The sequence below is a fragment of the Enterobacter sp. N5-15 genome (genome assembly GCF_057221635.1).
This window is the reverse complement of sequence record NZ_CM170150.1, coordinates 3,207,679-3,265,349: the sequence shown is the minus strand read 5'-3', so window position 1 is coordinate 3,265,349 and position 57,671 is coordinate 3,207,679. Positions and strand designations below refer to the sequence as shown.

The 57,671-nt window shown below is 56.3% G+C and carries 46 protein-coding genes and 1 tRNA gene (2 of these 47 only partly in view); 24 read left to right on the top strand and 23 right to left on the bottom strand.

Features of this window, described 5'->3' with window-relative positions; all coding sequences use genetic code 11:
- A protein-coding gene (gene gyrA / locus AC2TE5_RS15455; protein ID WP_121425291.1) for a DNA topoisomerase (ATP-hydrolyzing) subunit A crosses the window boundary here: on the top strand, positions 1-911 show its 3' portion. The gene continues 1,726 nt to the left of window position 1, outside the view; the window shows 911 of its 2,637 coding nt (coding positions 1,727-2,637); the start codon falls outside the window, past its left edge; it ends in the stop codon at positions 909-911.
- 135 nt (positions 912-1,046) lie between these two features.
- On the top strand, positions 1,047-3,893 hold the full coding sequence (rcsC, locus tag AC2TE5_RS15450; RefSeq protein ID WP_213328159.1) for a two-component system sensor histidine kinase RcsC: 2,847 nt from the start codon (positions 1,047-1,049) through the stop codon (positions 3,891-3,893).
- Positions 3,894-3,983: 90 nt separating this feature from the next.
- Here rcsC and rcsB read toward each other — a convergent pair whose 3' ends face one another.
- Both rcsB and rcsD read right to left on the bottom strand, forming a co-directional pair.
- The gene (gene rcsB, locus AC2TE5_RS15445) at positions 3,984-4,634 is read right to left on the bottom strand and encodes a response regulator transcription factor RcsB (RefSeq protein WP_003859405.1); all 651 of its coding nucleotides are present in this window, start codon (positions 4,632-4,634) and stop codon (positions 3,984-3,986) included.
- 16 nt (positions 4,635-4,650) lie between these two features.
- Positions 4,651-7,323 (bottom strand): phosphotransferase RcsD, encoded by a 2,673-nt coding sequence (gene rcsD, locus AC2TE5_RS15440; RefSeq protein WP_484611956.1) that lies wholly within the window; start codon positions 7,321-7,323, stop codon positions 4,651-4,653.
- A 743-nt stretch (positions 7,324-8,066) separates the two neighbouring features.
- Here rcsD and AC2TE5_RS15435 point away from each other — a divergent pair.
- The 6 genes from AC2TE5_RS15435 to mgtE all read left to right on the top strand — a co-directional run bounded on the left by AC2TE5_RS15435 (position 8,067) and on the right by mgtE (position 15,460).
- The gene (locus AC2TE5_RS15435; RefSeq protein WP_047060579.1) at positions 8,067-9,179 is read left to right on the top strand and encodes a porin OmpC; all 1,113 of its coding nucleotides are present in this window, start codon (positions 8,067-8,069) and stop codon (positions 9,177-9,179) included.
- A gap of 114 nt (positions 9,180-9,293) precedes the next feature.
- Positions 9,294-10,349: an FAD:protein FMN transferase ApbE gene (gene apbE, locus AC2TE5_RS15430; RefSeq protein ID WP_484611955.1), complete on the top strand. Its 1,056-nt coding sequence runs from the start codon at positions 9,294-9,296 to the stop codon at positions 10,347-10,349.
- 72 nt (positions 10,350-10,421) lie between these two features.
- The gene (gene ada / locus AC2TE5_RS15425) at positions 10,422-11,480 is read left to right on the top strand and encodes a bifunctional DNA-binding transcriptional regulator/O6-methylguanine-DNA methyltransferase Ada (protein ID WP_484611954.1); all 1,059 of its coding nucleotides are present in this window, start codon (positions 10,422-10,424) and stop codon (positions 11,478-11,480) included.
- Entirely contained in the window at positions 11,480-12,136 is a 657-nt protein-coding gene (alkB, locus tag AC2TE5_RS15420; RefSeq protein WP_484611953.1) for a DNA oxidative demethylase AlkB, read from the top strand. The genes ada and alkB overlap by 1 nt, the downstream gene beginning before the upstream one ends.
- A gap of 69 nt (positions 12,137-12,205) precedes the next feature.
- Positions 12,206-13,849 (top strand): multidrug ABC transporter permease/ATP-binding protein, encoded by a 1,644-nt coding sequence (locus AC2TE5_RS15415; protein ID WP_484611952.1) that lies wholly within the window; start codon positions 12,206-12,208, stop codon positions 13,847-13,849.
- A gap of 174 nt (positions 13,850-14,023) precedes the next feature.
- A complete protein-coding gene (gene mgtE, locus AC2TE5_RS15410; protein WP_109846102.1) occupies positions 14,024-15,460 on the top strand; it encodes a magnesium transporter in 1,437 nt (478 codons plus the stop codon).
- Here the strand turns inward: mgtE and AC2TE5_RS15405 are convergent.
- Complete coding sequence (locus tag AC2TE5_RS15405; RefSeq protein ID WP_484613351.1) at positions 15,423-16,712, bottom strand: SulP family inorganic anion transporter; 1,290 nt, start codon at positions 16,710-16,712, stop codon at positions 15,423-15,425. The genes mgtE and AC2TE5_RS15405 overlap by 38 nt on opposite strands.
- A gap of 188 nt (positions 16,713-16,900) precedes the next feature.
- On the opposite strand from AC2TE5_RS15405, the gene mqo reads away from it, so the two are divergent.
- The gene (gene mqo / locus AC2TE5_RS15400; RefSeq protein WP_032646585.1) at positions 16,901-18,550 is read left to right on the top strand and encodes a malate dehydrogenase (quinone); all 1,650 of its coding nucleotides are present in this window, start codon (positions 16,901-16,903) and stop codon (positions 18,548-18,550) included.
- A gap of 135 nt (positions 18,551-18,685) precedes the next feature.
- Here mqo and eco read toward each other — a convergent pair whose 3' ends face one another.
- Positions 18,686-19,189, bottom strand: coding sequence for a serine protease inhibitor ecotin (gene eco, locus AC2TE5_RS15395; protein ID WP_063440883.1), 504 nt, complete (start codon positions 19,187-19,189; stop codon positions 18,686-18,688).
- A gap of 209 nt (positions 19,190-19,398) precedes the next feature.
- Between eco and AC2TE5_RS15390 the strand changes: the two genes are divergently transcribed.
- Positions 19,399-19,659, top strand: a complete 261-nt coding sequence (locus AC2TE5_RS15390; RefSeq protein WP_063143759.1) for a DUF2534 family protein — start codon at positions 19,399-19,401, stop codon at positions 19,657-19,659.
- A gap of 124 nt (positions 19,660-19,783) precedes the next feature.
- A complete protein-coding gene (locus tag AC2TE5_RS15385) occupies positions 19,784-20,971 on the top strand; it encodes an MFS transporter (protein ID WP_484611951.1) in 1,188 nt (395 codons plus the stop codon).
- Positions 20,972-21,009: 38 nt separating this feature from the next.
- Here the strand turns inward: AC2TE5_RS15385 and AC2TE5_RS15380 are convergent.
- From AC2TE5_RS15380 to AC2TE5_RS15370, 3 genes are all read right to left on the bottom strand, one after another.
- Positions 21,010-21,086: transfer RNA gene (locus tag AC2TE5_RS15380), tRNA-Pro, on the bottom strand.
- A 72-nt stretch (positions 21,087-21,158) separates the two neighbouring features.
- Entirely contained in the window at positions 21,159-22,919 is a 1,761-nt protein-coding gene (yejM, locus tag AC2TE5_RS15375) for an LPS biosynthesis-modulating metalloenzyme YejM (RefSeq protein WP_484611950.1), read from the bottom strand.
- 19 nt (positions 22,920-22,938) lie between these two features.
- Entirely contained in the window at positions 22,939-23,166 is a 228-nt protein-coding gene (locus AC2TE5_RS15370) for a YejL family protein (protein ID WP_008500958.1), read from the bottom strand.
- Positions 23,167-23,300: 134 nt separating this feature from the next.
- Here AC2TE5_RS15370 and yejK point away from each other — a divergent pair, with 134 nt between their 5' ends.
- Positions 23,301-24,308, top strand: coding sequence for a nucleoid-associated protein YejK (gene yejK, locus AC2TE5_RS15365; protein ID WP_008500957.1), 1,008 nt, complete (start codon positions 23,301-23,303; stop codon positions 24,306-24,308).
- Between the two features lie 52 nt (positions 24,309-24,360).
- On the opposite strand, the gene rplY is transcribed toward yejK, so the two are convergent.
- Positions 24,361-24,645 carry a 50S ribosomal protein L25 gene (gene rplY, locus AC2TE5_RS15360; protein WP_029740955.1) on the bottom strand — a complete coding sequence of 95 codons (285 nt, stop codon included), beginning with the start codon at positions 24,643-24,645 and terminating at the stop codon, positions 24,361-24,363.
- Positions 24,646-24,770: 125 nt separating this feature from the next.
- Positions 24,771-26,531, bottom strand: coding sequence for a DNA repair helicase RadD (gene radD / locus AC2TE5_RS15355; protein ID WP_484611949.1), 1,761 nt, complete (start codon positions 26,529-26,531; stop codon positions 24,771-24,773).
- Positions 26,532-26,683: 152 nt separating this feature from the next.
- Here radD and rsuA point away from each other — a divergent pair, with 152 nt between their 5' ends.
- The 3 genes from rsuA (at position 26,684) to AC2TE5_RS15340 (ending at position 29,227) form a co-directional block, all read left to right on the top strand.
- A complete protein-coding gene (rsuA, locus tag AC2TE5_RS15350) occupies positions 26,684-27,391 on the top strand; it encodes a 16S rRNA pseudouridine(516) synthase RsuA (RefSeq protein WP_032659004.1) in 708 nt (235 codons plus the stop codon).
- Positions 27,392-27,406: 15 nt separating this feature from the next.
- A complete protein-coding gene (locus AC2TE5_RS15345; protein WP_008500953.1) occupies positions 27,407-28,603 on the top strand; it encodes a Bcr/CflA family multidrug efflux MFS transporter in 1,197 nt (398 codons plus the stop codon).
- Between the two features lie 279 nt (positions 28,604-28,882).
- Entirely contained in the window at positions 28,883-29,227 is a 345-nt protein-coding gene (locus AC2TE5_RS15340) for a YejG family protein (protein ID WP_028013883.1), read from the top strand.
- Positions 29,228-29,230: 3 nt separating this feature from the next.
- On the opposite strand, the gene yejF is transcribed toward AC2TE5_RS15340, so the two are convergent.
- From yejF to AC2TE5_RS15295, 9 genes are all read right to left on the bottom strand, one after another.
- Entirely contained in the window at positions 29,231-30,820 is a 1,590-nt protein-coding gene (yejF, locus tag AC2TE5_RS15335) for a microcin C ABC transporter ATP-binding protein YejF (protein ID WP_484611948.1), read from the bottom strand.
- Position 30,821: 1 nt separating this feature from the next.
- Positions 30,822-31,847 (bottom strand): ABC transporter permease, encoded by a 1,026-nt coding sequence (locus tag AC2TE5_RS15330; protein WP_301508388.1) that lies wholly within the window; start codon positions 31,845-31,847, stop codon positions 30,822-30,824.
- Entirely contained in the window at positions 31,847-32,941 is a 1,095-nt protein-coding gene (locus AC2TE5_RS15325) for a microcin C ABC transporter permease YejB (RefSeq protein WP_029740961.1), read from the bottom strand. The genes AC2TE5_RS15330 and AC2TE5_RS15325 overlap by 1 nt, the downstream gene beginning before the upstream one ends.
- Positions 32,942-32,950: 9 nt before the next feature.
- Positions 32,951-34,756 carry an extracellular solute-binding protein gene (locus AC2TE5_RS15320; RefSeq protein ID WP_484611947.1) on the bottom strand — a complete coding sequence of 602 codons (1,806 nt, stop codon included), beginning with the start codon at positions 34,754-34,756 and terminating at the stop codon, positions 32,951-32,953.
- 74 nt (positions 34,757-34,830) lie between these two features.
- Complete coding sequence (locus tag AC2TE5_RS15315; protein ID WP_484611946.1) at positions 34,831-36,387, bottom strand: cyclic di-GMP phosphodiesterase; 1,557 nt, start codon at positions 36,385-36,387, stop codon at positions 34,831-34,833.
- A 127-nt stretch (positions 36,388-36,514) separates the two neighbouring features.
- Positions 36,515-37,084, bottom strand: coding sequence for a bifunctional murein DD-endopeptidase/murein LD-carboxypeptidase (gene mepS / locus AC2TE5_RS15310; protein ID WP_008500946.1), 570 nt, complete (start codon positions 37,082-37,084; stop codon positions 36,515-36,517).
- 415 nt (positions 37,085-37,499) lie between these two features.
- Positions 37,500-38,213 carry a phosphatase PAP2 family protein gene (locus AC2TE5_RS15305; RefSeq protein WP_213328176.1) on the bottom strand — a complete coding sequence of 238 codons (714 nt, stop codon included), beginning with the start codon at positions 38,211-38,213 and terminating at the stop codon, positions 37,500-37,502.
- 33 nt (positions 38,214-38,246) lie between these two features.
- Positions 38,247-39,233 (bottom strand): CobW family GTP-binding protein, encoded by a 987-nt coding sequence (locus tag AC2TE5_RS15300; RefSeq protein ID WP_484611945.1) that lies wholly within the window; start codon positions 39,231-39,233, stop codon positions 38,247-38,249.
- A 124-nt stretch (positions 39,234-39,357) separates the two neighbouring features.
- Positions 39,358-40,824: a mannitol dehydrogenase family protein gene (locus AC2TE5_RS15295; protein ID WP_484611944.1), complete on the bottom strand. Its 1,467-nt coding sequence runs from the start codon at positions 40,822-40,824 to the stop codon at positions 39,358-39,360.
- Between the two features lie 205 nt (positions 40,825-41,029).
- Between AC2TE5_RS15295 and uxuA the strand changes: the two genes are divergently transcribed.
- Positions 41,030-42,220 carry a mannonate dehydratase gene (gene uxuA, locus AC2TE5_RS15290; RefSeq protein WP_213328179.1) on the top strand — a complete coding sequence of 397 codons (1,191 nt, stop codon included), beginning with the start codon at positions 41,030-41,032 and terminating at the stop codon, positions 42,218-42,220.
- A 116-nt stretch (positions 42,221-42,336) separates the two neighbouring features.
- Here the strand turns inward: uxuA and yeiP are convergent, their stop codons facing one another.
- Positions 42,337-42,909 (bottom strand): elongation factor P-like protein YeiP, encoded by a 573-nt coding sequence (gene yeiP / locus AC2TE5_RS15285; RefSeq protein WP_008500940.1) that lies wholly within the window; start codon positions 42,907-42,909, stop codon positions 42,337-42,339.
- A 164-nt stretch (positions 42,910-43,073) separates the two neighbouring features.
- Here yeiP and AC2TE5_RS15280 point away from each other — a divergent pair, with 164 nt between their 5' ends.
- Positions 43,074-43,328, top strand: a complete 255-nt coding sequence (locus AC2TE5_RS15280; protein WP_023312483.1) for a YkgJ family cysteine cluster protein — start codon at positions 43,074-43,076, stop codon at positions 43,326-43,328.
- Here AC2TE5_RS15280 and setB read toward each other — a convergent pair.
- Positions 43,325-44,506 (bottom strand): sugar efflux transporter SetB, encoded by a 1,182-nt coding sequence (gene setB / locus AC2TE5_RS15275; protein ID WP_032658989.1) that lies wholly within the window; start codon positions 44,504-44,506, stop codon positions 43,325-43,327. The genes AC2TE5_RS15280 and setB overlap by 4 nt on opposite strands.
- Before the next feature lie 361 nt (positions 44,507-44,867).
- Here setB and fruB point away from each other — a divergent pair, with 361 nt between their 5' ends.
- The 3 genes from fruB to fruA are packed head-to-tail and all read left to right on the top strand — an operon-like array spanning position 44,868 to position 48,638.
- Positions 44,868-45,998 (top strand): fused PTS fructose transporter subunit IIA/HPr protein, encoded by a 1,131-nt coding sequence (gene fruB / locus AC2TE5_RS15270; protein WP_484611943.1) that lies wholly within the window; start codon positions 44,868-44,870, stop codon positions 45,996-45,998.
- Complete coding sequence (gene fruK / locus AC2TE5_RS15265) at positions 45,998-46,936, top strand: 1-phosphofructokinase (RefSeq protein WP_023312480.1); 939 nt, start codon at positions 45,998-46,000, stop codon at positions 46,934-46,936. Before fruB ends, fruK begins: the two co-directional genes overlap by 1 nt.
- A gap of 16 nt (positions 46,937-46,952) precedes the next feature.
- Positions 46,953-48,638 carry a PTS fructose transporter subunit IIBC gene (gene fruA, locus AC2TE5_RS15260; RefSeq protein ID WP_484611942.1) on the top strand — a complete coding sequence of 562 codons (1,686 nt, stop codon included), beginning with the start codon at positions 46,953-46,955 and terminating at the stop codon, positions 48,636-48,638.
- Positions 48,639-48,685: 47 nt separating this feature from the next.
- Here fruA and nfo read toward each other — a convergent pair whose 3' ends face one another.
- The gene (gene nfo / locus AC2TE5_RS15255; RefSeq protein ID WP_213328180.1) at positions 48,686-49,543 is read right to left on the bottom strand and encodes a deoxyribonuclease IV; all 858 of its coding nucleotides are present in this window, start codon (positions 49,541-49,543) and stop codon (positions 48,686-48,688) included.
- Positions 49,544-49,607: 64 nt separating this feature from the next.
- Positions 49,608-50,654: a YeiH family protein gene (locus AC2TE5_RS15250; RefSeq protein ID WP_484611941.1), complete on the bottom strand. Its 1,047-nt coding sequence runs from the start codon at positions 50,652-50,654 to the stop codon at positions 49,608-49,610.
- 97 nt (positions 50,655-50,751) lie between these two features.
- On the opposite strand from AC2TE5_RS15250, the gene yieE reads away from it, so the two are divergent.
- The 3 genes from yieE (at position 50,752) to cirA (ending at position 55,463) form a co-directional block, all read left to right on the top strand.
- Complete coding sequence (yieE, locus tag AC2TE5_RS15245; protein ID WP_023312476.1) at positions 50,752-51,618, top strand: DNA-binding transcriptional regulator YeiE; 867 nt, start codon at positions 50,752-50,754, stop codon at positions 51,616-51,618.
- Positions 51,619-51,798: 180 nt separating this feature from the next.
- Complete coding sequence (locus tag AC2TE5_RS15240) at positions 51,799-53,268, top strand: amino acid permease (protein WP_029740408.1); 1,470 nt, start codon at positions 51,799-51,801, stop codon at positions 53,266-53,268.
- 224 nt (positions 53,269-53,492) lie between these two features.
- Positions 53,493-55,463, top strand: a complete 1,971-nt coding sequence (cirA, locus tag AC2TE5_RS15235) for a catecholate siderophore receptor CirA (RefSeq protein ID WP_213328183.1) — start codon at positions 53,493-53,495, stop codon at positions 55,461-55,463.
- 99 nt (positions 55,464-55,562) lie between these two features.
- Here cirA and fghA read toward each other — a convergent pair whose 3' ends face one another.
- The gene (gene fghA, locus AC2TE5_RS15230) at positions 55,563-56,390 is read right to left on the bottom strand and encodes an S-formylglutathione hydrolase (protein WP_484611940.1); all 828 of its coding nucleotides are present in this window, start codon (positions 56,388-56,390) and stop codon (positions 55,563-55,565) included.
- A gap of 138 nt (positions 56,391-56,528) precedes the next feature.
- Between fghA and AC2TE5_RS15225 the strand changes: the two genes are divergently transcribed.
- Positions 56,529-57,671 carry the 5' portion of a YbfB/YjiJ family MFS transporter gene (locus AC2TE5_RS15225; protein WP_032658970.1) on the top strand. Its footprint extends 6 nt past the window's final position, so 1,143 of the gene's 1,149 nt are visible here — the first part of the coding sequence; it begins with the start codon at positions 56,529-56,531; its stop codon lies off the right edge, out of view.

Here is a 57,671-nt window from a genome sequence, read left to right as displayed (position 1 = left end):
ACTTTATTGACCGCCTGCTGGTGGCCAACACCCACGACACGATCCTCTGCTTCTCCAGCCGCGGTCGTCTGTACTGGATGAAAGTCTATCAGCTGCCGGAAGCAAGCCGCGGTGCGCGTGGTCGTCCAATCGTTAACCTGCTGCCGCTGGAAGCGAACGAACGTATCACCGCCATCCTGCCGGTACGCGAGTACGAAGAGGGCGTGAACGTCTTTATGGCGACCGCCAGCGGTACCGTGAAGAAAACCGCGCTGACCGAGTTCAGCCGCCCACGTTCCGCCGGGATCATCGCGGTGAACCTGAACGAAGGCGACGAGCTGATCGGCGTGGATCTGACCTCCGGTTCTGATGAAGTAATGCTGTTCTCTGCCGCCGGTAAAGTGGTGCGCTTTAAAGAGAATGCCGTCCGTGCGATGGGTCGTACCGCTACGGGCGTTCGTGGTATCAAACTGGCTGGCGAAGACAGCGTTGTTTCTCTGATTATTCCGCGCGGTGAAGGGGCTATCCTGACCGTAACGCAGAATGGTTACGGTAAACGTACGGCGGAAGGGGAATACCCAACCAAGTCTCGCGGCACGCAGGGCGTTATCTCTATCAAAGTGACCGAGCGCAACGGTTCCGTTGTGGGCGCGGTGCAGGTGGACGATGCCGACCAGATCATGATGATCACCGATGCCGGTACGCTGGTGCGTACCCGCGTGTCTGAGATCAGCGTGGTGGGGCGTAACACCCAGGGCGTAATCCTCATCCGTACAGCGGAAGATGAAAACGTGGTCGGTCTGCAGCGCGTTGCTGAGCCGGTGGATGACGAAGAGCTCGATTCCATCGACGGTAGCGTTGCGGAAGGCGATGATGATATCGCGCCGGAAGCCGATACTGACGATGACGCAGCGGATGACGCTGACGAGTAATGTCTCCTGATGCAAAAAAGGGCCGGATTCCGGCCCTTTTCTTTTGCACAAGCAGATAAGTCAACGTTGCGACCTGGCGCGTTTACCGCTACCTTAACCACATTCTTTTGACCCCGACGGCGGAGCCTCGCCCCCTTGAAATACCTCGTCTCCTTTCGTACTACGCTGAAAGTTTCTCGCTATCTGTTTCGGGCGCTGGCGCTCCTGCTTTGGCTGCTGGTGGCCTTGTTCTCGGTGTTTTACATCGTTAACGCGCTGCACCAGAAAGAAGCGGAGATCCGCCAGGAGTTTAACTTAAGCTCCGACCAGGCCCAGCGCTACATTCAGCGAACGTCTGACGTGATGAAGGAGCTGAAGTATATAGCCGAGAATCGTCTGACGGCGGAAAACGGCATCCTTGCGCTTCGCGGGCGTAATGACAAAACCGAAGTCCCGGACTTCCAGCCCCTGTTCCCGGACTCCGATTGCTCCACCATGAGCAATTCCTGGCGCGGGTCGCTGGAATCCCTTGCCTGGTTTATGCGCTACTGGCGCGACAATTTCTCCGCCGCCTATGACCTGAACCGCGTATTCCTGATTGGCAGCGAAAATCTCTGCATGGCTGACTTTGGCCTACGGGATGTGCCCGTTGAGCGTGACGATGCGCTGAAAAGCCTGCATGAACGTATTGTGAAATATCGCAATGCGCCGCAGGACGAGCGCGGGAATAACATCTTCTGGGTTAGCCAGGGCCCGCGCCCGGGCGTGGGCTATTTCTACGCCCTGACGCCGGTGTATCTCGGCAATCGCCTGCAGGCGCTGCTGGGGATTGAGCAGACCATCCGCATGGAAAACTTCTTCACCCCGGGCAGCCTGCCCATGGGGGTGACCATTCTGGATGAAAACGGTCATCAGCTGATCTCACTCGCCGGGCCGGATAACCCGTTAAACGTCGAACCGCACTGGATGCAGGAACGGTCGTGGTTTGGCTATACCTCGGGTTTCCGCGAACTGGTGCTGAAGAAGAGCCTGCCGCCTTCGTCGCTGAGTATTGTCTATTCGCTGCCGGTGGACATGGTGCTTGAGCGGATACGCATTCTCATCATGAATGCCATTCTGCTGAACCTGATCGCGGGTGGGGCGCTGTTCACCCTGGCGCGCATGTATGAGCGGAAAATCTTTATTCCCGCCGAGAGCGACGCCCAGCGGCTGGAGGAACACGAGCAGTTTAACCGCAAGATTGTTGCCTCGGCGCCGGTGGGGATCTGTATTCTGCGTACCCAGGACGGGACCAATATCCTGAGTAATGAACTGGCGCATAACTACCTGAACATGCTGACGCATGAAGACCGGCAGAGGCTGACGCAAATCATATGCGGCCAGCAGGTTAACTTTGTCGACGTGCTCACCAGCACGCACACCAACCTGCAGATCAGCTTTGTGCATTCCCGCTATCGCAATGAAAACGTGGCGATTTGCGTGCTGGTGGATGTCTCCGCGCGCGTGAAGATGGAAGAGTCGCTGCAGGAGATGGCGCAGGCGGCGGAGCAGGCCAGCCAGTCGAAATCCATGTTCCTTGCCACCGTCAGCCACGAGCTGCGAACGCCGCTGTACGGGATCATCGGTAACCTCGACCTGCTGCAGACGAAAGAGCTGCCGAAAGGGGTCGACAGGCTGGTGACGGCGATGAACAACTCCTCCAGCCTGCTGCTGAAAATCATCAGCGATATTCTCGACTTCTCTAAAATTGAGTCTGAGCAGCTGAAAATCGAGCCGCGGGAGTTCTCGCCGCGCGAGGTCATGAACCACATTAGCGCTAACTATCTGCCGCTGGTGGTGCGTAAACAGCTGGGGCTCTACTGCTTTATCGAACCGGACGTGCCGCTGACGCTGCACGGCGATCCGATGCGCCTGCAGCAGGTCATCTCTAACCTGCTCAGCAACGCCATCAAATTCACCGATGTTGGCTGTATCGTGTTGCACGTCTGCCGGGCGGGGGATTATCTGAGCATTCGCGTGCGCGACACGGGCGTCGGCATCCCGGCGAAGGAAGTAGTTCGCCTGTTCGATCCGTTCTTCCAGGTCGGGACCGGCGTGCAGCGTAACTTCCAGGGCACCGGACTGGGGCTGGCGATTTGTGAGAAGCTCGTCAGCATGATGGACGGTGATATCTCGGTGGATACCGAGCCCGGCATGGGCAGCCAGTTCACCATCCGTATTCCGCTCTATTCGGCGCAGTATCCGGCAAAAGCGACGGTGGACGGGCTGAGCGACAAGCGCTGCTGGCTGGCGGTGCATAACGCCTCGCTGAATGACTACCTGACGGCGCTGCTTGCCCACAGCGGCGTGAGGGTGTGTCGCTATGAAGGTCAAACCCCGGACGTGGACGATGTGCTGATCGCCGACGAGATGCCGGATCAGCCGTGGCAGGGAAGAGGGTCGGTGCTCTTCTGTCGTCGCCACATCGGCATTCCTGTCGAGCGTGCGCCTGGAGAATGGGTACACAGCGTTGCAACGCCGCACGAGCTGTTGAGCCTGCTGGCGCGCATCTACAAAGTGGAGCTGGAAGAGCGCGACGGCGCGGGCGGATTGCCGTCACCGGACTCTCTGGCGTCGGTGAATGACGATATGATGATTCTGGTAGTGGATGATCATCCGATTAACCGCCGCCTGCTGGCTGACCAGCTTGGATCGCTGGGCTACCAGTGCAAAACGGCCAATGACGGCGTGGATGCGCTGAACGTGCTGAGTAAAAATCATATTGATATCGTGCTTAGCGACGTCAACATGCCAAACATGGACGGCTACCGTCTGACGCAGCGCATCCGACAGTTGGGCCTGACGCTGCCGGTAGTGGGCGTAACGGCGAACGCGCTGGCGGAAGAGAAGCAGCGCTGTCTTGAGTCAGGCATGGACAGCTGTCTGTCGAAACCGGTGACGCTGGACGTGCTGAAACAGACATTGTCGATTTACGCGGATCGCGTGAGAAAAACCAGAATATAAAAAAGGCCCGCGAGGGCCTTTTACGTTTTTCCCCCTCTCCCTGTGGGAGAGGGCTGGGGTGAGGGCATCAGGCCGCACACCCGTCCGGGATCAATCTTTGTCCGTTGCGCTCAGCGTAACGGAGGAGAGATAGTTCAGCAGTGCAATATCGTTGTCCACGCCCAGCTTCATCATCGCTGATTTCTTCTGGCTGCTGATGGTTTTAATACTGCGGTTCAGCTTCTTGGCAATCTCGGTCACCAGGAAACCTTCTGCGAACAGGCGCAGAACTTCACTCTCTTTCGGGGACAGGCGTTTGTCACCGTAGCCACCCGCGCTGATTTTTTCCAGCAGGCGAGAGACGCTCTCAGGCGTGAACTTCTTGCCTTTCTGCAGCGCAGCGAGCGCTTTTGGCAGATCGGTCGGTGCGCCCTGTTTCAGCACAATCCCTTCGATGTCCAGATCCAACACCGCACTCAGGATCGCCGGGTTGTTGTTCATGGTAAGAACAATGATCGAGATGTCCGGGAAGTGACGTTTAATGTATTTGATGAGAGTAATCCCATCACCGTACTTGTCCCCAGGCATGGAGAGATCGGTAATGAGCACGTGTGCATCAAGCTTTGGGAGGTTATTGATCAGTGCTGTAGAGTCTTCAAATTCACCGACTACATTCACCCACTCGATCTGTTCAAGTGATTTGCGAATACCGAACAGTACAATCGGATGGTCATCGGCAATAATTACGTTCATATTGTTCATGTATAAGGCTACCTTGCTACAGCAAGCTTTTGACGTAGGCGTCAATGTCGCTGATGTATTTTTCAATGCCAGAGGCATCTTTCTCACGAATTAGATGTTCCAGCGTTTCACATAACTGCTTGCCGGGAACCAGATTAAGCATGGCAAACACCCCTTTAAGCCGGTGTGCTGTCTGTGCCAGCGCTGCAAAATCATTCGCAGCGGACTCAGTATACAACCGCTTAACATCATCTGGTACTGTATCAACAAAGAGTGAATAGTATCCGCTGGCGTGAAGCTCGGCATTTTCATTGCCGCCTAACGGTGATTCCGCTATCTCTTCCTGCGCCAGCTGATCTTCTATTAGTTGTAGTACAGCTTCCTGCATCGCATTGCTTATATTAAAGTTGACGCGCAGCTGGCCAGGGCCGATTTTCCGCACGCCTGACTCATCATCGCTTAAAAGCAAGCCGGAGGCAGTAAGATTAGACGGATTATCAGTTAAAAACAGATCAAATTCTTGACTTGCAAGTCTTTCATCCGGCGTGATGCAGGCCGCACCCCAGTTTTCTAACTGACGAACGACAATATTGCGGATCTCATTCGAGGTCACATCGACCATCACCACGACGTCATCCAGCAGACGTTCTTCATCTTCTTCCTGTGGATTGGCCGCCATTTTCACGTGCAGAGAATAGCGGGTGCCGAGGGATTCACGGGCTTTGATATTCAGATGGCCGCCGAGCTTGCGCGCCAGCTGATCGCACAGCCAGAAGGTCAGGGCATTGGCCTTGCCGTAGCGATCGCTTTGCGTGTCATTCAGGAACGGGAAGTGCAGGTTATCAATTTCACTCGTTGTGACGCCTTCCCCGGTGTCCAGGATGCGGAACGCCAGGCGGTCTTCTGCCGACTCCTCCGCGCTGACTTCAAGTGTGATCTTGCCAATTTGCGTGGTGGTCACGGCGTACTGAATAATCATCAGCAGGATGCGACGCAGCGCTTCGCGATCGCCGTGGCGTTCGTCATTCGCCGGGAGATTATTATTGATCAGCAGCTGCAACCCCTTGCGCTTAATCACGGGCAGCACGTCCGGCACGACTTCATCGATCAGATCCTGAATGGAGAAGAGGGTTGGCGTTCCCTTCCAGAAATCATTCTCCAGCATGTTCGCCAGCTGGATCTCATCAACCATTCTGACCAGTGAATCGGCCTGGCAGGCAAGCTGGTGGCTTTCAGAGGTGTTTAACGCCGCCGCCTGGGTCGCCAGCGTTTTTAACGGCTGCTTGAAGGCATCGCCAATGTTCTGCATGAATGCGGCGCGCCCCTGCTGGTTTTTCTCATACAGTCTTTGCGCCTGCTTGAGCTTTTTATTGACCAGCACTTCGCGATCCTGGTCGCGAATAATGAAGATTTGCGTGCGGGGAGCCACCTGGCTGCGGAACTGGCGGATCTCGTACAGTTCATTGTTGATGGTGGCCTGAATCACCCCCTGGTGCTGATCCGCCATGGTGGTGATGTTCTGCAGGTTAAGATGCGGCAGCAGATGGTCGGCAATTTTGTTGCTCATCACCGTACGATTCGCCTCCTGGTCGTGAACCAAGACCCCAAGCGGCAGCACGGAAACAATTTCTTCATTCAGTGCACGCAATACGCGCAGCTCATTGCTGGTGCCGGCCGGAACCGCAGAGGCGTCGCTCTGACGCCCCGTCTGGAACCGGAAGGTGCTGTAGCCAAACAGCGCCAGCGCCAGCAGACCGATATTCAGCAGCAGAGGCAGCAGGATATTTTGCAGGGTGTCGAGCAACAGCGTGCCAAACGGCACCTGCCACACCAGACGCATCCCGGTCGAATTCAGCGATGAGGCAATTTCGATTTTCGAGCCGTTAAAGGAGATCGAAACGCTCTCTGCGGCCTCTTTGTCTGACGCCGCACGCATGTTCTGAGTGCTGCTGTCTGGCTCCATACGGAAGCTGTCGAGCGGCATGTCCGGCGGGATTAAATCATTAATCGGTAAATCGAAGGCTACCACCGTCGCCAGATGTCCTGGCTGGTTGAACGTGGTGCGCAGGGTAAAGTAATGACCGTTTTGCCAGGCCAGACGACGCAGGGAAGAGAAGCTCTCGCGTTCATCAAGGGCGTTCGCCTGCTGCAGCATCTCTGCCCGGCGGGAATCGACGATGCTGCCCACGGTGGTCTCTTTAAACCCGGAAGAGAGATCTTTTAACGGCAGCGTTGAGATCAGGATCATGCTGTTGTCCTGACCGTTCAGATAGTACATCGACCACGGCACCGTTTCAGCGCCCCAGAGGGTATCCAGATAGGTCGAGATACGCTGCGTCATCTCAAGCGTCGCGCTGTCGTGAGAGCCAAAGATGAGGGCCTCGGTCTTACGCTGCGGTTTTTCGAGATAATAGACATCCTGCTTCAGCCGCGTCTCCTGAAGTCCATCCCCGGACGAGGAGGTCGGGGCAGCCGCGATATTGTCGTAAATCTGCCAGGTGGCGTAGCGCCAGGTATCAATGCGCTTGTGCACGGCATGGGTGATATCAACGACCTGATAGCTCTTATCCTTCAGCCAGGCGTTAACCGCACTTTGCACCATCACCCCCATGGTGACTAACAGCACAACGATCAAAAGAAGAAAGAAACGGGTGATGCTCCCGGGAAGGAGGGAAAATTTGCTCGGGGCGGTAGTTTCAGTCTGACTCATTGATATCTTTAACCCGTTATGGTCGTGCTCTGTGGCGATAGGGCAGTATAAAGGGTAATAACTGAATTTCCAGCGCCACTGTCCGGGAAGAAGCGACTTTTTCGCCGGACAATATCGGCGGTGGGGTGTGCAGTAAACATGTACAAACTCGCCATAGGCGTACAAATAACAGGCATACGCTCCCGGAAAATAGCACGAATTAACAAGAAATTAAGTTTCGCCTCAATTTTATGCCCTCGCAGGATACCCGAGGAGAATTTAGTTAATAGTCGTTACAATTACGGTGCGGTAGCACAAAAAAAGAGAAGTTACGTAAAGAAAGGTAAAAAAAAACCGAATGCGGAGCATCCGGTTCAATTAGGGATAAACAGACATTCAAAACTGAATGACGGTAATAAATAAAGTTAATGATGATAGCGAGAGTTATTTTAGAGATTAGGTGCGATCTTGTTTTGTCATTCAGTGCTGTAACGGATTTTATTGTAACTCATTGATATTTATGCGGTGATTTTCCTGTTTGATTATAAGTGCTAATTTTCTAAGCTATTTGTGCTTTGTAAAAGTTCCTTGATATTTACATTTTGAAACATGTTGATAGATAAATGAAACATCTTCAAAGTTTTCGTATCATATTCGCATTGGATTATTCTGTAATTTTGCGGAGAATGAAATTGCCGACTGGTTAATGAGGGTTAACCAGTAAGCAGTGGCAATTATAAGGCATATAACAGAGGGTTAATAAAATGAAAGTTAAAGTACTGTCCCTCCTGGTACCAGCACTCCTGGTAGCAGGCGCAGCAAATGCGGCCGAAATTTATAACAAAGATGGCAACAAATTAGATCTGTACGGTAAAGTCGATGGTCTGCACTATTTCTCTGACGACAAGGGTGCCGACGGCGACCAGACCTACATGCGTCTTGGCTTCAAAGGCGAAACTCAGGTTAACGATCAGCTGACCGGTTACGGCCAGTGGGAATACCAGATCCAGGGCAACACCTCCGAAAGCGAAAATGATGCCTGGACGCGTGTGGCGTTCGCGGGTCTGAAATTCGGTGACGCGGGTTCTTTCGATTACGGTCGTAACTACGGCGTAATCTACGACGTAACCTCCTGGACTGACGTTCTGCCAGAATTTGGCGGCGATACCTATGGCGCAGACAACTTCCTGCAGTCCCGTGCTAACGGCGTGGCGACCTACCGTAACCAGGACTTCTTTGGTCTGGTGGATGGTCTGAACTTTGCCCTGCAGTATCAGGGTAAAAACGGCAGCGTAAGCGGTGAAAACGTCGGTGGACGCAGCCTGCTGAAACAGAACGGCGACGGCTACGGTGCATCCGTGACCTATAACCTGGGCGAAGGTTTCAGCGTGGGTGGCGCAATGTCCTCCTCCAAACGTACCGCCGATCAGAACGGCGCAAGCGTTTATGGTCATGGCGATAACGCAGAAGTCTATTCTGGCGGCCTGAAATACGATGCCAACAACATCTATCTGGCAGCGCAGTACTCTCAGACCTACAACGCAACCCGTTTCGGTACCTCTAACGGCAGCAGCCCGACTACCGCTTACGGCTTCGCTAACAAAGCGCAGAACTTCGAAGTGGTTGCTCAGTACCAGTTCGACTTCGGCCTGCGTCCATCCGTGGCTTACCTGCAGTCTAAAGGGAAAGACATCGAAGGTTATGGCGATCAGGATCTGCTGAAATATGTTGATGTTGGTGCGACTTACTACTTCAACAAAAACATGTCCACCTACGTGGATTACAAAATCAACCTGGTTGATGAAAATGAATTCACCCGTCAGGCGGGTATCGGTACTGACGATATCGTCGCGCTGGGCCTGGTTTACCAGTTCTAATCGCTTCACCGTGTGACGTAAGGGGCCTGATGGCCCCTTTTTTGTGCCTCTCAGATTCTCACAACTCACCCGTTTTGGTGTACTCTTGCCGCCCTGGCATGAGGATAATAATGAATGGACATGACTTTTTTACGCGCCAGCTTTCTGGCTATGCTTTTTTTCCTGACCGCGTGTAACGATCCCACCCCCGTGGCGAAAACCGACGCACCCGCCGCGGCGGTGCTCGAAGGCAAAACGATGGGGACCTTCTGGCGCGTCAGCGTCATGAACCTCGATAAAACGCGCACAGATGAACTTCGCGGCAAAATCCAGTCGCAGCTGGACGCCGACGATCAGCTGCTGTCGACCTATAAAAATGACTCGGCGCTGATGCGCTTTAACCTCTCAACCAGCACCTCCCTGTGGCCGGTGAGCGAGGCGATGGCCGATATCGTGACCGAGGCAATGCGCGTGGGTTACAAAACCAACGGCGCGATGGATGTGACCGTCGGACCGCTGGTAAACCTTTGGGGATTTGGCCCTAACAAACAGCCGGTGACCACGCCTGCACAGGCGGCTATTGATGACGCCCGCGCCAGGACAGGGCTGCAGCATCTGACGGTGATCAATCAGTACGGGCAACAGTACCTGCAAAAGGATATCCCCGATCTGTTTGTCGATCTGTCGACGGTTGGGGAAGGCTATGCGGCGGATCATCTTGCTGCGCTGATGGCCCAGGAAGGGATTTCCCGCTATCTGGTCTCCGTGGGCGGCGCGCTAGTCAGCCGGGGCATGAACGCCAGCGATAGGCCGTGGCGCGTAGCGATTCAAAAGCCGACCGATCGGCAAAATGCCGTGCAGGCGATAGTGGATATCAACGGACATGGGATCAGTACCTCCGGCAGCTACCGTAACTATTACGAGCTTGAGGGGAAGCGTATTTCACACGTTATCGATCCGCAGACCGGACGTCCCATCACGCATAACCTGGTCTCGGTGACGGTCATTGCCCCCACCGCGCTGGAAGCGGATGCCTGGGATACCGGATTAATGGTTCTCGGCCCGGAAAAAGCCAAAGAGGTGGTTCGTCAGGAAGGGCTGGCGGTTTATATGATCACCAAAGAGGGCGACGGGTTCAAAACCTGGCATTCACCGCAGTTCGACAGCTTCCTGGTGCGCGAAAAAAATTAAAAAGCAAGGTTGCGGGTTTTTTATCAGTGGCACTCAGGCAGGCTCTATGTATGCTTACAAGAGGAGCCGATAATGAGAAACTCGACCTTTATTACCGATGAGGATCGCTGGCAGGCCGTGCTGGCCCGCGATCCGCTCGCTGACGAACAGTTTGTCTTCGCCGTGCAGACCACGGGTATTTTCTGCCGCCCGTCATGCCGCGCCCGCCACGCGCTGCGTAAAAATGTCCGCTTTTATCCCGATGCCCACCACGCCGTTCAGGCAGGGTTTCGCCCGTGCAAGCGCTGCATGCCGGACAAACGCGATCCGCAGGCGCAGAAGCTGGCGAAAGTGGAACACGCCTGCCGTCTTCTGGAGCAGGAACCCACGCTAACGCTGGAGGGGCTGGCGCAGCAGGTTGCCATGAGTCCTTTCCATTTCCACCGTCTGTTTAAGTCCGTGACCGGCATGACGCCAAAAGCCTGGCAGCAGGCGGCGCGAGGCCAGCGCCTGCGCACCGCGCTTGCACAGGGAGACAAAGTTACCGACGCCGTGCTGGCGGCGGGGTTTCCCGACAGCAGCAGCTATTATCGCAAAGCCAACGATGCGCTGGGCATGACGGCGAAGCAGTACCGCAAAGGGGATGCGGCAGTGCGTTATGCCATCAGCGACTGCTCGTTAGGACGCTGTCTGGTTGCAGAAAGCGAGCGGGGGATCTGCGCGATCCTGCTGGGTGACAGCGATGCGGAATTAGCCGAAGAGCTTGCCGCGCATTTTCCAAAAGCAGCGCATGCACCGCTGGAAGAGGATTTCGCGCGGCGGATCCAGCAGGTGATTGCCAGTATCGATAACCGCGACGTACCGCTTGCGCTGCCGCTGGATATTCGCGGAACCGCGTTCCAGCAGCGCGTCTGGCAGGCCCTTCGCAACATTCCCTGCGGCGAAACGGCAAGTTACCAGCAGGTGGCGCAGGCGATTGGTCAACCCAATGCGGTACGCGCTGTTGCCGGAGCCTGTGCGGCAAACACGCTGGCGATTGTGATCCCCTGTCATCGCGTGGTTCGTAACGACGGCGCGCTGTCGGGTTACCGTTGGGGGACGGCGCGAAAAGCGCTATTACTGAAACGTGAGGCTAAACGCCAGGAGGGATAATGCTCGATCTTTTTGCGGATGCTGAACCCTGGCAGGAGCCGCTTGCGCCGGGGGCGGTGATCCTGCGCCGCTTTGCACTCTCCCGTGCGGCGGCGCTGCTTGCCGGTATCGACGAGGTGACGGCGGTTTCGCCGTTTCGCCATATGGTGACGCCGGGCGGCTATACCATGTCGGTGGCTATGGCCAACTGCGGCGAGCTGGGCTGGGCGACGAACGAGCGGGGCTATCTGTATGCCCCGAACGATCCCGCTACCGGCCAGCCGTGGCCCCCGATGCCTGCCGTTTTTCAGGCTCTCTGCCACGAGGCCGCCGTAGCAGCGGAGTATCCTGACTTTCGGCCGGATGCCTGCCTTATCAACCGCTACGCCGTCGGTGCGAAGCTCTCGCTGCATCAGGACAAGGATGAACCCGATCTGCGCGCGCCTATCGTCTCGGTATCGTTAGGTCTGCCCGCCGTCTTCCAGTTTGGAGGATTACGCCGCAACGATCCGCTCAAACGCATCATGCTGGAACATGGCGATGTGGTGGTGTGGGGCAGGGCGTCGCGGCTTTATTATCACGGCATTCAGCCGCTAAAGCCCGGGGCTCACCCCCTGACGGGCGAATACCGTTATAACCTGACCTTTCGTCAGGCCAGGGCCAGTAAACAAAAATAAGAATTATTCTTGATGTCCGCGCAGGGCAGTTTACACTGCTGGCTGATTTTTATTGTCCGGATTGCCTGCATGCAACTACTTCTCCTTGTCTGGCGTCAGTACCGCTGGCCCTTCATCGCCGTAATGGCATTAAGCCTTGCCAGCGCCGCGCTGGGTATTGGTCTGATCGCGTTTATTAACGTGCGGTTGATTGAAATGGTCGACACCTCGCTCTCCGTACTGCCGGAGTTTCTCGGCCTGCTGCTTCTGTTGATGGCGGTTACGCTCGGCTCCCAGCTTGCGCTGACCGCGCTCGGGCACCATTTCGTTTTTCGTTTGCGCAGTGAGTTTATCAAGCGGATCCTGGACACCCAGATAGAGCGCGTTGAGCAGCTCGGCAGCGCTTCCCTGCTGGCGGGGCTGACCAGCGACGTGCGCGCCATTACCATCGCGTTCGTGCGTCTGCCGGAGCTGGTGCAAGGGATCATTCTGACCTTTGGATCGGCCGCATATCTCGCCTGGCTCTCCAGCAAAATGCTGGCGGTGACCGCGCTGTGGATTGCCATTACCATCTGGGGCGGCTTTATGCTGGTGTCGCGCGTCTACAAACACATGGCGGTGCTGCGCGAAACCGAAGATAAGCTCTATAACGATTACCAGACGGTACTGGAAGGACGCAAAGAGCTCACCCTGAACCGCGAGCGCGCCGAGCATATCTTTAATAACCTCTATATTCCGGACGCGCGCGAATACCGTCATCATATTATTCGCGCCGATACCTTCCACCTGAGCGCGGTGAACTGGTCAAACATTATGATGCTGGGCGCCATTGGCCTGGTATTCTGGATGGCGAACAGCCTGGGCTGGGCGGACACCAACGTCGCGGCAACCTACTCGCTGACGCTGCTGTTTTTGCGCACGCCGCTGCTGTCGGCGGTCGGTGCGTTGCCCACCTTGCTGAGTGCGCAGGTGGCATTTAACAAGCTCAAAAAATTCGATCTCGCGCCGTTTAAAGCCGAATTCCCGCGCCCGCAGGCCTTCCCGAACTGGCAGACGCTGGAGCTGCGTAACGTCACGTTCCGCTATCAGGACAGCGCCTTCTCCGTGGGGCCGGTCAACCTGACGATCCGCCGCGGTGAACTGCTGTTCCTCATCGGCGGCAACGGCAGCGGTAAATCTACGCTGGCGATGTTGCTGACCGGACTCTATCAGCCGCAGTCGGGCGAGATTTTGCTGGACGGCACGGCGCTGAGCGCGGAGAAGCCCGAGGATTACCGCAAGCTTTTCTCGGCTGTGTTCACCGACGTCTGGCTGTTCGATCGGCTGCTGGGGCCGGAAGGGCAACAGGCCAATCCTGCGCTGGTGGAAAAATGGCTGGCGCAGCTGCAGATGTCGCACAAGCTGGCGTTACAGGACGGGAAGATCCTCAACCTGAAGCTTTCCAAAGGGCAGAAAAAACGCGTGGCGCTGCTGCTGGCGCTGGCGGAAGAGCGTGACATCATCCTGCTGGATGAGTGGGCAGCGGATCAGGACCCGCACTTCCGCCGCGAGTTTTATCAGGTGCTGCTGCCGCTGATGCAGGAGATGGGCAAAACCATTTTCGCCATCAGCCACGACGATCACTACTTCATTCATGCCGACCGCCTGCTGGAGATGCGCGACGGCAAGCTGAGCGAGCTGACCGGTGAAGAGCGCGATGCGGCCTCGCGTGATGCGGTGGCGCGTACGGCCTGATGCCAGTGTGCCGGGTGGCGGCTTCGCCTTACCCGGCCTACGATTTTGTAGGCCCGTGCAAGCGTAGCGCCGCCGGGCATGCCGCTTTTTTCTCCATCCCGTCCCGTTGTTTATTCTTATTTACATATCCCCGCGCTATGCTTAACCCCAACTCATTTAATGGATTTATGATTGATGTCGGTATTAAAGAAAAACAGCGCCAGGCAGCGTGACCAGGAGCGCGCGCGACTCATCTGGCTTCTCACGACCGATAAAGCGGTCACTTCTACGCTATTAGGCAAACTCACCCTGGCTGAGCAATATGATGTCGGCACCCTGGCCGACGATATTGCTGAGGTAGGTGCGCTGGTTGCTCATTTACCCCCGCCGGATCTGGCGGATACCCTTGAGGCGCTTCCCTCGGAAGAACGTCACGCCCTGTGGCGTCTGGTGCAAGATCACGAGCGCGGGCAGGTGCTGCTTGAGGCCTCTGAAAACGTCTGGGACGACCTGATCGACGAGATGAGCGACCGGGACATTCTCGACGCTGTGCAAACCCTGGATATCGACGAGCAGATTTACCTCGTTCAGCACCTGCCGCGAAACCTGACCGGTCGCCTGCTGGCGTCGCTGCCTGCGGAGGAGCGGGCGCGCGTGCGTCAGGTGATGCACTACGAGAAAAACAGCGTCGGCGCGATCATGGAGTTTGGCGTTATCACGGTGCGACCGGACGTGACGCTCGGCACCGTGCAGCGCTATCTGCGTCGACTGGGCAAGATGCCGGACAACACCGATAAACTGTTTGTTACCTCCCGGGATAAAACCCTGCTCGGCGAACTGGAGCTGAAAACCATCCTGCTCAACAGCACCCAGCGGAAGGTGAGCGAGGTGATGGAAAACGAGCCGATGGTTTTCTCCCCGGAAGACGATGCGGAGAAAGCGGCGCGTACCTTCGAACGTGACGACCTCGTCAGCGCCGCCGTCGTGGATTCCGTCGGCAAACTGATGGGGCGTCTGACCATCGATGAGATCGTTGATGTGGTCTACGAAGAAACCGACAACGACCTGCGTGCGCTCGGGGGGATCAGCGCCGAAGATGACGTCCATGCCTCCGTCGGCAAGGCGGTGAAAACGCGCTGGGCGTGGCTGGCCATTAACCTGTGTACCGCGTTTATCGCCTCCCGGGTGATTGACGGGTTTGAACACACCATTTCGCAGCTGGTGGCGCTGGCCTCGCTGATGCCGATTGTGGCCGGAATCGGCGGTAACACCGGAAACCAGACTATAACCATGATCGTCCGCGCGCTGGCGCTGGAAAACATTCAGCCCGGTAACTTCGCCTTTCTGATCTTCAGGGAGATGGGCGTGGCGCTGATCAACGGCCTGGTGTGGGGCGGCATTATGGGCGGCATTACCTGGTGGCTGTATGACGATATGGCGTTAGGTGGGGTGATGATGCTGGCGATGGTGCTAAATCTTCTGGTGGCATCGATGATGGGGGTCATTATCCCGCTGACGATGACCAAACTGGGGCGCGACCCCGCGGTGGGGTCGAGCGTGATGATCACCGCCATCACCGATACCGGCGGTTTCTTTATTTTTCTTGGGCTGGCGACGATTTTTCTTCTTTAAGCCGACGCTTAATGCGGGCGGGGAGGAGTGCCATAACGATAATCCCGCCCAGCACGCCAATCGCCAGATTGCCGGTTGATACCGTGGCGGCTACGGTGACCAGCATGACGACCGTTTCTGCAATCGGGGCCGTTTTCACCGTGGCTGGCTGAAGGCTGTGCCAGCTGAAGGTTTTGACGGCGACAATCGCCATAATACCCGCCAGCACCGCCATCGGGATTTTGGCCATCACTTCGCTGAGCGCCGTCACCAGGATCAGCAGCACGATGCCCGCCGCAAAGGTTGAAATGCGGCTTCGACCTTTCCCCATCTCCACGTTGACGATGGTTTGCCCAATCATCGCGCAGCCTGCAATACCGCCATAAAATCCGGCCAGAATATTGCCGACGCCTAATCCAATGCTTTCGCGGCGTTTACCTGACGGTGTCGCGGTCAGTTCATCCACCAGCTTTGCCGTCAGCAGGGATTCCAGCAGGCCGACAAAGGCGATGCTCAACGCGCACGGCCAGATAATGCTCAGCGTATGTACATTAAGGGGGACCAGAAGTTCGGTAAGGCCCGGCAAACCGCCGCTCATGGAGCCTTCATCGCCCACGGTCGGCAGGATTTGACCGGTTGAAACGGTGTACAAGGTAAGCACAACAATCGCAATCAGCGGGGAAGGGATGCTTTTGATATAGCGCGGCGCCCACAGCACGATCAGCAGCGTCAGCACGAACAGGCCCACAATCAGCGGGCTTCGGCTCCAGAAATGCGGCACCTGAGCGAAGAAGATCAAAATGCCGAGGGCGTTAACAAACCCGGTCATGACCGACTGGGGAATAAAGCGCATCAGCCTTGCCATACCCAGCACGCCAAACAGAATCTGAATCACGCCTGCCATCAGCACGGCGGGAAGAATGTACTGTACGCCGTGCTGATGCACCATCGGGCCAATGACCAGCGCCACGGAACCGGCCGCTGCCGTGACCATCGCCGGGCGACCACCGAGTACAGACAGGGCAAGACACAGCACCACGGAGGCGATCAGGCTGACCTTCGGGTCAACGCCCGCCACCACCGAAAATGAGATGACTTCGGGGATCAGCGCCAGGGCGGTAATCACGCCTGCCAGCGTTTCACGCGTCAGCTGCTTAGGGGAACGCAGCACGTTGGCTACGCGGTCTTCGGGGGATACGGCAGAATGGGGTAAGGACATAACAGTTCGCTGGTTAGGGCAGGCTTCCGTGCGCGCGATCACAAAGTGCAGGATAGTAGCCAGAAAATGCCCCTATTGCCAGCCGCCAGAGTAATCCCCTACAAACAATCCATCATTAAATTTCACAATTACAATAATTTCGTAACCTTTAAACAATATTTAAAAGTTGTTACCGTGCCCCCCGCAGCTTTTTTCACCTGCAATTTCCACGCATCAAGCACTTTTACACTAAGGCATAAATTATGAAAAAAATGACTGCCATGCTCTTTTCTCTGGCCGTGGGGCTTAACACCGTCTCCATGGCGGCGAAAGCTGACGCACCAAAAGAGCAGGAAACGGACGTCCTTTTAATTGGTGGCGGTATCATGAGCGCCACGCTGGGAACCTATCTGCAAGAACTTCAGCCGGACTGGTCTATGACCATGGTCGAGCGCCTTGATGGCGTGGCGCAGGAGAGTTCGAACGGATGGAATAACGCCGGTACCGGACATTCGGCACTCATGGAACTGAACTATACGCCGCAGAAAAAGGACGGTTCCATTAGTATCGAGAAGGCGGTAGAGATCAACGAAGCATTCCAGGTTTCTCGCCAGTTCTGGTCTCATCAGGTCAACAGCGGCGTGATGCACGACCCGCACTCCTTCATCAATACCGTGCCGCACATGAGCTTTGTCTGGGGTGAGCAGAACGTTAACTTCCTGCGCGCGCGCTACGCCGCTCTGCAGCAGAGCACGCTGTTCCGCGGGATGAAATACTCTGAAGACCACGCGCAGATTAAAGAGTGGGCTCCGCTGGTCATGGAAGGTCGTGACCCGAACCAGAAAGTGGCGGCGACCCGTACGGAAATTGGTACCGACGTTAACTACGGCGAAATTACCCGTCAGCTGGTGACGTCTCTGAAGAAAAAAGAGAACTTCAACCTGCAGCTCAGCACCGAAGTGCGCGGTTTCAAGCGCAACGCGGATAACAGCTGGAGCGTGACCGTTGCCGATCTGAAAAACAACGAAGCCGAGCACGTTATCAAGGCGAAGTTTGTCTTTATCGGTGCGGGCGGCGCGGCGCTGAAGCTGCTGCAGGAGTCCGGTATTCCGGAAGCTGACGACTACGCGGGCTTCCCGGTGGGCGGCCAGTTCCTGGTGTCCGATAACCCGGAAGTGGTGAACCGTCATCTGGCAAAAGTGTACGGCCAGGCTTCCGTCGGCGCACCGCCGATGTCTGTTCCGCACATCGACACCCGTATGCTTGACGGCAAACGCGTGGTGCTGTTTGGGCCGTTCGCGACCTTCTCCACGAAGTTCCTGAAAAATGGCTCCCTGTGGGATCTGCTCAGCGCCACAACCACCTCTAACGTCAAGCCGATGATGGACGTGGGTCTGGATAACTTCGACCTGGTGAAATACCTGATTAGCCAGGTGATGCTCTCTGACGACGACCGTTTCGAGGCGCTGAAAGAGTACTATCCGCAGGCGAAGAAAGAAGACTGGCGCTTGTGGCAGGCGGGTCAGCGCGTACAGATCATCAAGCGCGATCCGAAAGAGGGCGGCGTGCTGCGTCTGGGTACCGAAGTGGTAAGCGATAAGGATGGTACCATCGCCGCGCTGCTGGGTGCGTCACCGGGCGCGTCTACCGCTGCGCCAATTATGCTGCACCTGATGGAAAAAGTGTTTAAAGATAAAGTCGCCAGCCCGGAATGGCAGGCGAAGCTGAAAACCATTATTCCATCCTACGGCACGAAGCTGAACGGCAACGTGAGCGCGACGGAGCAGGAGCTTGAATACACCAGCCGCGTACTGCAGCTGCAATACATCAAGCCGCAGGCTGCGGATGCTGCGCCAAAAGCGGAGCTGAAGCCTCAGCCGGAAAACAAACCGGTTGCGGATATCGCGCTGTAAGGTAAAAGCAAAACGGTAACATCCGTTACCGTTTTTAGTGTTTTCTCCCTCTCCCGGTGGGAGAGGGTTGGGGTGAGGGCACCAGAGCGCACCCTTTCCAGGTCGGGTAAGGCGAAGCCGCCACCCGACTTAATTTCAACGTACTACCGCTTGACCGACGTTCTCGTCCGCCTTCCACACGCGATACTTAACTTCCACGTTTTCAGGCGTATAGACCACGATCGGCAGCTTGCTGTTGTAGCGAAGCAGACTATTGTCGCCCAGATACGCCGTCACAAATTTCTTCTCTTTTTTGCCGTCCGGGCAGGCCATCATGGTGGAGACCGGAGAGGTCACTTTATCAAAGACGTAATAGTCGTAACCCCAGCCTTCCAGGGTTTTGCTTTCCAGCTGACCGCCCAGACGGTGCTGGTTGCAGTCCACTTCCAGCGTCTTGCCAATTAACAGTTCCACTTTGAAGTTCGCTTCATCCTGCTGAACCGGCAGCTGGATCACCTGACGCTTCATCCCTTTGTCCGCCTGCGGGTACGGAGCCACTTTTTCCAGCGGCTGCTCTTTTGGGGTTTCGCTGGCGAAAGCACTGCTGCTGACGCACGCGGCGGCGATGAGGGCGATGGCAAATTTAGGTGCGTTTTTCATTGTCATTCCTTTATGTCAAAACGATCCTGGGCAGGTTAACATAACAACTATGAATGATTGGTGTTATTTACTTACATTTTCACTATGAATAGCGTTATGAGCTTTTAAATATCCTGTTTGGTGGTTGTTTATGCTGGTGTGGAGTCGAGTGCCAGTTCGTGTTATTTTAGACCTTATATAATGTTATTCATCTGTAAAAGGGAAGAGAGATGGTTCGTGCAAAACTGAAAACACCTGAAGGCCGCAAATTCCTCCTGGCGCTGCTGGTCGTGTTTATGATTGCTGCCGCGTGCGTGGGGCGGGCAACCATTGTTGGCGTGATCGAACAGTACAATATCCCCCTCTCTGCCTGGACAACCAGCATGTATGTCCTGCAATCGGCGATGATCTTCGTCTACAGCCTGGTGTTCACCGTTCTGCTGGCCATCCCGCTGGGTATTTTCTTCCTGGGTGGACGTGAGAAGCGCTAAGCATTCACCCAGAGAATGAAGCCAGCCTGCGGGCTGGCTTTTTTTATATCAGATGATTTTTATTCGCATTTCCAGGATATTCTGTGTCGAACAAGATTGTTCGACATAAAGCAGGAGATGCGCAATGTTATCCCGGTTTGCGACGCTCAGCCGGATCCCGAAAGGAGTCTGGGTTGTGGGTGGCGTCAGCATGTTGATGGATATCTCCTCGGAGATCATTCACAGCCTGCTGCCGTTGTTTATGGTCACGACGCTGGGTGCCAGCGTGATTTTCATTGGTATGATTGAAGGTCTGGCTGAGGCCACTGCACTGTTTATCAAAGTGTTTTCCGGCACAATCAGTGATTATCTGGGCAAACGTAAAGGGCTGGCGGTTCTGGGCTACGGTCTTGGCGCGTTGAGTAAACCGTTGTTTGCTATTGCCTCTTCCTCCGGCATGATTCTTGGGGCACGCTTAATCGACCGGGTAGGGAAGGGGATCCGGGGGGCGCCGCGCGATGCGCTGGTCGCTGACGTTACGCCGCCGGAACTCCGCGGCGCGGCCTTTGGTTTGCGTCAGTCGATGGACACCATCGGCGCCTTTCTCGGGCCGCTGCTGGCCGTCGGCTTAATGCTGCTGTGGAATGATGATTTTCGTACCATTTTCTGGATTGCGGTGATCCCCGGCGTACTCGCCGTTGCCTTGCTTTTCTTCGGCCTGCATGAACCTAAAACCCCTGTCGAACATAAACGAACGAATCCCATCAAACGAGAGAACCTCAGGCGCCTCGGGAAAGGCTGCTGGTGGGTCATTGGCCTGGGGGCTATCTTCACGCTCGCACGTTTCAGCGAAGCATTTCTTGTGCTTCGCGCTCAGCAGTCGGGTGTGCCGCTGGCGCTGATCCCGCTGGTGATGGTGGCCATGAATCTGCTCTATTTCCTCTCTGCCTATCCGTTTGGCAAGTTATCCGACGTGATGAGCCACACCCGATTACTGCAGTGGGGGCTGGTGGTGCTGATTGGCGCGGACATTGTGCTGGCGCTGAGCACCCACTGGGCAGGCATTATTATAGGCGTTGCGCTTTGGGGGATACATATGGGCATGACCCAGGGACTGCTGGCGGCAATGATTGCGAAAACCGCGCCTGCGGATCTGCGCGGTACCGCCTACGGTATTTTTAGTCTGGTCAGCGGCGTGGGGTTATTAGTCGCCAGCCTGGGGGCAGGGGCCATCTGGGAGACGTTTGGTGCGCAGTATACGTTTTATGCCGGGGCGGTGATTTGTCTGGCGACGCTGGTTTATCTGCGAAAAACACCTGGCGAAATGGAATAAAAAAACCAGCCGTAAAAGGCTGGTTTTGATAATAATTTTGGTCGGCACGAGAGGATTTGAACCTCCGACCCCCGACACCCCATGACGGTGCGCTACCAGGCTGCGCTACGTACCGACGCATAAAAAGAATACTACTCGATTCCGTTTTGAATGCAAGGGAATCCGTCGCTAACTGGTTTATTATTAATCAGTTAGCGATAAACCGCTTCTCATCCGTCAGGACCTGCAGCAGCAGGCTCAGCTGCGGTTTCTGGTCTTTCAACCGTTCACCCTGCAGATTATACGTCTGATAATTCCCGTTGCTGTTCAGCACCAGCGTCAGCTTCGGCGTGGTTACCACCAGCGTATTATTCCCCGCAGCCGTCACCCAGCTGTGGCGGCGCGCGGCGCTGAAGAGATCCTGCCCCTGTGAATACTCGTTTGCCGGCGTGCTGACGTGCAGCAGGCGTTGCATCAGGGTCGTCATCACATCTTTATGCTCGGTGAGCATATTGATGCGCTGCGCCGGCGTGCCTGGCCAGTGGATCACCAGCGGAACCTGCAGATTCGGACGAGACCAGCTCATACTCTTCGTCTCGTCACCTAACGGCACGCCATGACCCGCGGTCACGATCACCACGGTGTTGTCCAGCTTGCCCGACTCGCGAAGCGCATCAAGCACGCGGCCTATCTGCGCATCAACATCGCCAGCCGCGCGGCCATAACGGCGCGCAAAGTCATTCTTATTGCTGTCAGCAAGCGTTGTGCCGTTAAAGGCAACCCATGAGAACCAGCGGTTATCTTCCTGGGCGTAGCGCTGCAGCCAGTTTATCCATTGGCTGGCGGTCTGCGCATCGGACTGTTTTTGTGCCGTCGGCAGTGAGAAATCGGACAGCAGCGCCTGGCGGTAGAGCGGGCTGTTAAAGCCGTCGGAGGAGAACAACCCTAACTGATAGCCTTGCTGATTCAGCCCGGTGATCAGCGCCGCAGGCGTGCGGGTAGACAGTACGCCGTCCATGTAGCCGGCTGAAATGCCGTAGAAGAGGCCAAAGATGCCCGCATCGGTTGTGTTACCGGAGCTCATATGCTGAGTAAACGAGACGTTTTTACTGGCGAAATCGGCCAGCGCAGGCATCTGCTTCTCGTAGCGCGAATAGTTCAGGCCATCGACGGTGATCAGCAGGACGTTTTGCCCGCGACCCATATCGCGGTACTGCAGGTCGCTCAGCGGATACTGAACGCTGACGGCTTCCGGGTTACCCTGTTCGACCAGGCGGCGCTGGTACTCCTGCGCATCAAGCAGGCCGTGTTTCTCGAGGAAGCGACGGGCCGTCATCGGATATGAGAGCGGCAGGTTAGCGCGCTGCATGGTAATCGGGCGATAGAAGTTCGCATCCGCCCAGATATACATGATGTGCGAACTGATAAAGGAGATGAAGAAGAGCGCAGCGACGGGCTTCGCGTAATGGCGTCGCCGGGTCAGGCTGCGAAGTTTTTGCCAGCTCCAGGTGGCAAACAGCATCTCAATCAACAGGATCACCGGGACGCTGATAAACATCAGCTGCCAGTCACGGGCCGTTTCGTTCTGGTCGGGGTTAATTACCAGTTCCCAGACGATGGGGTTGAGGTGCAGGTGGAAGCGGGTGAACACTTCACTGTCGATAAGCAGCAGCGTCATCCCCACCGTCGCAAGGATGGCGGACAAGAATCGCATCAGACGCTGCGACATGACGATAAACGTCAAGGGGAACAGGATCAGCAGATAGGTGGCGAAAACCAAAAAGCTAAAGTGACCGACAACGCTTATCCAGGAGTAGATACGCCCGGTTAGCGTTGTTGGCCAGTCTGCGACAAACAGATAACGACAGCCGATGACCGTCGCCAACAGAATGTTGAACAGGGCAAACCAGTGCCCCCAGCTGACCATCTGGGAGACTTTTTCACGGTAGCGCTGACGATTCGTCACCATAAACTGTTGTTCGTATCCCTTAATGGGCCGGGTCGTTGCTGACGGACGACTGTAAAGCCTGGGCGAACGATTTTGCGATCGCCTGACGCTGAGCCGGAGCAACGCTGGTGTTAATCAGGTTGGTGACCATATTTCCCAAAACCATCAGGGAGAGATCGGTCGGCGTTTTATGTTTTTCCAGTACGTTGACCAGCTCACTGAGCAGTTGTTCAACGTGTTCATCACTGTAGCGGGAATGTTGTGGCATAAATCAAAATCAGTTTGTTGATGAAAGGGCAACATATTACCGTAGCAACAGCTTTTTTTCCCCTTTTTTATCTGTTGTTGCACACATGTCCTGGTGGTGGTTGAATACCGCCCGGTCTAAAAGGAGAGTTTATCATGAGTCTGGAAATCAACCAGATTGCCTTGCACCAGCTTATCAAGCGTGATGAGCAAACCCTTGAAGTGGTGCTGCGCGATTCGTTACTGGAACCCACGGCGACCGTTGTGGAGATGATGGCAGAGCTGCATCGCGTCTACAGCGCCAAAAATAAAGCCTATGGCCTGTTCAGCGAAGAGAGTGAACTGGCGGATAGCCTGCGCCTGCAGCGTCAGGGCGAAGAGGATTTTCTGGCGTTTAGCCGCGCCGCAACCGGGCGTCTGCGCGACGAGCTGGCGAAATATCCGTTTGCCGACGGCGGGATTGTGCTGTTCTGCCACTACCGCTATCTGGCGGTAGAGTATCTGCTGGTTACCGTGCTGAATAACTTAAGCAGTATGCGCGTGAACGAGCAGCTGGATATCAGCTCAACGCATTATCTGGATATCAACCATGCGGATATCGTGGCGCGCATTGATTTGACCGAATGGGAAACCAATCCGGAGTCGACCCGCTACCTGACATTCCTGAAGGGGCGCGTGGGCCGCAAAGTGGCGGATTTCTTTATGGATTTCCTCGGTGCCAGCGAAGGTCTCAACGCCAAAGCGCAGAACAAAGGTCTGCTCCAGGCGGTTGACGACTTCACAGCAGAAGCGCAGCTCGATAAATCTGAGCGCCAGACCGTGCGTCAGCAGGTTTACAGCTACTGCAACGAACAGCTGCAGGCAGGGGAGGAGATCGAGCTGGAGTCCCTGTCAAAAGAGCTGGCCGGCGTCAGCGAAGTCAGCTTCCAGGAATTCACCGCGGAGAAAGGCTATGAGCTTGAAGAGAGCTTCCCGGCGGATCGCAGTACGCTGCGTCAGTTAACCAAGTTTGCCGGCAGCGGCGGCGGGTTAACCATCAACTTTGACGCGATGTTGCTGGGTGAACGGATCTTCTGGGATCCGGCCACCGATACGCTGACCATTAAAGGCACGCCGCCGAACCTGCGCGATCAGCTCCAGCGCCGCACCTCGGGCGGGAAATAACAGCCATAAAAAAACCCCGCAGAAGCGGGGTTTTTTTTCGACGTGTTTGCGATTACGCGCGAACGAAGTCGATGTGAGACAGTTTTGGCTTGAACGGGTGACGCTGAACAGCCTGAACTTTCACTTTTTCTTCTTTACCGCCAACAACGATGGTCAGAACTTCGCTGTAGAATTCAGCTTTGGTCTGCAGGTTCCACAGTTTGTCGTGATCCAGTTCGATTGCAACTGGAGCAGCTTCGCCACCGTAAACGATAGCCGGGAACTTGTTAGCGTTACGCAGGCGGCGGCTCGCACCCTTACCCTGCACGTTACGTACTTCTGCTTCGATAGTGAACATTGATTTCTCTCTGTATTTAAAACCCTGCTACAGGCGACCCAGCAGCAGGTGAGTGTTCTGCCTCACGGATGTGAAGCGGGCGGCATTTTATACTCAAATGCCCCTCACATCAATGAAAAGTCCCGCTAACCGCGCAATTCGTTGGCGCGACGGAAGCGACCTTCGTAGTCAAAGAGTTTCTCGCGCACCTGCCAGAACTGGCCTTTCTTACGGGCGACGACAAAATCCGGATGGCGCAATAACATCTGCTGGCGCACGATATCGGCCACGTTTATCCAGCGCAGGGGGACGCCCGGCGTTCGGGTATGCGGGCGGATAAACAGCTGTTCGAAGGCCATTCGCTGAGCAGGCGTCTGGACCCGGAAGCGCTCGCTGACGTCCGCGCCGTCTTCGTCGTAATAGGTGATTTTTAACCACTCACCTTTTTCATCGGCGCCGGGCTGCAGCGCCATGCCGGAACAGCGCAGCACCAGGGCATCTTTCAGCTTTAGCGCCGCTTTCAGCATGTCGTCCGGGTCAACCAGCACCGTGTCGCATTCCCGGCAGCGGCGCGCGGCAATGTCGTTTTCGGCGTTGCACTGCGGGCAGTTTTTAAAGCGGAAACGGAAATCGCACTGCTCGCGATGCCCGTCATCATCTTCAAACCAGCCCTGACAGCGGCGGCCAAAGTGTTCGATCAGCATACCGTCGGCGGTGGTTTTTCCCCAGAAGGTGTTGGCAAACCCGCAGGCAGGGCAAAAGACCTGCACGGGCACGTTATCGCTTTTCCCTTTTGGCGCGCCGACTTCAGGCGTATAGAGATCGTGCGGGTTACCGGCATAATCCAGAATCAGGCAGTCTGTTTTTCCCGGGGCCAGACGCAGGCCGCGGCCAACAATTTGCTGATACAGACTGACCGATTCGGTCGGGCGCAGAATGGCGATCAGGTCGACGTGCGGGGCGTCAAAGCCGGTAGTCAATACCGACACGTTAACCAGATAGCGGAACCGCTGGGCCTTAAACGCGTCAATCAGGCCGTCGCGCTCCGGGCCGGGCGTCTCGCCGGTGATTAACGCCGCGTCGCCGGAGGGCAGTAACCCGGTGATTTCTCGCGCGTGCTCAACGGTGGCGGCAAAGATCATCACCCCTTTGCGCGTCGCGGCGAACTCCTCTATCTGGCTGATGATATGCGGCGTAATACGCTTCTGCTTTTTCAGCTCCTGGTTGAGATCCGCTTCGCTGAATAAACCGTTGCTCTGCGCCTGCAGACGGCTGAAATCGTACTGCACCACCGGCATATCCAGCCGTTCAGGCGGCGTCAGGTAGCCATGTTTAATCATGTAGCGCAGCGGAAGTTCGTAAATGCAGTCGCTAAACAGGGCCTTGTCATCGCCGCGCACCATGCCGTGATAATGGTAGCGATAGATCCAGCCTTTCCCCAGACGAAACGGGGTCGCCGTCAGGCCCAGCAGGCGCAGGTGAGGATTCACCGCTTTCAGGTGGGCCAGGATTTGCTGATACTGGCTGTCGTCGTCATCGCTGATGCGATGACATTCGTCGACAATCAGCAGCGAAAATTCGTTGCGAAACAGGTCCAGATTGCGCGCCACCGACTGCACGCTGCCAAAGACCACTTTACCGTGGCTCTCTTTGCGCTTCAGCCCAGCGGCGAAAATATCGGCTTCCAGCCCAAGCGCACAATACTTGGCGTGGTTTTGCGCGACGAGCTCTTTGACGTGCGCCAGCACCAGCACGCGACCGCGTGCCAGACGCGCCAGTTCGGCGATGACAAGGCTTTTGCCTGCGCCGGTCGGGAGCACAATCGCCGCCGGCTCGCGATGTTTACGGAACCAGGCGAGGGTGGCGTCAACGGCTTCCTGCTGATAGGGACGAAGTGTAAAAGTCATAGGGTCTCGGTTTCGTTATTCCGCACATAGTATGCCACGAAACTTTTTCCCTTGAGTGGCGCAACCAGACCATTATACTGAACCGTTCCAGACTGCTTCTTTTTTCGGACCCGTAGTCCGACTTCCAGCATCATTAAGGCTAAAAAGATTTCATGCGACTTGATAAGTTTATCGCTCAGCAACTCGGCGTAAGCCGCGCTATTGCCGGGCGCGAAATTCGCGCCAGCCGCGTTACCGTGGATGGCGACATTGTGAGAGACACCGCTTTCAAACTTCAGCCTGAGCATCAGGTGGAGTATGACGGCAATCCGCTGACCCAGCAGCACGGTCCGCGCTACTTCATGCTCAATAAGCCGGAAGGCTACGTCTGCTCAACGGACGATCCGGATCACCCGACGGTGCTCTATTTCCTCGATGAACCGGTGGCGCACAAGCTGCACGCCGCAGGCCGTCTCGACATCGACACCACGGGTCTGGTGCTGATGACCGACGACGGGCAGTGGTCGCATCGCATTACTTCCCCGCGTCACCACTGCGAGAAAACCTATCTGGTCACGCTGGAGTCGCCGGTGTCCGATGACACGGCAGAGCAATTCACGAAAGGCGTTCAGCTGCATAATGAAAAAGATCTGACCAAACCCGCCGTGCTTGAGGTAATCACGCCGACCGAAGTCCGTCTGACCATCAGCGAAGGACGTTACCACCAGGTGAAACGTATGTTTGCCGCCGTGGGGAACCGCGTTGTTGGCCTGCATCGTGAGCGGATTGGTGCGATTGAACTCGATCCCGACCTGGCGCCAGGCGAATATCGTCCGTTAACGGAAGAAGAGATCGCCAGCGTCGGTCTGCCTTCGCACTAATTTCAGGAGAGCTCTGTGACCACCAGGCCACACTCGTCGTTCAAAATCGTCTTCATTCTTGGCCTGCTGGCCATGCTGATGCCGCTGTCTATTGATATGTACCTGCCTGCGCTGCCGGTAATTTCTGCACAGTTTGGCGTCCCGGCGGGCAGCGCGCAGATGACGCTCAGCACCTATATTCTCGGCTTTGCCCTCGGCCAGCTGTTTTATGGCCCGATGGCGGACAGCCTTGGACGCAAGCCCGTCATTCTGGGCGGGACGCTGGTCTTTGCGGCCGCAGCGGTTGCCTGTGCGCTGGCGCAGACCATCGATCATCTGATTATCATGCGCTTCTTCCACGGTCTGGCGGCGGCAGCGGCAAGCGTGGTGATTAACGCCCTGATGCGCGATATCTACCCGAAGGAAGAGTTCTCCCGCATGATGTCGTTCGTGATGCTGGTGACGACGATTGCGCCGCTGGTGGCACCCATGGCCGGTGGTGCGGTGCTGGTGTGGTTTAGCTGGCACGTGATTTTCTGGATCCTGGCCCTGGCCGCGCTGCTGGCCTCCGCGATGATTTTCTTCTTTATTGATGAAACGCTCCCCGTCGAGCGCCGTCAGAAATTCCACATCCGAACCACAATAGGCAACTTTGCCTCGCTGTTTCGCCATAAGCGCGTGCTCAGCTATATGCTGGCAAGCGGGTTCAGCTTCGCCGGAATGTTCTCCTTCCTGAGCGCCGGGCCGTTTGTCTACATCGAGCTGAACCACGTTTCGCCGCAGCACTTCGGCTATTACTTTGCGCTCAACATCGTCTTCCTGTTCATCATGACCATCATCAACAGCCGTTTTGTCCGGCGGGTGGGGGCGCTGAACATGTTCCGCGCCGGGCTGTGGATCCAGTTTGTGATGGCTATCTGGCTGGTGGTGAGTGCGTTTCTGGGCGTGGGTTTCTGGGCGCTGGTGGTCGGCGTGGCGGCCTTTGTCGGCTGCGTGTCGATGGTGTCATCTAATGCGATGGCGGTGATCCTGGATGAGTTTCCGCATATGGCGGGCACCGCATCTTCCCTGGCGGGGACGTTCCGCTTCGGCATCGGCGCTATCGTTGGCGCGTTGCTTTCGATGGCCACCTTTACGACGGCATGGCCGATGCTGTGGGCGATGGCTTTTTGCGCAACCAGCTCGATACTCTTCTATCTTTACGCCAGTCGACCGCGAAAAGCGGCCCACTAAAACACAGAGAAGGCCCGTCAGGGCCTTTTTTGTTGATGCATATCAACCAAACCCCCGTTCGTTTATTCCGTGTTTGTTTATTTTATGTAAAATCTATTTGTGTAAAAAGTCACATCATTGTATTCAAAAAGGTTGAGTTAGATCGCAGAAACGGGTACATATAGCGCCGACGCAAGCCTGGAAACGGATAAAAAAGCGCTGAATAGTGCAGGCTGGCGATGATGTGTTACTATAAATGTAAATAAATTGTGAAGTAAATTTTGCTTCCGGGGAACGAACGTGAATACATTACAACTCTCCATTGTCCATCGCTTGCCCCAGAGCTATCGCTGGTCGGCGGGTTTTGCAGGTTCGAAAGTTGAACCGATTCCGCAAAGCGTCGCGGGCTGCGAAAACTGCCTGGTCGCACTCAAGCTGCTGAGCCCGAGCGACGAAAATGCGTGGCGGGTGATGGAGCGTCTCAGTCAGGCCCTGACGGATATCGAAGTGGACAGCTCCGTACTGGAGTGTGAAGGTGAGCCGTGCCTGTTTGTTAAAAGCCAGGACGAGTTTGCCGCCACCTGCCGTCTGAAGAATTTTGGCGTTGCCATCGCCGAGCCTTTCTCCGGCCAGTACCCGTTCTGACCGCTAGTCTGCCGACAACAGCTGGCGCGTGTAGCGCTGCGTTGGCGCGCTAAATACGCGCTGGCACTCACCCTGCTCGACCACTTCTCCCTGTCGCAACACAATCACCTGATGGCATAGCGCCCGCACCACCTGTAGATCGTGGCTGATAAAGATATAGGCCAGCTGGTGCTTTTCCTGCAGCCCTTTCAGCAGGGCCAGGATCTGCGCCTGAACGGTTCTGTCCAGCGACGACGTCGGTTCATCCAGAATAATCAGCTCCGGTTTCAGGATCAGCGCGCGGGCAATGGCGATACGCTGGCGCTGCCCGCCGGAGAATTCAGCCGGATAGCGGTGGCGGGTTCCGGCATCTAAGCCCACTTCGGCCATCACCCGCATAACGTCCTGCTCTCGCTGCTGAGCGCTCAGGCCGGGCTGATGTACGCGAAGACCCTCTTCGATAATCTGTAACACGCTGAGCCGTGGGTTAAGCGAGGAGTTGGGATCCTGAAACACCACCTGCATGCGGGGCCGCACGGGCAGCATCTGACGACGGTTCCAGCGGTGCAGCGGCATATCGTCGAAGAGGATCTTGCCCTCAGAGGCAATTAAGCGCAGCAGCGCCAGACCGGTGGTGCTTTTGCCCGAACCGGATTCGCCCACCAGCCCGAGGGATTCTCCCGGGCGCAGCGAGAAGCGGATGTTTTTCAGCACCGGGTTCCGATCGACAATGCGGCGCAGAATACCTTTGCGGATCGGGAACGAGACGGACAGATCCTCAACGCGCAGCAGCGGTGTGCTGTCAGCCGCGAGAGGAACCGGGTCGCCGGAGGGTTCGCTGTCGAGCAAACGCTGCGTATAGGGGTGCTGCGGCGCGCTAAGCAGCGTGGACGCGGTATTCTGCTCAACGCACCGTCCGTTTTGCATCACCGCGACGCTGTCGGCCAGCTTTCTCACAATGCTCAGGTTATGCGTGATAAACAGCAGGCTCATGTTCAGCTCGTCACGCAGTTCCCGCAGCAGCGTCAATATTTGCGCCTGTACCGTCACGTCCAGCGCCGTTGTAGGCTCGTCGGCAATCAACAGCTCGGGGCGTGTGAGCAGGGCCATGGCAATCATCACGCGCTGGCGTTCACCGCCGGAGAGCTGGTGCGGAAAATCATTCAGCCGTTTGGCCGCGTTGCGTATGCCCGTTCGTTCCAGACAGTCCAGAATTTCTCCCTGCGCGGCCTCTTTGCGCATCCCCCGGTGCAGGGAGAGCACTTCATAGAGCTGTTTCTCCAGGCTGTGCAGCGGGTTGAGGGAAACCATGGGCTCCTGGAAGATCATGGCGATTTTGTTGCCGCGAATGCCGCGCAGGGTATGTTCGTCGGCATGCAGCAGCGAACTGCCGTGAAACAGAATATCCCCCTGTGGGTAGCTCACCGGCGGAGAAGGCAGCAGCCGCAGGATGGAGAGTGCTGAAACGCTCTTGCCTGAACCCGACTCGCCCACCAGGGCCAGCGTTTCACCGGGCTGGATCTGCAGCGACAGGTCGGTGACTACGGTGCGCGTCTCGCCCTGCGTTGAAAAAGCAATCGACAGGTTATCAATACTCAGAAGAGGCTGGGTCATTTTATACCGCCTTGTTCGGATCGAAGGCATCGCGCACGGCTTCGCCAATAAAAATCAGCAGTGAAAGCAGCACGGCCACGGAAAGAAAGGCGGCGATGCCTAACCACGGCGCCTGCAGGTTGTTTTTGCCCTGCAGCAGCAGTTCGCCGAGCGACGGGGAACCCAGCGGTAGCCCGAAGCCCAGAAAATCCAGCGAGGTGAGGGTGGTGATGGAGCTGCACAGAATAAACGGCAGGAAGGTGAGCGTTGCGACCACCGCGTTGGGCAGCATATGGCGGAAGATGATCCCGCGGTCGCTCACGCCAAGCGCCTGCGCGGCGCGAATATAGTCGAAATTGCGGGTGCGCAGAAACTCCGCCCGCACCACGCCCACCAGCGCCATCCAGCCGAACAGGACGGTGATGCCTAACAGCCACCAGAAGCCAGGCTGCACCACGCTGGAAAGCAGGATGATCAGAAACAGCGTTGGCATGCCTGACCAGACTTCAATAACCCGCTGGCCCCACAGGTCAATTTTCCCGCCGTAGTAGCCCTGAACGGCACCCGCCACGACCCCCATCACGCTTGAGAAGATCGTCAGCATCAGCCCAAAGAGAAGAGAAATTCGCGTGCCATAAAGGATGCGCGCCAGCACGTCGCCGCCGTTAGCATCGGTTCCCAGCCAGTTTTGCGCGGAGGGCGGGGAAGGGAAGGGGGTCGTGGTGGCAAAGTTAATGCTGTTTGCGCCAAAGCGCACCGGTGCCCAGAGCGCCCAGCCGTGCCTGTCGATTTGATCGCGAAGCCACGGATCCTGATACTCCGCCGGGGTCGCAAACGGGCCGCCAAAGTCGCTTTCGCTGTAGTTGGCGATAACCGGCACGTACCAGCGGTCGTTAAAATGCACCAGCAGCGGTTTGTCGTTGGCGATCAGCTCCGAACACATGCTTAAGGCAAACAGCACGGCAAAAATCCACAGCGACCAGTAGCCGCGGCGGTTGTGGCGAAAGCGGGCCCAGCGGGCCTGGTTGACGGGGCTTAAACGCGGCATCAGCGGCCCTCAAAATCGATTCGGGGATCGACCAGCGTATAGCTGATATCGCTGATGATATTCAGCAGCAGGCCAATCAGGGTGAAAATATAGAGTGTGCCAAACATCACCGGATAATCGCGCGACACGGTAGCCTCATAGCCCAGCAGCCCCAGGCCGTTGAGCGAGAACATCACCTCTATCAGCAGCGAGCCGGTAAAAAACATGCCGATGAACGTGGCCGGAAATCCGGCGATCACCAGCAGCATGGCGTTGCGAAACACGTGTTTCCACATGATCTGCTTCTCGCTCACGCCCTTGGCGCGGGCGGTCACGACGTACTGCTTACGAATTTCATCGAGAAAGGCGTTTTTGGTCAACATGGTCAGGGCCGCAAACCCGCCGATGACCGTGGCCAGCACCGGCAGCGTGATATGCCAGAGATAGTCAGTGATTTTCTGATACCACGGCAGGGAACTGAAATCGGCAGAGACCAGCCCCCGCAGCGGGAAGAGGTCGAAATAACTTCCCCCGGCAAAAAAGACGATCAGCAGGACGGCAAACAGAAACGCCGGAATGGCATAGCCGATGATGATAAACGTGCTGCTCCAGATATCGAAGCGGCTGCCGTTGTAGACCGCTTTGCGGATCCCGAGCGGTATAGAGACCAGATAGATAATCAGCGTTCCCCACAGCCCCAGCGTTATCGACACCGGCAGGCTTTGCTTGATCAACGTTAGCACTGAGGCACTGCGAAACAGGCTGTCGCCAAAATCAAAGCGGATGTAATCCCAGAGCATTTTGAAATAGCGCTCGTGAATCGGTTTGTCAAAGCCGTAGCGGTGGGTGATCTCGGCGATCACTTCCGGATCCAGCCCGCGGCCGCCGCGATAATGGCTTTCACTGATATTCCCTACGCCGGTTCGCGCATGGCTCGCGCCCATCCCTTCGCCGCCGCCGCCGGGCATGCCGCCGCTATTGCCAAATTCAATGGCGGCAATCGCCTGATCGACCGGGCCGCCGGGGGCGATTTGCACGATAAAAAAGTTAATCGTGATGATGGCCCACAGGGTGGGGATGACCAGCAGGAGACGACGGATAAGATAGGCACCCATGATGATTCCTTATCGCCGCTCAGCGGGAAGTCTGGCGGCTTTGTTAACGTCATACCACCAGGTATCAAAGCCCAGGGAATAGACAGGGCGCACGGCAGGCACGGAGAACTTGTCCCAGCGCGCCAGGCGGTCTTCGCCCATATACCACATCGGCAGCATGTAGTAGTTCCAGGTTAAGACCCTGTCGAGGGCGCGCCCGAGCGGCAGGAGCTTTTCTTTATCCCCCTGCGCCGCCACTATTTTCGCAATCAGCGCGTCAATCGCCGGGCTTTTTACCCCCGGCGCATTGTAGGAGGAGTCGATGTAGCTGGAAGCCCAGGAGATTTGCAGGTCCGAACTGGGCCATGGCTGGGCGGGCCACAGGCGCTGCATCATGTCGTAATCACGGCTGCGCATGCGGCTGGTGATCTGCGCGTTATCGACCTGGCGAATGTTCATGGTCACGCCCAGCCGCTCAAGGTTGTGCTTAAACGGCAGCACCCACTGATCGTTGCCCCCGGACGAGAGCAGCAGCTCAAAGCTGAGAGGCTTACCCGTTTTGGCATCCACACGCTTTTGATTTTTCAGGTGCCAGCCCGCGTCATCCAGCAGCTTGCTGGCCTTGAGCAGGTTGTCGCGGTCGTAGCCGTCCCCGTTCGACGCGGGCGGCTGAAACACGGTGGTGAACACCTGCGGCGGAACCTCCGCCTTCAGCGGTGCCAGCAGAACCAGCTCGTCGGCTTTCGGATAATCACGCGCGGCGTACTCGGTATTTTGAAAATAGCTGCTGGCGCGGCTGTAAGCCCCGTAAAACAGCGCTTTGTTCATCCATTCAAAATCAAAGGCCAGAGATATCGCTTCCCGCACCCGGCGGTCATTAAATACCGGACGCTGAATATTAAACGCCAGCCAGCGGGTGTCCTGGGCCGACTCATTTTTGTGCTCGTCTTTGACGATATAGCCTTTTGCGAAATTTTTGCCGATATAGCGGGTCGCCCAGTTTTTGGCGCTGCTCTCTACGCGTAAATCGAAGGCGCCGGCTTTGAACGCTTCAAACGCCACGTTATCGTCGAGGTAATAATCATAGCGAAGGGTGTCGAAATTCCAGCGCCCGCGGTTTACCGGAAGGTTGGCTGCCCAGTAGTCTTTGACGCGGGAATAGACCACATACTGCCCCATGCGCCAGTCGGTTATGCGGTACGGGCCGCCTGCCAGCGGCGGCGTGGAGAGCGGGTCGCTTAGCTTATGGTTTTTCCAGAACGATTCCGGCATGACGGGCAGAGAGAACAGGCTGAGCATATTCTCTTTATTCGGTTCGCTCAGCTCGATGCGCACGGTGAGCGGCGCAATGGCTCTGACCGACGCGCCTTTATACACGATGCGGAACTGGGGAACGCCTTCGGTCATGAATTTATGGAAGGTGAACGCAACGTCGCTGGCCTTGACCGGCGTACCGTCATGAAAGCGGGCCCGCGGGTTCAGCGAGATTTCCGCCCAGGCGAAGTTTTCGGCGTAACGCACGTTATCGGCAATCAGCGGATAGTAGCTGCCGGGTTCATCATCAGACGTGACAAAGAGCGTATCGTAAAGCGATTCCGTCCGTGCGGCCGCCACGCCGCGCAGGGCGAAGCGGTTGAAGTTGTCGAATGTCCCCGTGGCGGAAAGCGTGACCTTTCCGCCCTTCGGCGCGGCAGGGTTAACGTAATCGAAGTGCGTAAAATTGACCGCGTATTTCGGCTCGCCAATCACCGCGAAGGCGATATTTTCTTTGATGGCCTGCGCCTGGCTGGACAGGCTCGTTAGTGCCAACAGCAGCAACATGAAGCGCATAAGCATCTCGCGGCAGCTCCCTCTTTTACAGACCGACTCGGTTAAGCTGAATAATAAGTGACGTCACGGGCAATGTGAAATTAATCGCCCTCTGGCGAAATATCAGGCCGCCATTCGCGGAACTGTGCCAGCGGCATCGGGCGGCTAATCCAGTATCCCTGAAGGTAGTTAACGCCGTGTTCGCGTAGCCAGGCGGCCTGTTCCGGCGTTTCCACCCCTTCGGCGACGGTCAGCATACTCAGCCGCCTTGCCAGCGTCAGCACGGCATCCAGCACCGGTGACGTCACCGTCTCTGTACCTATCGCATTAACAAACCCACGGTCGATTTTGAGGTAGTCCATGGTGAAATGCTCAAGATAAATCAGCGCGCTGTGGCCGGTGCCAAAATCATCAATGGCTATCTCAAACCCTTCGTTATGCAGCCATTCGAAGAGGCTGTTGGCTTCACGATGATTCAGCATGTCACGCTCTGTAATTTCCAGCACGATCTGGAAGTAATCCGGCGGCAGTAACGCTTTGAAGGTGCGCATATCGTCTTTGAAGCTCTCCGCATGCAGATGCCCCGGCGCAATGTTAATCCCCACCTTGGCACCCGGGGGCAACAGGGTTTGTAACACGGGTGCATCGTGAATGATAAGGTCAAAGAGATGCAGCGTCAGCGGGACAATCAGCTTCTGCGCTTCGGCAAAGTTGATAAACGCGTCCGGCGGAATTTCTCCCATTGTCGGGTGCTTCCAGCGCATCAGCACTTCAAGCCCGGTCATTTTGAGCGATTTGGCATCGACGACGGGTTGATAGACCACGTAAAACTGGCCGCGCTTAATGGCGCTTAAAATCTCTTTACCCGGATTGAGCCGAATGCTGAGGATATAGTAGTTGAGCGATCCGGCACAAATGCCGCATACCAGCCCGAAGAACAGGGCGTAGAGAATTTCATCGCTGGTCCATGCGTCCGCATACAGGTTTATGGTCAGGGGGATGCCTTTCAGCGTCGCGGTACGGACCGGAATTTCATGTAGATCGCTCGCGTTGACCAGCGTGCTGGAACGCGTTGACAGCGCATGATCGCCAATGATGATGGCTATCCCCGTGAATTCGTCCTGGCGCGCGGTGTAGAGCAGGTAAGGCGTCAGATTGATATTCACCGAGGTGAACACGCCGCCGTCCTTCACTAAGGGGTTACGGTACCAGATGGCAATCGCAGGCTTATTGGGCAACATCGGGGTGCCTGGAAGCAATGCCATATCAATCTGCTTATCGATGTGCAGCTCGGGTATCAGCTCCTCCATCGGGAAATTCATCGGGCCTGTGGCAGAAGAACAGAACGCCATTTTGTCTCTGACCAGCAGGAATGCGCGAACGTTAATGCTAAAGGCCGCGCGCGAGGTGAGTTCCTGATTGACGTCGTGGCAGCTGTTTAACGTGAGCGGCTGGAGGGTATCGACTGCGTTTTTTAACTCATCGAAATAGCTCTCCATATAGATGCTCACGTCGCGGATCAGGGTGTCGAATTTGACTTCCCGCTTGTGGTAGCTCCAGAAAAATTGCAACGAACCCAGGAGCAGGGCGGCGATCAGGCCTGTGATAATGCTGAGGATTAATATCTTGCGATTGCTGGAGAAGTAGCGGGTAAACATAGACGTCGTGATTCCTGAAATGCCGCTGGATGTATTCAGTGTAACGGGCAAAAAAAAACACTGCCGAAGCAGTGCTTTTTTTCATCATATCGTCAGCCAAGGGATAACCAACGATACAATAGTCATATCAACTGCGGGTCAGTACGCGGCGCGCTTCGTTGTAGCGCTTCTTCCAGTATGGTTCATTCATGCTGGAAATGGTCACACCGCTGCTGGTGGAGGCATGTACAAACTGGTCATTACCAATGTAGATGCCAACATGTCGACCTGTAGAACCGGCACGGAACAGGACTAAATCACCGGTGCGCAGTTTGGTACGTGAAATCGACTTGCCCATCTCCTGCTGTTCATAGGTTGAACGCGGAAGATCTAACCCAAATTGCTCACGGAACGTACGCTGTACAAAACCGGAACAATCAATACCTGTTTTTGTGCTGCCGCCAAGACGATAGCGCACGCCTTTCCAGTCAGCATACTGGTCCATAATGCGGGACTTCACGTCCAGATTACGTACCATATTTTCAAATTCATCCTGAGAGGCTTGCAGTGACGAGGAATCTTCCATTCCCACAACACGCGTCTCAGGATGCATATTCTTTGCGGTGTTCGATGTACTACATGCAGATAACAGTACCGCGACTGCTATCGCCGGGATCCCCCGTAAGATATATCTCAGAAACGGTTGAGATTTGACCATTTTGTTTATTATCCCTTGAAGTCCTTAACGACAAATATCGTTATAAAAATGCCAAACGTGACGAGACTAATTATCTGTTCACATTGAGACAATTCTTTCTGGTCACATTTGTGGCGCAGCGCACAAAATTATTCACCAGCGAAATAATTATCTCTATGGGGCAAAACGAGTTCGAGATTAACCGATTGCCAGGGGTATTGCGAGTAAAAAAAGCCTTTTTTTTATAAGAAAATGTGATACAGAAAGTAAAAACATAGAATTGCTCAAAATAGCGACGGATCCGCTTCGCCAGTATGCAATTGCTTCATTTTTATCATGAATATGATGACGAGAATATGACAGAGGGGAAAGATCGCGGCGAGAACGCTATCAGGGATCATGTCGATCCCTGATAGCCCACGTTAATTTAGGTTAGTTATTTGTTTAATTGTTGTTGCGCTTTACCGGGAAGATAGCGATCGAACAGCGCTATTATCCTGTCGCTCAGTGGGGTCATTAAACACCACGGCAGCGCAATCAGCGCCACGGAGAGCGAACCGACGGCAATATCGGTGAACCAGTGAGCGCCAATCATTACGCGCGGGAAGGCAAAAACCACAAAAATAATCAGGGCTATGGCAAAGGCTTTTCTGCCGAAATAGCGAAGCATAATTGCGGAAAAAATAAGCAGCATCATGCCGTGATCGCCGGGGAAACTGTCCTTCGACGCATCTTTTGTTGGAATATGCAGCAGTTCGCTGACGCGATAAATATCGGTGAAGAAGAGCGTTGGGCTTGAACGCTTAACCGGAATAATCGCGGTTGCCAGCTGGTTAATGACAACGGCAAACAGCAGCATCACCAGACCGATAATGAGAATCCGCCGACGCCCGACTTTATCCTCTTTCAGCCAGAAAGAGAGCATCAGGCAGCCCATGGCCAGCAGCGAGAAGCCGTCGAAGGCGCGATTGTTAGTAATTGCCACCAGCCACAGGAACGCGTTGCTCTTCACCAGCTCCTGGTTGAAGAAGTGAAAAATGGCAGAATCCAGCGGGAACCAGAAACCATGATCCGCCGGGATATACCAGGAGAAGAAAAGCGCCAGACCGGCGACATTAAGCAGTAATATCAAGGGAAATCGAGTTGTCATAACGTTCTGCATAGAGTGAAAACTGGGGCAACGTTAGCCGCCCGAACTTAAACGAATCCTCAACAGGCTGGACTGGAGGGCATTCCAGTCGGCGTTAACCGCACTAATTAACTCTATACGGCTGTCAGGCGGCGCCACATTTTGCGTTTCAATAAAGAAATCCTCGCCCTGACGGTTGATCCGCACCAGCCCGTCCGGCGTGCGCATGATCCCTTTTACGCGATCGACGGGAGCCAGCCGAGCCCACTCCAGGATCCCGATGGTGTCGAAAACGGTTTCAGCATCAAAAATCCATCCGCAGGCCTGATATCCCTGACCGCTGTTCAGGTTACGACGCCAGCGCTGGTGTTCTGGCAGGCTGAGGGCAGCTAAACCCTGTTTCACCGGATGGCGATGAGCATGTTCCGCACTGGCCGGAAGTTCAGCCAGGTTCAGACGAGGAAGGTCAAGCAGGGCGCTATCAATATTCCCTTGGGTAGTCTCCACCCGCGTGCGATTGCCGCCGAAATGTTGCCACCACGCGTCCAGCGCGGCCTGGCTTTCAGCCGTGGCGCGATCTGCTTTATTCGCGACAATAACGTCAGCCGAGGCGAGCTGATCGCGGAAGTTCTCATTGGCCACCGCCTTGTCATCCAGAAGCTGACGCGGATCGAGCAGGCACAGGGTGGCGCGCAGATCGATCCACGGCTCGTAAACCGGGGCGGTCAGTAAATCGAGGATCTGCTTCGGGTGACCCAGCCCGGTGGGTTCAATCAGCAGGCGGTCAGGTTTGCCCTGACGCAGCAGGGTATTGAGCCCGACCTGCATCGGCAGGCCATTGACGCAGCACATGCATCCGCCGGGGATCTCTTTAATCATCGCGCCGCTGGATGACAGCAACGCGCCGTCAATGCCCACCTCGCCAAATTCATTGACCAGCACGGCCCATTTCTCGGCCGGATCTTTATTTGCCAGCAGGTGGAGAATTGAGGTGGTTTTACCGCTGCCGAGAAAACCGGTGATGAGGTTGGTTTTGGTCACGTGCGCTCCAGATGAGAATGGTGATGCTATAACACTGTTCTCTCTATCCTGGCGAAAAACGTGACCTGTGAGAAGGGGAAGGGCGAACGGAGGCCGCATCCGTTCGCGTTAAGCGCAATAATCGTTAAACATTTAACGTTTCGATAACAGCCTGACGCGCGCCGTGGCGGGTGATGCGCTGGTATGCCTGGCTGACAGCCTCCACAAACGCGCTGTTTTGCGCGAGATCGTGACCAAAGACCTCGCTCAGCCCCAGCAGGGCGTTAACGCGCTCGGCGTCGCTGCTGGCATTGACCATCGTGCGAATTTTATCGCTGAGGGGATCGCGAACATCAATCGCGTTGCCACGGTCGTCGGTGCCGCTGACGTAGCGTATCCAGCCGGCCACGCCCAGGGCCAGCAGCGGCCACGGTGTTTTTCGCTCAAGATGAACGCGGATCCCGTCCAGCATTCTTTGCGGAAGCTTCTGGCTACCGTCCATCGCGATTTGCCAGGTCCGATGCTGAAGTGCCGGGTTGGCAAAGCGCTCCAGCAGGCTATCGGCGTAGGCGGTGAGGTCGACATCCTTAATGCGTAATGTGGGTGCCTGCTCGTCCAGCATCAGCCGACGGGCGGCTTCGCGGAACGCAGCGTCCTCCATGCATTCATTAATATGGGCGTAGCCCGCGAGGTATCCCAGATACGCCAGGAAAGAGTGGCTGCCGTTAAGCATGCGTAATTTCATCTGCTCCCAGGGCAGAACATCCTGCACCATCTGAACGCCCGCGACCTCCCACTCCGGACGGCCGGCGACAAAATTATCTTCCACCACCCACTGAATAAACGGCTCACAGCTGATGGCGCACGGATCTTCAACGCCGAGCGCGTCGGTGATTTCCGCCAGTGAGGCGTCCGTCGCGGCGGGAACAATCCTGTCGACCATCGTCCCCGGGAAGCTTACGTGGCTATCTATCCATTCACATAGCGCCGCGGAACGCTTTTGCGCCATGCCCAGCACCGCGTTTTTTACCACGTGTCCGTTATCAGGGATATTGTCACATGAAAGCACGGTAAACGCAGGCAAGCCGCGCTCGCGGCGGCGGTGAAGCGCTTCGACCAGGATCCCGGGGGCGGAATGCGGCGCTGAGGGGTTCTCAAGATCGTGGATTATCCGGGCGTTGTGCAGATCGAGTTTTCCGGTGGCGGGATCGATGCAGTAGCCTTTCTCCGTGATGGTGAGCGACACAATAGCGACCTGCGGCTCGCAAAATTTCTCAATAATGGCAGGCAGGGAGTCCAGCTTTGCATTCAGGCATTCATGGACGGCGCCGACGATAATCGCCTCATTGCCTTCTGCACCTTTCTCCAGCACGGTGAACAGGTGGTCCTGCGCGCGCAGCTGGCTCATCAGCACGTCGCCGCTGAAGAGGCTAATCTCACAAATACCCCAGTCGCCGCCTTTTTCATTCAGCACCCGATTTGTTAACAATGCCTGGTGCGCACGGTGGAACGCGCCAAAGCCAAAATGGACGATGCGGGAGCGTAATTGCGCGCGATCGTAGCGAGGTTGCTGAATATGGGCTGGAAGGGCGGTGGAGGCAATTGTCTTCATGAGATACACACCTGATTAACCATTAATTAACAATGCCAGTGTAAAGTTATATGACAGCAAATAAAATTGGTGAGCCGTAAATATCCCCGTTCTGTGAGTTTGATCAATCAATGTGTGGCGGTATGTTGACCCTTAGCGGCAAACATGTATGGTAGTCGTCATTGCAGTAACACATATTGGTATAACAACTTAAGAGGGTGAGGCAATGGAACAAACCTGGCGTTGGTACGGGCCGAACGATCCGGTTTCTCTTGATGATGTGCGCCAGGCTGGCGCAACGGGTGTCGTCACGGCGCTGCATCATATTCCAAACGGTCAGGTATGGCCGGTTGAGGAAATTCAACAGCGTCAGGCGCTGCTGGCGGAGAAGGGGTTAACCTGGTCTGTGGTGGAAAGCATCCCGGTTCACGAAGACATCAAAACCCATTCAGGGGAGTACCAGACCTGGATTGCTAACTATCAGCAGAGCATTCGCAACCTGGCGACCTGCGGCATTGATACGGTCTGCTATAACTTTATGCCCATCCTCGACTGGACGCGTACCGATCTTGAATACCAGATGCCGGACGGTTCGAAAGCGCTGCGTTTCGACCAGATTGCCTTTGCGGCATTCGAACTGCACATTCTGAAACGCCCAGGCGCCGAAGCGGATTACACCGCGGAAGAGCAGCAGCAGGCGCTCGAATGGTTCAATGCAGCCAGTGACGCGGACATCGAAAAGCTGACCCGCAACATCATTGCTGGCCTGCCGGGGGCTGAAGAGGGGTATACCCTGGATCAGTTCCGCGCGCGCCTGGCGGAATACGGCGATATTGATAAGCACCAGCTGCGTGAAAACATGGCGCACTTCCTGCGCGCTATCGTGCCGGTTGCAGAAGAGGTCGGGGTACGCCTCGCCGTGCATCCGGACGATCCACCGCGTCCTATCCTCGGCCTGCCGCGTATCGTTTCCACCCTTGAAGATATGCAGTGGCTGAAAGAGACGGTAAACAGCATCTATAACGGCTTTACCATGTGTACCGGCTCCTACGGCGTGCGTGCGGATAACGACCTGGTGCGGATGATTGAAACCTTCGGCGATCGTATCCACTTCACGCATCTGCGCGCGACCTGCCGCGAAGAGAATCCAAAAACCTTCCACGAGGCGGCGCATCTGGGCGGCGATGTGAATATGGTAGCGGTGGTAGACGCCATTCTGGCGGAAGAGGCGCGTCGCAAGCAGGCGGGCGATGTGCGTCCTATTCCGTTCCGTCCGGATCACGGCCACCAGATGCTGGACGATCTGCGTAAGAAAACCAACCCGGGCTATTCGGCGATTGGTCGTCTTAAAGGGATGGCGGAAGTGCGCGGCGTTGAGCTGGCGCTGAAGATGACGAAGTATCCGGAGCTTCTGTAACCGGAATTGCCGGGTGGCGGCTTCGCCTTACCCGGCCTACAAAAACACAAAAACCGGCTTCAGGGCCGGTTTTTCGTAGGCCCGGTAAGCGTAGCGCCACCGGGCAAATGCCGCAATCAGTCAGCGCGACCCATATAGCGTTTTTCTTCGATATGGATACGGATTTTCTCGCCAGCGGAGAGGTATTCCGGCACCTGCACAACCAGGCCGGTCGTCAGGGTAGCCGGTTTGTTGCGGGCACTTGCTGATGCGCCCTTGATACCTGGTGCGGTTTCAACGATTTCCAGATCGACGGTCTGCGGCAGCTCCAGCGCCAGCAGCACGCCGTCCCAGGTCAGGACCTGCATGTCAGGCATGCCGCCTTCAGGGATGAACAGCAGCTCTTCTTCAATCTGATCTTTGGTGAAGATGTACGGGGTGTAATCTTCTTTGTCCATGAACACGTATTCGTTGCCGTCGATGTAGGAGAAATCAACGTAGCGACGAGTCAGGGTCACGGTATCGACGATATCGTCACCTTTAAAGCGCTCTTCCACCTTCAGGCCGGTACGCACATCGGCGAAACGCATTTTGTACAGCGTTGCTGCACCACGGGCGCTCGGGGCCTGAATGTCGATATCTTTCACAATCAGCAGTTTGCCGTTGTAATTCAGCACCATACCTTTCTTAATTTCGTTCGCTCTTGGCATTGCAGTAATCCTGTTTACGGGAGGTAAAAAATATCGCGCCAAATTACTCGCGCGCGGCCTTTCAGGCAAGAGGAATTCGTGGCTTTTGCTATCAATACGCAAAAGGTGTTACTGTGCGCGCGATGCCCGACTGCGCGGGCGATCGTCAGCGAAAGAGAGCATTTATGGATTGCCGTCCCGATTGTGGCGCGTGCTGTACTGCACCGTCCATTTCAAGCCCCATTCCAGGAATGCCGGAGGGTAAGCCTGCCAATACCCGCTGCGTCCAGCTCTCGGAAACGAATTTGTGCATGATTTTTGGCTCACCGCTGCGCCCGAAAGTCTGCTCCGGGCTTCAGCCCACTGCCGAAATGTGTGGCAGCACGCGAGGGCAGGCGATGACGTACCTTCTTGAGCTGGAAGCGCTCACCGCGCCTTAAACGTCTTTAATCCTCGCCAGGCAGCCGATCGTCAGCGTACACATCACCAGCGCAATCCAGAACACCGTGTGATAGTTCCAGATTTCGGCCACAACACCGGCCATTGAGCCCGCGATAATCCAGCCCACGCGGGTGGTATTAGTATAAAGGGTGGTGGCAGAGCCTGCCTGACCCGGCATCAGATCCTGGAAGTAGAGCATGCCTATCCCGGCGAGAATGCCAATATAGATGGCGTTCAGCAGCTGTAAAGCCAGCAACAGCCCCGGCGTATGTACCGTCAGCATACCGATATAGAACAGCAGACCGGCGATGGCGGCGATGCGCATTAAAAAACGCTTTCCGAAGCGCTTTGCGTAATAGCCCGCTATGAGCATCGTCGGGATCTCAAGCCCGGCCGCGGTGCCCATCATGATGCCCGCCAGCTTCTCCGACAGGTGCAGTTCATCAATAATAAACAGCGGCATATTGATGATATACAGGCTGTTGGTACCCCACATCAGCGTACAGATAACAAACAGGAGTAGGGCATCGCGGCGGTTGCGGCGCGGCGCTTCCAGCACGCCCGTTGTCACTTTTGGCTCTTTGCGCATGGACGGCAGGAAGAACCACACCAGCGCGCCGCACGCCACAAACGCAACGGCCGCACTCAGGTACATCACCGTAAAGCCAAAACCCATCGCCAGCGCGTAGGCCAGCGGCGGGCCAATCACCCACGCCAGTGACACCTGAGCACGCAGGACAGAGCTGAACATCACCGCTTCACGTCCGGTATGGTCCGCGTGTTCGCGGGCAAGGGCAAACAGCTGGGGGTTCGCCGTTGAGCCAAAGCTGCTCAGGAATACCCCGACGAAGAGCAGAATGAAATAGTTGCGGTTCCAGGCAAACAGAACGCAGGCCATGACCCCCAGCAGACAGCAGAAAACGATCAGGCTTTTACGATCGCCTTTTCTGTCGGATCGCCCCGCCAGAAACTGGCTGACCAGGATGCCGATGATGGCGCTTCCGGTAAAAAAGAAGCCGACCATTGCCGGGCGGACGTGAACCTCGTTTGTCAGGAATAAGCTCAATGTTGGCGTCTGTAACGCACCGGCAATGCCCGTGAAGAAGGCAACAACCAGGAATGCCGCTGAGGTCAAATCAAAGGGCTTCGGCGAGACGGCCGCAGGGGTGTTATGCATGTTTTATAATTAGCGAGTAGCAGAGAGGGGCGGAGTTTACGCCGTCAGCTAAAAAATAAACAGTGGGTGCGGTCAATGATGCCACGAAAAATCAAAATGGCATTTCAACTTACATCATACCCAGCTGACCTTAGCTGAAACTGTCTTGCTGAACTTCAGCAAAATTCAGCTGAACGAAGAAGAAATGTGCTGTATCTCTAAATTCTGAGATCGGAAATACGAGTTTACTTGCAAGACATTGCAGAAAGCGCAAGACTTTTTGAAACGTTTCAGCGCTATCTTGTTTTAACAAACGGAGCAGGCTAGCGCATTTTTTCTCATTAAAGCTGAAACGATTCAAGTTCAGCAGGAGTGGAGAACCATGTTCCAGTTATCTGTTCAGGATATCCACCCGGGCGCTCAGGCCGGGGATAAAGAAGAGGCTATTCGCCAGGTTGCCGCTGCGCTCGTGCAGGCGGGTAACGTCGCGGACGGCTATGTCAACGGCATGCTGGCCCGCGAGCAGCAGACCTCAACCTTCCTCGGCAATGGCATTGCCATTCCGCACGGCACAACCGACACCCGCGATCAGGTGTTGAAAACCGGCGTTCAGGTTTATCAGTTCCCGCAGGGCGTGCTCTGGGGCGACGGTCAGGTGGCCTACGTGGCTATCGGTATCGCGGCCAGCAGCGATGAACACTTAGGCCTGCTGCGTCAGCTGACGCATGTCCTGAGCGATGACGATGTGGCTGAACAGCTTAAGTCAGCCACCACAGCTGAAGAGCTGCGCGCCCTGCTGATGGGCGAAAAACAGAGCGAAGCGCTGAAACTGGATAATGAAACGCTGACGCTGGATGTGGCTGCCTCCGATCTGGTGACGCTGCAGGCGCTGAACGCGGGCCGTCTGAAAGAAGCCGGCGCGGCGGATGCCACGTTTGTGACGCGCGTGATTAACGATAAGCCGTTGAATCTGGGTCAGGGTATCTGGCTGAACGACAGTGCTGAAGGCAACCTGCGCAGCGCTATCGCCGTGAGCCGCGCGGCCAATGCGTTTGACGTGGAAGGCGAGCGCGCGGCCATGCTGGTGACCGTGGCGATGAATGACGATCAGCCGGTTTCCGTGCTGAAGCGTCTGGGCGATCTGCTGCTGAACAACAAAGCTGAAAAACTGCTGAACGCTGATGCCCCCACCGTGCTGGCACTGCTGACCAGTGATGATGCGCCGACTGAAGACGTGCAGACCGCTGAGTTCGTGGTACGTAACGAGCACGGCCTGCATGCCCGTCCGGGCACCATGCTGGTGAATACCATTAAACAATTCGAGAGTGAGATCACCGTGGCGAATCTTGATGGCACGGGCAAACCGGCCAACGGCCGTAGTCTGATGAAAGTTGTCGCGCTGGGCGTGAAGAAAGGCCACCGTCTGCGTTTCACCGCGCAGGGTGCCGATGCTGAACAGGCGCTGAAAGCGATTGGCGACGCCATCGCGGCGGGTCTGGGGGAGGGCGCATAATGAGCAGACGTGTTGCGACTATTACGCTGAACCCGGCTTATGACCTGGTAGGATTTTGCCCGGAAATTGAGCGCGGCGAAGTCAACCTCGTGCGTACCACTGGCCTGCATGCTGCGGGTAAAGGAATTAACGTCGCGAAAGTGCTCAAGGATCTCGGTATCGACGTCACCGTGGGTGGATTCCTCGGTAAAGATAACCAGGATGGTTTTCAGCAGCTGTTCAGCGAGCTGGGTATTGCCAACCGTTTTCAGATTGTTCAGGGCCGTACCCGCATCAACGTTAAGCTGACGGAGAAAGACGGTGAAGTGACCGATCTAAACTTCTCTGGCTTCGAAGTGACGCCGTCAGACTGGGAGCGTTTTGTTAACGACTCTCTGACCTGGCTCGGTCAGTTTGACATGGTCTGCGTCAGCGGCAGCCTGCCGTCCGGCGTCAGCCCGGAAGCGTTTACCGACTGGATGACGCGCCTGCGCAGCCAGTGCCCGTGCATCATTTTTGACAGCAGCCGCGACGCGCTGGTTGCCGGTCTGAAAGCCTCGCCGTGGCTGGTGAAGCCGAATCGCCGCGAGCTGGAGATCTGGGCGGGTCGTAAGCTGCCAGAATTAAAAGATGTGATTGACGCTGCCCATGCGCTGCGCGAGCAGGGTATCGCTCACGTGGTGATCTCTCTTGGTGCAGAAGGCGCGCTGTGGGTTAACGCGTCTGGTGAATGGATCGCCAAACCGCCGTCAATGGAAGTTGTCAGCACCGTTGGCGCAGGGGATTCCATGGTTGGCGGCCTGATTTATGGCCTGCTGATGCGTGAATCCAGTGAACATACTTTACGTCTTGCCACCGCCGTTGCTGCCCTGGCCGTAAGCCAGAGCAATGTCGGCATTACCGATCGTACCCAGTTAGCCGCGATGATGGCGCGCGTTGACTTAAAACCTTTTAACTAACAGCAGGAGAGGAATAATGAAAACGCTGCTGATCATTGACTCCGGTCTCGGACAGGCTCGCGCCTATATGGCGAAGACCTTGCTGGGCGCGGCGGCACAAAAAGCACATCTGGACATTATCGATAATCCAGGCGATGCAGAACTGGCCATTGTACTGGGCGACAAAATCCCGGCTGACAGTGCGCTGAACGGCAAAAAAGTGTGGCTGGGCGATATTAATCGCGCGGTGGCACATCCGGAACTGTTCCTGAGCGAAGCGAAAGGTCACGCGTCTGTCTACAGCGCGCCTGTCGCGACGGCACCGGCTGCGGCCACGGGCCCGAAACGCATTGTTGCGGTGACGGCCTGCCCGACGGGCGTGGCTCACACCTTTATGGCAGCTGAAGCCATTGAAACCGAAGCGAAAAAACGCGGCTGGTGGGTAAAAGTTGAAACGCGTGGCTCCGTCGGTGCCGGCAACGCTATCACCCCAGAAGAAGTGGCTGAGGCCGATCTGGTGATCGTGGCGGCGGATATCGAAGTGGACCTGGCGAAATTTGCCGGTAAGCCAATGTACCGTACGTCTACCGGCCTGGCGCTGAAAAAGACCGCGCAGGAATTTGATAAAGCGCTGGTGGAAGCGAAGCCGTATCAGGCAACCGGCGCGCGTCAAACCGCGACGGAAGGTAAGAAAGAGTCTGCAGGCGCATATCGTCATCTGTTGACCGGTGTGTCTTACATGCTGCCGATGGTGGTTGCGGGCGGTCTGTGTATTGCCCTCTCGTTCGCATTTGGTATTACCGCGTTTAAAGAGCAAGGGACGCTGGCGGCGGCGCTGATGCAGATCGGCGGTGGCTCAGCCTTCGCTCTGATGGTGCCGGTACTGGCGGGCTTTATTGCCTTCTCCATCGCTGACCGTCCTGGCCTGACGCCGGGCCTTATCGGCGGTATGCTGGCCGTAAGCACCGGTTCTGGCTTTATCGGCGGGATTATCGCGGGCTTCCTGGCCGGTTACGTCGCGAAGCTCATCAGCTCGAAGCTCAAGCTGCCGCAGAGTATGGAAGCGCTGAAACCGATTCTGATCATCCCGCTGATTTCCAGCCTGGTGGTCGGTCTGGCGATGATTTACCTGATTGGTAAGCCGGTTGCGAGCATCCTGGCGGGTCTGACCCACTGGCTGCAAACCATGGGTACCGCGAACGCGGTTCTGCTGGGTGCAATCCTCGGTGGCATGATGTGTACCGACATGGGTGGTCCGGTGAACAAAGCGGCGTACGCCTTTGGTGTTGGCCTGCTGAGTACCCAGACCTACGCACCAATGGCAGCCATCATGGCGGCAGGCATGGTGCCTCCTCTGGCGCTCGGCCTGGCGACGATTATTGCCCGTCGTAAGTTCGATAAAGCACAGCAGGAAGGCGGCAAAGCGGCGCTGGTTCTGGGCTTGTGCTTCATTACCGAAGGCGCGATTCCGTTCGCAGCACGTGACCCAATGCGCGTTCTGCCGTGCTGTATCGCGGGTGGTGCGGTAACGGGTGCAATCTCCATGGCGATTGGCGCGAAGCTGATGGCACCGCACGGCGGTCTGTTTGTGCTGCTGATCCCAGGCGCCATCACCCCGGTCCTGGGCTATCTGCTGGCCATCGTTGCCGGTACGCTGGTGGCGGGTCTCTCTTACGCGGTGCTGAAACGTCCGGAAGCGGAAGTTGTGGCAAAAGCAGCGTAAGCGATAAACAACAAAAAAGCCGGGTAGCATTACGCACCCGGCTTTTTTTATGCCGCCTGTTCAGCGGGTTGCTGTGCCTTCAGCCAGGCAATCTCTTCTGCCCAGATGTCCGGATTAATGGTTTCCAGCACCATCGGAATACCGTCGAAGCGGGCGTCCTGCATAATGAAGCGGAACGCATCGTGGCCGATGTTGCCTTCGCCCAGGCTGTGGTGGCGGTCAACGCGGCTGCCGAACGCACTTTTTGCATCGTTCAGGTGCATGCCGCGCAGGTACTTAAAGCCCACAATGCGCTCGAACTCATCAAACGTGTTTTTCGTTGCCTCGGTGGTGCGCAGGTCATAACCGGCGGCAAACGCGTGGCAGGTATCAATGCACACGCCAACGCGGGATTTATCCTCCACGCCGTCGATAATCGCCGCCAGATGTTCGAACCTAAAGCCGAGGTTGCTGCCCTGACCGGCGGTATTCTCAATCACCGCGGTGACGCCTTTGGTCTTGTCCAGCGTGATGTTAATGGACTCGGCAATACGCGCCAGGCAGGCATCTTCATCGATTTGCATCAGATGGCTACCCGGATGGAAGTTCAGCAGCGTCAGCCCCAGCTGTTCGCAGCGCTGTACTTCATCAAGAAACGCCTCGCGGGATTTTTCCAGCGCCTCTTCAACCGGGTGACCGAGGTTGATCAGGTAGCTGTCGTGGGGAAGGATTTGGCCTGGCCCGTAGTGATACTTCTCACAGGCAGCCTTGAAATCATCAATCACTTCAGCGGTGAGCGCTGCGGCGCGCCACTGGCGCTGGTTTTTGGTGAACAGGGCGAAAGCGGTCGCCTCGATTTCGGCGGCGCGAATGGCGGCATTCGCAAGGCCACCTGCAGCGCTGACGTGCGCTCCAACATATTTCATAAAAAAACTCCTGCTAACCCGAAACGCTTATGATAGCGGGTTAGCAGGAGAAGGACGAGATGGTTTATGCCATCAGGCTGTGCACCGCGAGGTTAATCGCACCGCCGCCGACAATCAGCCAGATGAAGAGCACCAGCGCCATCAGCAGCGGTTTGGCACCGGCTTTTTTCAGCGCGCTAACGTGTGTGGTGACCCCCAGTGCCGCCATGGCCATCGCCAGCAGCACGGTATCCAGCATCACCAGCATATCGACAACGGCTTTCGGCAGCAGGTGGAAGGAGTTGAAAATTGCCACCACGATAAACAGGATCGCAAACCACGGAATGGTGATTTTGCTTTTCTCGCTGTCGCCTGCCGGTGCCAGCTGCTTAACCCGCGCGGCGAGGAAAATCAGGAACGGTGCCAGCATCATCACGCGCAGCATTTTGGCAATCACCGCCGCGTTTTCAGCTTCCGGGTTAATGGCATGTCCTGCCGCCACCACCTGAGCCACTTCGTGCATGGTCGAACCGATGTAGATGCCGTAGGTTTCCGGGCTAAACCAGTGCGCCACCAGCGGATACATTGCCGGGTAGAGGAAGATCGCCAGCGTACCGAAGATCACCACCGTTGCCACCGCCACGGTCACCTTGCTGGCTTCGGCTTTTACGACGGGCTCTGTTGCCAGCACCGCCGCGGCCCCACAGATACTGCTCCCGGCACCGATCAGCCAGCTGGTTTGCTTATCCAGGCCAAAGACTTTCTGGCCGATAAAGCAGGCCAGCAAAAAGGTGCTGGTCAGGGTCAGGACGTCGATGGCAATTCCGCTCACGCCCACGTCCGCAATCTGCGAAAAGGTGAGACGGAAGCCGTAAAGGATGATCCCGAGACGCAGCAGGTGCTGTTTGGCAAAGATCACGCCGCCGTCGCAGGATTTCCAGATATGTGGGTAAACGGTATTTCCCACGACCATGCCCAGCAAAATGGCCAGCGTCAACGCGCTAAAACCCGCGCCTGCGATAGCCGGGATGCTGCCGCCCCATAATGCTACGGCGGTCACTGCTGCGCTAAGCGCGAGGCCCGGCACGAAGTGCCACACTGTACGATGATGTTGTAAGGTGATTTCTGACATAACCTTCTCCTTTGTCTGGCTAAAGGTTACGGCGCTCTGGCTTAAAAATAAAATTGATTATATACTTATAATCAATCTATATAAGTGGTAAGCAACCATGCACATTACATTGCGTCAGCTGGAAGTGTTTGCCGAGGTGCTGAAAAGCGGCTCGACGACCCAGGCGTCACAAATGCTGGCGCTCTCGCAGTCTGCGGTCAGCGCGGCGCTGACCGATCTTGAAGGACAGCTGGGCGTTCAGCTTTTCGACAGGGTAGGGAAGCGTCTGGTGGTCAACGAGCACGGTCGTCTTCTTTATCCACGCGCGCTGGCGCTGCTGGAGCAGGCTATCGAAATCGAACAGCTGTTCCGCGAAGACAACGGCGCGATCCGCGTCTATGCCAGCAGCACCATTGGGAACTACATTCTGCCGGAAGTGATTGCCCGCTACCGCCGGGATTTCCCGACCCTGCCGCTGGAGATGAGCGTGGGCAATAGCCAGGACGTTATCAACGCGGTGATCGATTTCCGCGTGGATATCGGCCTGATTGAAGGGCCGTGCCACAACGTGGATATCATTGCCGAGCCCTGGCTGGAAGATGAGCTGGTGGTGTTTGCGTCCCCAGCCTCGTCGTTATTGCAGGGCGAGGTGACGCTGGAGCGCCTGGCACAGGCGCAGTGGATCCTGCGCGAACAGGGCTCCGGCACGCGTGAAATTGTCGATTATCTGCTGCTTTCCCATCTGCCGCATTTCCAGTTAGGGATGGAGCTGGGGAACTCTGAGGCCATCAAGCACGCGGTGCGTCATGGCCTGGGGATCAGCTGTCTTTCCCGGCGCGTCATTGCCGAACAGCTTGAGACGGGGTCGCTGGTTGAAATCCCGGTTCCATTGCCGAAGCTGGTGCGCACGCTATGGTGCATCCATCACCGCCAGAAACACCTTTCCAGCTCTCTGCAGCGTTTTCTGCGCTACTGCGCCATTTAACGTTCCCCGGTGGCGCTTCGCTTACCGGGGCTACGCGCGCCTGTCACCCCACATTTTTATGCTTTACTTATAATCCTGGCCGAGTCATGAAGCTCTCTTATAACTGAGTATTTCTGCCGGAAGGAACGCGGATCGTCTGCTACAATCGCGCCTCATTTATTAAATGGACAGCATTTTCATATGGTTTCAGAAATTAAAACCACAGAAGCGCCCACGCTACGTCGTGAACTCAAGGCGCGTCACCTGACGATGATCGCCATTGGCGGCTCAATCGGTACAGGTCTTTTCGTTGCCTCTGGCGCAACGATTTCGGCAGCAGGCCCGGGTGGGGCGCTCTTCTCTTATATCCTGATTGGCCTGATGGTGTACTTCCTGATGACCAGTCTCGGCGAACTGGCCGCGTACATGCCGGTATCCGGTTCGTTCTCGACCTACGGTCAAAAATACGTTGAAGAAGGCTTTGGCTTCGCGCTGGGCTGGAACTACTGGTACAACTGGGCGGTCACTATCGCCGTTGACCTTGTCGCCGCACAGCTGGTGATGAACTGGTGGTTCCCCGATACGCCGGGCTGGATCTGGAGCGCCCTGTTCCTGGCCGTCATCTTCCTGCTGAACTACATCTCCGTGCGCGGTTTCGGCGAAGCGGAATACTGGTTCTCTTTGATCAAAGTGGCAACCGTCATCATCTTTATCGTCGTCGGTGTGGCGATGATCGTTGGTATTTTCAAAGGCGCTGAACCTGTGGGCTGGAGTAACTGGACGATAGGCGATGCGCCGTTTGCCGGTGGACTGTCGGCGATGATTGGCGTGGCGATGATTGTCGGCTTCTCCTTCCAGGGGACCGAGCTGATTGGTATCGCCGCCGGTGAGTCAGAGAACCCGGAGAAGAATATTCCACGCGCGGTTCGTCAGGTCTTCTGGCGTATCCTGCTGTTCTATGTGTTCGCGATCCTGATTATCAGCCTGATCATCCCGTACACCGATCCAAGCCTGCTGCGTAATGACGTAAAAGATATTAGCGTCAGCCCGTTCACGCTGGTCTTCCAGCACGCCGGTCTGCTTTCAGCCGCGGCAGTGATGAACGCCGTTATCCTGACGGCCGTGCTTTCAGCCGGTAACTCCGGGATGTACGCATCCACCCGTATGCTCTACACGCTGGCATGCGACGGTAAAGCACCGCGTATCTTCGCGAAGCTGTCCCGCGGTGGCGTGCCGCGTAACGCGCTGTACGCTACGACGGTGATTGCCGGTCTGTGCTTCCTGACCTCCATGTTTGGTAACCAGACGGTGTACCTGTGGCTGCTCAACACGTCCGGGATGACGGGCTTTATTGCCTGGCTGGGGATTGCCATTAGCCACTACCGTTTCCGCCGTGGCTTCGTCAAGCAGGGGCACGATATTAACTCGCTGCCGTATCGCTCCGGCTTCTTCCCGCTGGGTCCCATTTTCGCCTTCATTCTGTGCCTGATCATTACGCTTGGACAGAACTATGAAGCGTTCCTGGCGGACACCATTGACTGGGGTGCCGTCACGGCGACCTACATTGGTATTCCGCTGTTCCTCGTCATCTGGTTTGGCTACAAGCTGACGAAAGGAACAAAATTCGTTCGCTACAGTGAAATGGAATTCCCGGAACGATTTAAACAATAACCGCACTTCCTCTCTTTTAACCCGCTCATTCGAGCGGGTTTTTTTATTCCCGCAGGCTGAAACAAAGATATATTTCTTAACAATTTAATTGATAATAATTATCGTTTGCTTTATCGTTATCAAAAATAAGCGTGTCACCGACCCACCGCAGACGTGGGCGGCAGGGAAGACGCTGTGAGCAATGATGATTTGATTTAGTTGTATTTACCTCATGGAGATATGGAATGTTTAGGTTGAATCCCTTCGTCAGGGGAGGACTTTGTGCGTCCGCAATGTCCCTGGCCCTGCCTGTTATCGCAGCGGAATCCGGCGACACAATGGTTGTAACGGCCTCCGCGACCGAGCAAAACCTGAAAGACGCACCGGCAAGCATCAGCGTGATTACCCAGGAAGATTTGCAGCGCAAACCCGTTCAGAATCTGAAAGATGTGTTACGGGAGGTGCCGGGCGTTCAGCTCACGAGCGAAGGGGACAACCGTAAAGGGGTAAGTATTCGTGGACTGGACAGCAGCTATACGCTGATCCTGGTCGACGGCAAGCGCGTTAACTCGCGTAACGCAGTATTCCGCCATAATGATTTCGACCTCAACTGGGTGCCGGTTGACGCCATCGAACGCATCGAAGTGGTGCGCGGACCGATGTCTTCTCTGTACGGTTCCGATGCGCTGGGCGGCGTGGTGAACATTATCACCAAAAAAATCGGCCAGAAATGGACGGGCACCCTGAGCGCCGATTCCACGGTTCAGGAACACCGCGACCGTGGAGACACGTATAACGGCCAGTTCTATACCAGCGGTCCGCTGGTGGACGGCCTGCTGGGGCTGAAAGCCTACGGTAGCCTCGCGAAGCGTGAGAAAGACGGCCAGCAGAAATCCTCTACCACGGCGAGCGGTGAAACGCCGCGTATTGAAGGCTTCACCAGCCGCGATGCGAATGTGGAGTTCGCCTGGACTCCGTCTGAAAATCACGACTTTACGGCGGGCTACGGTTTCGACCGTCAGGATCGCGACTCGGATTCCCTCGACAAAAACCGCCTTGAGCGTCAGAACTACTCTCTCAGCCACAACGGTCGTTGGGGCGTCGGCAACAGCGAGCTGAAGGTTTACGGCGAAAAGGTGGATAACAAAAACCCGGGCAACAGCAATCCGATTACCTCCGAGAGCAACGCGGTGGACGGAAAATACGTGCTGCCGCTGGGCGAAATCAACCAGCTGCTGACCTTCGGCGGCGAATGGCGTCACGATAAGCTGAAAGATCCGGTCAACCTGACGGGCGGTTCCAGCAGCAGCACGTCGACAAGCCAGTATGCCCTGTTCCTTGAAGATGAGTGGCGTATCTTTGAACCTCTGGCGCTGACCACCGGCATCCGTATGGACGATCATGATACCTACGGCGATCACTGGAGTCCGCGAGCCTATCTGGTCTACAGCGCGACCGATACCGTAACGGTGAAAGGGGGCTGGGCCACCGCGTTTAAAGCGCCGTCGCTGCTGCAGCTGAGCCCGGACTGGGTTACCGGCTCGTGTCGCGGTGCCTGTGAGATTGTCGGTAACCCGGATCTGAAACCGGAAACCAGCGAGAGCTTCGAATTCGGTCTCTACTACAGCGGGGAAGAGGGCTGGTTAGAGGGCGTGCAGGCCAGCGTCACCACCTTCCAGAATAATGTGGATGACCGCATCAGCATCAGCCGTACGGCCAATGCGAAACAGGCCCAGGGCTACCCTAACTACGTTGGACTGAATGCGGACGGTGAACCGATTTTCCGCTACTACAACGTTAACAAGGCGCGCATCCGCGGGGTGGAGACCGAGCTGAAAGTCCCGCTGGCGGACGACTGGAAGGTGACGCTGAACTATACCTATAACGACGGTCGTGACATCAGCAACGGCGGCAACAAACCGCTGTCCGATCTGCCGTTCCATACCGCCAACGGAACCGTTGACTGGAAGGCAACGCAGGATTGGTCGTTCTATGTTCAGGGCAACTACACCGGTGAGAAACGCGCGCTGACCAGCAGTGAACCAACGCCGGGTGGCTACGTGATCTGGAATACCGGTGCGGCATGGCAGGTAACGAAAGCCGTTAAGCTGCGCGCGGGCGTGCAGAACCTGCTGGATAAAGATCTCAGCCGTGACGATTACAGCTACACGGAAGATGGCCGTCGTTACTTTGTCGGTGTGGATTATAAGTTCTGATGTAACCTTTATGCCCGGTGGCGCTTCGCTTACCGGGCCTACAAAAACCACGAATGTAGGCCGGGTAAGGCGAAGCCGCCACCCGGCAATCATCCGCACTTACCCAAACAAATGCTCCGCATGGAAGCGGAGATGATCCTCAATAAAGGACCCGATAAAGTAATAGCTGTGGTCGTATCCCGGCTGAATGCGCAGCGTCAGCGGCCAGTCCTTCTGGCGTGCCGCTTCTGCCAGCACCGCAGGCTGCAGCTGTCCGGCGAGGAACTGGTCCGCATCGCCCTGATCGATAAGCATCGGGATCGCATTTTCCGAACTGCTGGCCAGCATCAGCGCACAGCTGTCCCATTCCTGCCATTTTGCTTCATCTTCACCCAGATAGTTCGTGAAGGCTTTCTGCCCCCACGGCACCTGCGTTGGGTTCACAATTGGCGCAAATGCCGACACGCTGACGTATTTTCCCGGATTTTTTAGCGCCATGATTAGCGCCCCGTGTCCACCCATGGAGTGTCCGCTGATGGCGCAGCGATCGCTTACCGCAAACCCGGACTGAATCAGCGCGGGCAGCTCGTCGCGAATGTAATCATACATGCGGTAGTGGCGCGCCCAGGGCTGCTCGGTTGCATTCAGATAAAACCCGGCGCCTTTGCCCAGGTCGTATCCTGCATCGTCGGCCACATCATCGCCACGCGGGCTGGTATCAGGCATCACCAGCGCAATGCCCAGCTCGGCGGCAAGTCGCTGCGCGCCTGCTTTGGTGGTGAAGTTTTCGTCGTTGCAGGTCAGGCCTGACAGCCAGAACAGAACCGGTGGATTTTCCGTCGGCGGCAGGAAAATGCTGAACGTCATCGCACAGTTCAGGACGGTGGAGTCATGCCGCCAGCGCTGCTGTCGACCTTCAAAACAACGGTGCTCTTCGAGCAGTTCCATGCAGGGCTCCTTAATGAGAATGCGTATTCATAAAAACCATAATACAGCCTTTTCATTGACCTGTGAGTAACTTTCACTTTCGCCAGGCGGCGAGATGCTGCATCATAAATTTACTTTTATTTAACAATTGGAGCCGTCATGGCGCTGCGTATTGCGCTCAGTGGGTTTGTCGTTCTGGTGGTGGCGATGGGGATAGGGCGCTTTGCCTTTACGCCTCAGGTGCCGCTCATGATTGCTGCTGGGCAGCTTACGCTGACCAGCGCGGGTCTGGTCGCGGCGATGAATTATCTGGGCTATCTGGTGGGCGCATGGGATGCCATGCGCGCGCACCGCTTTGTGGAAACGCGCCTCTGGCTTGGCATCACCGGTGCGGTTGCGCTGACGCTGCTCTCCGCGGCGGCGGATAACGCCGTCGTGCACGGCCTGCTGCGCTTCGTGATTGGCTGCATGAGCGGCTGGTCGATGGTACTCATTGCCGCCTGGACCAACGAACGGCTGGGGCAGCTGGGTAAACCGGGCCTGAGCGCTGCGGTGTTTGCCGGACCGGGCGCGGGCATTGCCCTGAGCGGGCTGCTCGCCGTCTATATCCAGGCAAAATCCCTTTCGGCCGGGGCGGCATGGCAAATCTACGGCGTGCTGGCGCTGGTGCTGATTGCGCTGGTGGCGCGCTACCTTCCGCGATCCGGCCAGCTCCATCGCCCCGGCACCGCGCCGGAGCCGCTGGTGCTGACGGCGGATTTAAAGCGCCTGGTCTGGAGCTACAGCCTGGCCGGGTTTGGCTATATCCTCCCGGCGACCTTCCTGTCGCAAATGGCGGCGGTGCGTTTTCCCGGCAGCCTGTTTGCCCAGTTTGTCTGGCCGATTTTTGGCATCGCCGCCGTGGTGGGCATTGCGCTCAGTATTCTTTTACGCCACACCTCAACGGCTAACCGCAGGCTGGCTATCGTGCTGTGGTTACAGGGTGCTGGCGTGCTGGCGGCCTGGCTGCTGCCGGGGATTGGCGGTTTGCTGACGGGCGGGCTGCTGGTGGGTGGCGGCTTCTTGTGTGCCGTGCAGCTCTCTCTTTTATACGGTCGCGAGCTGGCGCCAAACCACACGCGCTATATGGCAGGCCTGCTCACCACCGGGTATGCGATTGGGCAATTGATCGGCCCGATGACCTCGGCGTTATCAACCTGGCTTACCCACCGGCTGGAGCCCGCGCTGGGGCTGGCGGGCGTTGCGCTGTTCGTCGGGGGAGCCCTGGTCTGGAATCGTCGCGCTGAAAGGCAACAGCAATTG

Coding starts and splice junctions, on each gene's coding strand:
- rcsB (WP_003859405.1), bottom strand. CDS start 4,634: ATGAACAATATGAACGTAATTATTGCCGATGACCATCCGATTGTACTG.
- rcsD (WP_484611956.1), bottom strand. CDS start 7,323: ATGAGTCAGACTGAAACTACCGCCCCGAGCAAATTTTCCCTCCTTCCC.
- AC2TE5_RS15435 (WP_047060579.1), top strand. CDS start 8,067: ATGAAAGTTAAAGTACTGTCCCTCCTGGTACCAGCACTCCTGGTAGCA.
- apbE (WP_484611955.1), top strand. CDS start 9,294: ATGGACATGACTTTTTTACGCGCCAGCTTTCTGGCTATGCTTTTTTTC.
- ada (WP_484611954.1), top strand. CDS start 10,422: ATGAGAAACTCGACCTTTATTACCGATGAGGATCGCTGGCAGGCCGTG.
- alkB (WP_484611953.1), top strand. CDS start 11,480: ATGCTCGATCTTTTTGCGGATGCTGAACCCTGGCAGGAGCCGCTTGCG.
- AC2TE5_RS15415 (WP_484611952.1), top strand. CDS start 12,206: ATGCAACTACTTCTCCTTGTCTGGCGTCAGTACCGCTGGCCCTTCATC.
- mgtE (WP_109846102.1), top strand. CDS start 14,024: ATGTCGGTATTAAAGAAAAACAGCGCCAGGCAGCGTGACCAGGAGCGC.
- mqo (WP_032646585.1), top strand. CDS start 16,901: ATGAAAAAAATGACTGCCATGCTCTTTTCTCTGGCCGTGGGGCTTAAC.
- eco (WP_063440883.1), bottom strand. CDS start 19,189: ATGAAAAACGCACCTAAATTTGCCATCGCCCTCATCGCCGCCGCGTGC.
- AC2TE5_RS15390 (WP_063143759.1), top strand. CDS start 19,399: ATGGTTCGTGCAAAACTGAAAACACCTGAAGGCCGCAAATTCCTCCTG.
- AC2TE5_RS15385 (WP_484611951.1), top strand. CDS start 19,784: ATGTTATCCCGGTTTGCGACGCTCAGCCGGATCCCGAAAGGAGTCTGG.
- yejM (WP_484611950.1), bottom strand. CDS start 22,919: ATGGTGACGAATCGTCAGCGCTACCGTGAAAAAGTCTCCCAGATGGTC.
- AC2TE5_RS15370 (WP_008500958.1), bottom strand. CDS start 23,166: ATGCCACAACATTCCCGCTACAGTGATGAACACGTTGAACAACTGCTC.
- yejK (WP_008500957.1), top strand. CDS start 23,301: ATGAGTCTGGAAATCAACCAGATTGCCTTGCACCAGCTTATCAAGCGT.
- rplY (WP_029740955.1), bottom strand. CDS start 24,645: ATGTTCACTATCGAAGCAGAAGTACGTAACGTGCAGGGTAAGGGTGCG.
- radD (WP_484611949.1), bottom strand. CDS start 26,531: ATGACTTTTACACTTCGTCCCTATCAGCAGGAAGCCGTTGACGCCACC.
- rsuA (WP_032659004.1), top strand. CDS start 26,684: ATGCGACTTGATAAGTTTATCGCTCAGCAACTCGGCGTAAGCCGCGCT.
- yejF (WP_484611948.1), bottom strand. CDS start 30,820: ATGACCCAGCCTCTTCTGAGTATTGATAACCTGTCGATTGCTTTTTCA.
- AC2TE5_RS15330 (WP_301508388.1), bottom strand. CDS start 31,847: ATGCCGCGTTTAAGCCCCGTCAACCAGGCCCGCTGGGCCCGCTTTCGC.
- AC2TE5_RS15325 (WP_029740961.1), bottom strand. CDS start 32,941: ATGGGTGCCTATCTTATCCGTCGTCTCCTGCTGGTCATCCCCACCCTG.
- AC2TE5_RS15320 (WP_484611947.1), bottom strand. CDS start 34,756: ATGCTTATGCGCTTCATGTTGCTGCTGTTGGCACTAACGAGCCTGTCC.
- AC2TE5_RS15315 (WP_484611946.1), bottom strand. CDS start 36,387: ATGTTTACCCGCTACTTCTCCAGCAATCGCAAGATATTAATCCTCAGC.
- mepS (WP_008500946.1), bottom strand. CDS start 37,084: ATGGTCAAATCTCAACCGTTTCTGAGATATATCTTACGGGGGATCCCG.
- AC2TE5_RS15305 (WP_213328176.1), bottom strand. CDS start 38,213: ATGACAACTCGATTTCCCTTGATATTACTGCTTAATGTCGCCGGTCTG.
- AC2TE5_RS15295 (WP_484611944.1), bottom strand. CDS start 40,824: ATGAAGACAATTGCCTCCACCGCCCTTCCAGCCCATATTCAGCAACCT.
- uxuA (WP_213328179.1), top strand. CDS start 41,030: ATGGAACAAACCTGGCGTTGGTACGGGCCGAACGATCCGGTTTCTCTT.
- yeiP (WP_008500940.1), bottom strand. CDS start 42,909: ATGCCAAGAGCGAACGAAATTAAGAAAGGTATGGTGCTGAATTACAAC.
- AC2TE5_RS15280 (WP_023312483.1), top strand. CDS start 43,074: ATGGATTGCCGTCCCGATTGTGGCGCGTGCTGTACTGCACCGTCCATT.
- setB (WP_032658989.1), bottom strand. CDS start 44,506: ATGCATAACACCCCTGCGGCCGTCTCGCCGAAGCCCTTTGATTTGACC.
- fruB (WP_484611943.1), top strand. CDS start 44,868: ATGTTCCAGTTATCTGTTCAGGATATCCACCCGGGCGCTCAGGCCGGG.
- fruK (WP_023312480.1), top strand. CDS start 45,998: ATGAGCAGACGTGTTGCGACTATTACGCTGAACCCGGCTTATGACCTG.
- fruA (WP_484611942.1), top strand. CDS start 46,953: ATGAAAACGCTGCTGATCATTGACTCCGGTCTCGGACAGGCTCGCGCC.
- nfo (WP_213328180.1), bottom strand. CDS start 49,543: ATGAAATATGTTGGAGCGCACGTCAGCGCTGCAGGTGGCCTTGCGAAT.
- AC2TE5_RS15250 (WP_484611941.1), bottom strand. CDS start 50,654: ATGTCAGAAATCACCTTACAACATCATCGTACAGTGTGGCACTTCGTG.
- yieE (WP_023312476.1), top strand. CDS start 50,752: ATGCACATTACATTGCGTCAGCTGGAAGTGTTTGCCGAGGTGCTGAAA.
- AC2TE5_RS15240 (WP_029740408.1), top strand. CDS start 51,799: ATGGTTTCAGAAATTAAAACCACAGAAGCGCCCACGCTACGTCGTGAA.
- cirA (WP_213328183.1), top strand. CDS start 53,493: ATGTTTAGGTTGAATCCCTTCGTCAGGGGAGGACTTTGTGCGTCCGCA.
- fghA (WP_484611940.1), bottom strand. CDS start 56,390: ATGGAACTGCTCGAAGAGCACCGTTGTTTTGAAGGTCGACAGCAGCGC.